This is a genomic window from Paenibacillus thermotolerans (assembly GCF_028745515.1).
Classification (GTDB): domain Bacteria; phylum Bacillota; class Bacilli; order Paenibacillales; family YIM-B00363; genus Paenibacillus_AE; species Paenibacillus_AE thermotolerans.
This window is the reverse complement of the sequence record NZ_JAQZSG010000010.1, coordinates 115,344-169,378: the sequence shown is the minus strand read 5'-3', so window position 1 is coordinate 169,378 and position 54,035 is coordinate 115,344. Positions and strand designations below refer to the sequence as shown.

The following is a 54,035-nucleotide window of genomic DNA, read 5'->3' as shown; positions in this document are numbered from 1 at the left end:
TCGTTGTTCAGTTTTCAAGGAGCAAGCTTGTCTTACTCGTCCCCGCCGCGTTCACCGCGACAGGAATTACATCTTATCACGTTTCCGAATCATCTTGCAACGTACAATATTTTCCAACACAGACACCGACTAATCGTTGAAAGCTTCCCGCTCCCCAATATAATAAAAAACCCCGAAGACATAAGTCCTCGCGGGATCGTTCAATGCGCTAAAAAATATCGAGAAAAATCGGGTAATCCACAGTCTCTTCCTCGGCGTTCTCGTTTCCTTCCGTTTCTTCCTCGATCAAACTTTCGTCGATCTCGGGCAAACTCATCCGCCTCCTTTCGAAACAACGAAATGAATGATATTTATTATGTCACCGGGACGCCAGCCTATACACAACAATATAAAAATGGCACCTCTTAAAGGTCCTTGCCGCTTATCGTGCCGTAACTTTGCTCGGAAAACTTCCTTCTTGCCAAACTTGATAACCGTAAATAAGCGCCGCATGGATAAAATTTATGGCATAAATATACACTCCGGTATTCTGGTTAATACCCAATATGCCTACCGTCGAAAATATTGGAGCAAGCACAAAAGCGAATCCTAAATCCAATACGGCATTCACAATAAAATACGTCCAAAACTTCCCGTAGGTAAAACTCAAGACCCAAAGTAACATGATCGGAAGCAAGCCATACATAACAAGCGGAAACGAAACTTCTTTGAAATGCCAAAAGTTTAACATAATTCCAATTTCGTAAATAATCCCGCTCGTTACGCCGGTAAACAATGCCGCAGGAATAAATCGCTTCAATTTTTCCCTATCCATAAGAAAGATTGTCAACCACGGTATAACGAACAGGGACAATGAAATAAATTGTTGGGGATTCATTATCAAAAGTGCCTCCAGCAAATGGATTTACTCGTATTATCCCCAACGGTTAGTCTTTAAGTCGCGACATGAGACTACGAAAAGTGTCCAAAAAAAGCAAAAAACCCTCACTGTGTAAGGGTTTTTTCATTATGATCTGTAGTGGGCTCGAACCACTGACCCCCACCCTGTCAAGATGGTGCTCTCCCAGCTGAGCTAACAGATCGTATTTTGCAGCGACAAATAAGATAATAACAGGTGCTTACGCAGATGTCAACCCATTTATCGCTTCAAAATAAAATTAATTCTTTACGCACCGACAGTCGTTTGCTCCCCGGAAACCGCACCGACGCCGATACCGCGCCGTTCGCTCCATACGGAATAGCCCAACGTAAGCAGCGGCGGAAACCAAACAAAACATGCAAAGATCGCATACTGCTCGACGGGTACGCCTACGATCGTTCCGCACAGTATCGCGAGCATATTCCACGGCACCATCGCCGCGAACAGCAAGCTCGTATCCGCCGTCACTCGAGCCAAGTGCTCCCGGCTGTAACGTTCCGTCCAAACGGACGATAAATTTCGGCCGGTCATCATGATCGGCAGCGTCTGCGTACAGGAAACGAAACCGAGCCCAAGACCGAACAAGCCCGCGCGCACCGTCATGGAAGGCAGCTTCGTATTCTCCCCGCCAAGCAGCTTCCGAACGATCGGCTTGATCAAGTTCGTCTTCTCCAATATACCGTTATATGCGCCGGCCAGAGCGATGAGCGCCACAAGATCGAGCATATCGGCGATACCCTTCCCATGAATGACCACGGAGCCTGAGTTCGCAGCCTCATATCCTTGCCACAGCCATCCAAGCCAATCGGCCGCATTGCCTCCTTGCAGCAATACGCCCAAAATAATGCCGGAACCGATCGTCAGCATAAACGCGTACTTCGTCTCCAAACGAAAAATGATCGACAGCAACAGGATCACAGGCGGGATGGCGAGCAGCGGAGACAACACAAACTCCCCGCCTGAGCCGCCGGCTGCCAGCACCGCGGAGCTTCCGCCCCATTCGCCGAACCAATCAAGCAGTACATACGCCGCTGTTGCGAGGACGAACGCTCCGGTTGAGGTCGGAAGCAGCACGCGAAACAGCGAAGCCGCAGGAATCCCCGCCGATGCGGCAGTCAGCCGGTGCGCGCTCGAGAACGGCGACGTCCGATCCCCTACGAACGCGCCGGACACTAACGCTCCCGCCATCATCGGCAAAGGTACGCCTATATGCGCCGCAACCCCCATGAGCGGAATACCGACTGCGCTCAATGTGCCGGTGGACGTTCCCAGCGTCAAAGCAATGACCGCCGAGAACAAAAATCCGAACGTAAGCAAAAAATCGGGATAAAGCAAACGCAGGCCCGCATCCACCAAATAGGAAATTGTGCCGCTGGCTGTCCAAGCCGGGATCAGCAGCCCCACAAGCAGCAAAATCCAGACGACCTCCAGCGTATGTCCCACACCTTCCTTCATCATGCCAATAAGGCTCCGCCATCCGATGTTCAAATCTTTCATCACGGTGACGGCCAATGCGATTAAACCGATGCAAAATCCGATTACAAGCGGTATTTTGACCGCATACGCGGCGGCTAGTCCGGCAATCGTAAGCAAAACGACAACGCCCAATTTCCACGTTTTCATCCGATTTATATTCTCCTCAGCATATGTACTGCAACAATCTCGAAGCTTAATCCGTTAGTAAATCAGGATGCATCCACAAAACGTTACTTTATAGCAAAGGTGGTACATGAAATGAACAAAAAACCAATCATTCTATCCTTGGCTCTCGCCCTGTCGGTCGGCAGTCTGGCTTCCGGAGCTTTGGCGTTTTCCGATTTGGATCAAGTGCCGGGACAAGAAAAAATAGTCGATCTTCAAAAAAGAGGCATTGTGAACGGCGTCGACAAAGATCATTTCGCCCCGCAAAGAATCCTTACAACGGAGCAAGCCGTTTCTATGATCGTCAAAGGGCTCGATCTCAACCTGGATACATTCAATTTCATTAAGAAACCGGAAGCGAGCGACAGTTTCACCAAAATCCCTAACGACGCATGGTACGCTCAAGCTTTTGTGATTGCGCATCTTCACGGCCTTCCGCTCGATAGAGATATCAAGCCGGGCGTGCCGATTACGAGGGAACATTTTGTCGACCTCTTGATGAATGCAGTGAACACCAAAGGCCCGTACCCGATGATCAAAATTTATATAAATGTTGAAGACTCCGACAAAGTATCCGATGGCCGAATGGGATCGATCCAGAACGCGTTGATCGCCAAAATTGCGGAGCTTGACGATCACGGGAAGTTCCGCCCGCAAGAACCGATTACGAGAGCGGAAGCTGCCGTTATGCTGCACAATGCCATTCAGTTCGTCAAGCAGCATGAAGAGCAGCAGCCTGATGAAGGGCAACAGCCTCCGGTTGACCAGCCTGAAAATCCTTACGTAAACGAAAAAGTGGACATGGCCGTTTCCGTGGTGAACGACGACATACAAAAGGTTACACTTACATGGGGCGAGAAGCCGAATCCGGGTTACGGAATTTCGATCGTCGGCATTGATTTTACCTCCGAAGACAAAGCCGTCGTTAAGTATCAGCTCCGGTTCCCCGAGCCCGGAAAAATGTATGCGCAAGTCATCGTAAATCCGGAAGCATCCGCATATGTGGGCAGCAACATTAAACATATCGAGCTTCGGAACGTCGATGCGCCAAGCATCCCTCTAAAGAAAGTTCAATAAGTTGAGAGTCCGCCCTTACAGGTGCGGACTTTTTTTTATTCCAGGAATCTTTCGCGGTACTCCGGCCGCATCAGCATGCATGACTCGCTCCGCCCGAACCATCGGTACCTATTATTGGCTACGAACGTATAGAACACATCCCGCAGCGGTCGGGGAATAATAAGCAAACCGGAAAGCACCCGAAAGCCTCCTCCGAGATGACGCGCAAGTCTAAGAGCGGCAGACGATTTGGTATACGCTTTTCCGTTCTCGATAAAGATAAATGTATCGGGCAATTCTCGGGCAAAACCGTTCTCAAGCAGCAACCGTTTGCCGGTATCCGATTGCAGCGCCGCATACCTTAGCCTGCCTTGACGATCGCGTTGCAGGGTAAACTTTACAACGCCGCTGCACAGATTGCATACGCCGTCATACAGTACGATCGGGTGTTTGTTTTCCAAAGCGAAAGCACCTCGCATACACAAAAATCCTCAAACGCTCCGCAGTCGGACGTAAGAGGATTCCCAAATTGCACTTATACTCGTTCTTGGTGGGCCCTACAGGACTCGAACCTGTGACCAATCGGTTATGAGCCGACCGCTCTAACCAACTGAGCTAAAGGCCCGAAGCGAAAGNCTCGTTCTTGGTGGGCCCTACAGGACTCGAACCTGTGACCAATCGGTTATGAGCCGACCGCTCTAACCAACTGAGCTAAAGGCCCGAAGCGAAAGTTGGTTGCGGGGGCAGGATTTGAACCTGCGACCTTCGGGTTATGAGCCCGACGAGCTACCGGACTGCTCCACCCCGCGCCAGTAGAAGAAAAAGTGAACATGTATAAATATATTACCTTCCGGCATAAATGTCAACAGTTTTTTTGAGTTTTTTCGAAGTTTTCCTTTATTCGCGGGTTTACATAATGTAGCGAACGCCGTAGCGACCTTTGCGCGAGCGGTAAATTTCCACCAGCTGCGGGCATTCGTAGCCGTAAATCCACCAGTCTTCTTCCATGCGTTTGGCCAAGCAGCCGGCTTGAAATTTGGTGTTATACAGCTTCCCCCAATAAATCCAGGCCATAAGAAAACCTCCAAGAAAGAGTAATCCCATAATTCAAGATTCCCCCCTTCAGGAGGTTCTTATGCGCTTGTTCTTGTTTACTCCTCGCTTCCGGCAGCCGCTTCCAGGCTGCGTTCCAGCTCGTCGCGGTATCGGTGCGCGATACGCCCTGCGGCTGAAGCCGCAATGCTTGCCACCAGATCGTCGAGGAACGTATGGATCCCTTTTCCCTTCTTCGTATCCAGTTCCTTGATAATGCCGATCTTGTGCTTATCCAAGTGTCCGAACGTCGTTACGGCAATACTTCCGTAACCGAACACCGACCCTAAGGCAAGCGTTTCATCGCATCCGAACAGCCCTTCATCCGTTTCGACGATTTGCTGAAGCGGCTGCGAGAGCAGCTTCTTCTCCGCTAACATGTCAAGCTCGATGCCGACAAGAAGCGCGTGCTGAAGCTCGCGTTTTTCCAGCACTTTCTCGACGCTCTCCAAACAAACGCTTAATGTTAACCCCTTATGATAAGGAGTTTGCATCTGTAATACGATTTCCGCGATATCTTCAAGCTTAACGCCGCGCTCTTTCAGCTTTTGCAACGCCGCTTGATGAACCGTCTTGCTGTGCACCGGCTCGCTCATGGCAGCTCCCCTCCAGACGTAGTGGAAAATATTAAGTGCGATAATACCACGATAATCGAAGCGGCACTTGGTTAGCAAGAGAGTATTTTTGACCCTTTACAGCAAGACCGCGTTTAGAGGTTGAGTGTGAAGCAATAGCAACGAAGCAAGACCGCGTTTAGAGGCAAGTTTCGATGAAACACCACGGTTTCTGTTTTCTATTTAGAGTGTGGTGTTATAATAAAGATAATTGAAATGAAATGACCAGGAGGCGTATGTTTATGAAGTTCGGCATTGCGGTTTTTCCCCCGAAAAACGTGCAAGACGAGGCCAACAGCCATCGCAAACGGTTTGACCCCCACTACAACCTCATTCAGCCTCACTTGACGGTCCGCGAGGCGGAAGAGTGGGACGATTCCAAGCGGGAGCAGGCAATACGCCACCTAGAGGAAACAACGGCTCAAATCCGACCGTTCGGCGCCAAGTTAAATCGTTTCTCCTCGTTCTATCCGGTAACCAACACGATTTATATGGCACTCGAAGACCCGCAGCCGTTCGAGGAGCTTTATAAGCGCGTTTGCTCCGGCGTACTGCAGGAAGAAGGCAAACAATATACGTACCACCCGCATCTTACGATCGGGCAGCTCCTCGGCAACGACGAAATGCACGATGTGCTTTCCAGCCTTCGTCCGATTCCGCTTGATCTAAGCTTCACGGTAGACCGGCTTCATTTGCTTTACCAAACGGATAACGGTGCCTGGACGGCGCATCAGACGTTCCTGCTCGGAAAATAACAACACGGTGAGTTGCTATCGGTCCGATTTGACGGCTCTCCGAAAAATGAAGCTAACTACAAGTTGTTATTTACCTCCAAATGACCGTTTTTCACATGTATACAGGAGGATAACAACTCTTAGTGATGCTATTTTCCATACGAGCGCGCCAAATAGCAGCACACAGTGTGTTTCATTTCCTTTCCCCCCAAAGCACGCAAAAAGCCGGCGAGGCATAACCTCAGCCGGCTTTTCGTTTCCCCTATTAAAACTTCTCCCCGAAATGAATAGGCTGGTCGGGATTTTCCTTCATCTGCTTCAGCATCGCTTCTCCTTCGGTCTGCCACTCCTTAAGCGCCTGGCGCACTTCCAGCTTGCCTTCAAGCACCTGCTGGAACTTCTGCTGACCGATCGACTGGACCATGCCGATATTCGGATATTTTCTCCAAATTTGCGACTCATCCGTCTGCAATACCGGCTTAAGCTGGGTGAACGCATCGATGTTGTACTCAAGCCCTTCCTTCGGCTTCAGGTAGTCCTTGTTGGCTACCAGGTTGCCTTGGCTGCGGGATTTCAGGCGGGCCCAGTCGTCGCCGTTAAGGAATTTAATGAAGTTCCACGCGTCCTCCGGATTTTGCGCCTTCGCGTTAATGCCCATGAGGCCTTGCATCCAAATATAACCGCCGACTCCCGGCGCTTCCGGATGAACCGGCAGCGTCACGACGTCCCAATCCGGCGCTTGCAGCTTGTCGTTCGTCTCGGCGGCTTTCTGTGCGTTAATGAGCTCATTAATATAGTAGTATTGCGAAATGACCATCGCCGCGTTACCAGACAAAAAGTTGTCGTAATCGAACGGTCCCGGCGTATCGGACGGTTGTTGATTCTGATTCGGACCCGGAATAATTTCGTTCTTTCTCAAATCGACCAACGTCTTCCACACGGTTTCCCATTGATCGGTATCGACCGTCATGTTCTCCCCGTCTTCGCTATAGTAACGAAGCTGAAGCGGCTGGGAGTAAATTTGGGAATCCCAGAACGAATCGGAGCCCTTCCATGTCGTGAAGGCGAAGCCGTATTTCCGGTTTGCGCCTTCCCCGGAAGACACTTGCTTGGCTAGGTCGAATACTTGCTGCCATGTCATGCCGTCCGTCGGATAAGATACGCCCGCTTCGTTGAAAATTTTCTTGTTGTAGAACAAAGCGGAAGAGCTGAACAACGGCGCCAGCGCATACAGCTTGCCGTCCGTCGCCAGATCCTTGATGCCGTCGATCACGGTAGGGACGATTTTGCTCGTGTCGAATTTGTCCTTCTGAATGTGCGGATCAAGCGGCGCGAGCAAATTCTCGTTGAGCAGCTGCGGCAGCTGGCTGTAATCCACCATCACGAGATCAGGCGGATTGTCGCCCTGCATAATTTTCTTGAGCTCCTCCATCGGATCCTTCTGCTCTTGCGGCTGCGTCGGCTCCGTCGCATAGCGCTGCGAGCTGTAGTCGATCGCCGGAACGAGCTCGATCGTTACGTTCGGGTTTGCAAATTCATACAGCTCCGTAAATTGCGATCGGAACCATTCGTCTTCCGGGCCATAGCCTTGCGTTGTGGCGATCCGCAGCACACGCTCGGTCTTGTCGGCCTGCTGGTTCTTCGGCGTACAAGCGGCCAGCAGCGAAACGGACATTACCGTCGCAAGCACGGCGGCAGTGGCGCGAACAAACCTTTGTCTTTTTAGTGGTTTCATGTTCGGACTCCCTCCAAATGTTTAGGTGCTTTAATAATAATTCGCTCCCCGTCAAATTCCAGAGACACTTTGTTTCCGATCCCCAATGCCTCCAAATATTCTTTAGGAACTTGAAGCCGCCCCGCTCGATCTACGACGGCGTATTCCTCATGCTCATCGCGCAATCGGCTCCGGGAATTGCTTCCATCATTATAGACGTGAGAATCAAGCTCAGGGTTGCGCTTTAGAAATTCTGTGCTCGTTAATCCGTCGCGGATTGCAACAACGCGGTCCACCTTGCCGGCAAGCGACAAATCGTGGGTTACGATGACGATCGTAACCCCGAGCTCCTTATTGAGCGTTCGAAAAATGTTCATAATCCGGTCGGAAGTCGCGGTGTCGACGGAGCCGGTCGGTTCGTCCGCCAGCAGGAGCGAAGGGCGGTTGGCCAGCGAGATGGCGATCGCCACCCGCTGCTGTTCGCCGCCCGACAGCTGCTGAAGCTTGTTGTTCATCCGCTCCTTCAGCCCGACCCATTCCAAAAGCTGCTTCGCATATGCCCGGTCGAGCTTGCCGCTTAGCATCATCGGCATCTCCACGTTCTCAAGCGCCGTAAGATACGGGAGCAAGTTTCGGGCGTTGTTTTGCCAAATAAAGCCGACGGTTTTTCTTTTGTATTCGACCAGCTGCTCATCCGTAATTTTTAACAAATCCCAATCTCCGACCTTGACGATGCCGGCCGACGGACGGTCAAGCCCTCCGAGAATGTTCAGAAAGGTCGATTTCCCGCTGCCGCTGTTTCCGATGATCGCCATCATTTCGCCGCGTTCGACCGTCAAATTCAAGCCTTGGAGCGCGACCACTTCGATATCGTCGGTTTTGAATATTTTTACGAGACCTTCGCAATGAATCATGGCCGTTTATCGCTCCTCTCCCAGTTTTACGGCTTGGTGAACGCGCAGCCTGCGGATATGGGCCATCAATAGGAGCGCCCCCAGCAGCACCATCACGCCGACAACCAAATAGATCTGCACCGTATCGTTCGCTTCGAAGACGACGCGGAACGGCGGCACCTGCTTTGCGGCGCTCTCCGTCGTTTGCAGGAACGGAAGAAACAGAACGCTCGCAATTCTTCCGATTAAAATTCCGAGACCGATGGACAATCCGGCCGTGAACAGCTGCTCTAGCAGCAGCATGCCGGTAAGCCCTTTACGCGACAGCCCCATCGCGCGCAGCACGCCGAACTGTACGACGCGGCTGGAAAGATTGAAGAACCAGTACAGCACGTAACCGATCAGCGATATGATCGCCGAAACGAGGAATCCCAAACTCAATATGCCGAACACGCCGCCGCGGGACGGATGCTTCTTCTGAGTCACCAAGTCGATCCGGACGTCCTTTACCGAGGCGATATCGATGCCCTTCGCCTGCAGCGCCTCGATGACCGGCGTCGTTAGCGCTCCGTCTTCCATCTTGAGCCACACCTCATACGGTATGAGCGGCACTTGATCGTAAATGTATTCGAGATTCGCAATATAGAATGGCGTCTCGTCCGGATATTGGCTCGGCCAATAAGGCAATACGCCCACTACGAAAAATTCGACCTGTTTCCCTTGAAAGCTGAGCTGCATCAGATCGCCGACCTTAAGCTGATACTTGTCGGCAATCCGCTCCGGTATAATAATCGCTTGCTCGTACAAGCCGAGCAAATTCAAATACTGATATGGATGAGCCGGGTACAGGTCGTTGCGCCACCAGGCGACCTCGGCAAAATCGACGTTGTCGATCCCCATCAGCGTGCCTTGGCCGATGGATTTGCCCGAGACGACCGCGTTCGCTTTCGTCTGCAGCACTCTCGCCGCATGCTCTACGCCGGGCAGCTCTTTGAAAACTTGGAACGGAGGTTCAATATACAGCACTTGCTGAGGAGGCATATTGCCCCCGCCCGGTTGACCTCCGGGCTGGCCCCCCGGCTGGCCTCCATTGCCGCCGCCGTTGCCTCCCCCGTTCCCTCCGTCTCCGCCGCCGTTCCCGCCGCCGCCTTGCTGCGGAGGAGGAGCCGACTCGGTAAAGCCTTCCCATACGGTCTGGACAATGACGTCCGAGCCGTATTGGTACAACGTCCGCTCCGTCGAGTTCCGGTCGATCGTTCGAGCGGCCGATGCATTGTAGACGCCAAGCCCCAATGTCAAAATCAATAACAGCATAAGCGGATAATACGATTTCGAGGAACGTGACAATTGAGTCAGCGTCAAATAGAGCGGTACGGGCAAAAATTTGCGCCCGATCCGGTTAAACAGCTTCAAGATCCACGGGAACACCCGCAGGAAAAACAGTCCCATCGCGAAAATCGCCAGCGCCGGCACGAAAAACAGCGTCGGCTGCACCTGCAGCTGGTCGGACGTCAGTCCGGTCTGCATGGAAATCATCTGGCGCTCTTGGAACAAGTACCAGCCGTAACCGGCAACGCCCAGCAGCACAATATCGAAGAAAAACCGCTGCCAAGCGGGAGCCCGCTCCGCCCGCGCCATCTGCTGCTTCAGCCCTACGATGGAAGAGCGCGCGAATAGGATCGCGGGGATGACGCTGGCGAGCATCGCCACAAGCACCGAAGCCAAGCCGTAAAGAATCGCGTCGAAACCGAAGCCGACAGGTATCGATTTGCGGTCGACGAACGTCAGGAAGCCGCTCGCGGAGCCGATGCTTTTCGCCATAAACCATCCGAGCATCGGCCCGATGACCATCGCAACGGCGCCGAGTATAATCCCTTCCAGGATATACATCCAAATGACTTGCTTCGTGCCGGCCCCCCGGCTTCGCAGAACGGCGATGTCGCTGCGCTGGCGGTCCAGCGATTGCTTGGCGTTCATCGCGATGTAATACATGACCATGGCAATCATCGGCGCCGCCAATGTAAAGAGCAGAAGCTGAAGCTGAATGCTCTGGCTTCTAAACTCAAGCAGCATCGGCTGGAACGAAATGTCCACCTTCGTGTCCTTCAACAGCTGATACAAATCGATGTCAAGCCGCGAAAGCAATCCGGAGAGCGGCATCAGCTGGCTCGTCTGGATCTCGCGCAAATCGAATGCGTAATACCAAGTAGCCAAGTTTAGCGGCAGCTTCCGCTTCTCCAGAAACTCGCCGACAAACAAATCTTCGTCGACGATCAGCGTATTAACGAGGCCTTCCAATCCTTGATACCAGTATGGATTCGTATCGTCCAGCGGCCGGTACGTCCCTACGACTTTCACCTTCAGCGGCTCCTTCGCTCCGGTTGCCGCATAATAAAATTCGTCGCCTACGCGAAAAAAATTGCGGAACGCTCCCTCTTCCAGCACGACGGCTTCGACTACGCCGCCTTGCAGCTGCTTCTCAGGCAGCCGCCCGTTCGTAAATTCCACATGCGCCGCAAAATCGCTCATCGCGGAAAGCGTCATCTGTCTGCGCTTGCTCGGGTCCACCTTCTCCGGGTCCACAGCCTGCAGCTGCGCCCCGCGCAGCGATATGGCGCGAACATAGGCAGCATACGGAAAACCGATGCGGTCCGGAACGTCATCTTTGATATACTGCGAAACATTATGAAAAGACTCCAGGTCCGCACGGTCGCTTCCCGTCGCTTGATACCGCATGAGGAGCGAGCCTGCCGGAAAGCCGTCGCTTTTCTCCTTGAGCGATGACGCCACGACCCGCTTGAGCGCCCCGTCGGCATACATCGGGATGCTGGTGGAGAAGGCGACCGCCATGATGAGACCGGCGAGCGTGGAAAGCGTGAGCCACCGGGTGTTCCACATTTTGCGGAAAATGAACCGCAAGAGCAGCAAGCCTCCCATGTTATCCACCAACTACTTTCTGCCCGGGAGTCAATCCCTTCACGATTTCTACTTGGGTTGCCGTTTTCATGCCTACTTCAACGTCCACTTCGCGCTTATTGCCGTCTTGATCGACAACCTGCACGTAGCTGCGCCCGTTATAGGAGCGAAGCGCGGACGGCGGAATGACGATCGCGTCGACCTTCCGGTTCGTAATGACGTTAACGCTAAGCGGCGTTCCGCGCGTTACGCCTTCCGGCCATTTGTCCAGCTTGACCAGTAAGTATTTATCGATGGAATCTTGTTCCTGCTGGCCGCCGATCGGGTTGCCCCACGGATCCCTTGGAACGTCGTTGTTTTTATCCGTCTGGGCCGGAAGCCGCTCTACCTTCCCCTTGTGCTCCCCTGCCGAGTTGATGGACACGACGGCCTCCATGCCGACAGCTATGTTCTTCAGCGCGTCCTTGCCGAAATCGGCCGCAACCGTCAGCTTCGAAAGATCGGCGAGAACGGCGACCTTGTCGTACGCTTTCACGGTATCGCCTTTCTTCACGTACATCGTGACGATCGTGCCGGAGAACGGCGCCGTCAATTGAGCGCCGGCAATCTGCTCTTCGAGATCGGTCAGCTTCGTACGCTCCAGCTCGAAATTGATTTTCAGCTGCTCCAGCTCTTCAGGCTGATATTCATCGGCTTTGCGGAGCACCTTGATCATCTCGAGCTCCTTGCTTTTAAACTGCAGACGCATCGTGCGCAGCTCGCGCTGCTTATCCGTAACGTCCAGCTCGGCGATCAAATCGCCCGCTTTCACTTCTTGGCCCGTCTCGACGTATACTTCCTTCACGCGGGAATCTCCGGTGGCCGCATTGGCGTTCGACGTAAAGAAAAGCGTCTCCTCCTGCGTGGACATCAGCTTCCCGATCGCCTGAACCTTCTCTTCTATCGTTTGTTTCGTAACCTCGTAAGTCGGTTTCTCCGAAAGCTTCGGCGGAGTGATCGTAGGAAGCACTTCCTCCGCATCCTCCTTAGGCAGCAATGAACAACCGGAACCGAGCGCCACCGTCGCTGTCAGCATAATTGCGAGCGCAGCGCGGCTTCTCCGGTTACGATGCGGCGAATTTTCCGTCCACCATTTCGTAAACATGATCGGCAACCTCCAAAATCGTAGGATCGTGTGTAGTCATACAAATCGTAACGTTCTCCGTGGCGATAATATCTTTAAACACCGCCATGATTTGCGCCCCCATCTGGGAATCGAGCTCAGCCGTCGGCTCGTCCGCAAGCAGCAGCACCGGCCGGTGCGCGATCGCCTTGGCGATGGCGACCCGCTGCTGCTCGCCCCCCGAAAGCTCGTAAGGACGATGGTGCACTCGCTTGCTTAGGCCTACCAGGTCCAAACAATGATCGACCCGGCTCTTCCACTCGCTCTTCGGAACGCCGGCCATGCGCAGCGACAGCTCGACGTTCTCCCAAGCCGTCAGGAGGGGCATCAGCGCGAAAGACTGAAATATAAATCCGATTTCCTTTCTTCGTACCTTCGTTCGCGCATCGTCTCCGAGCGTGTGAAACGCATGGGAGCGAAACACGATCTCTCCTTTTGTCGGTACGTCAAGTCCCCCCAGCATGTTTAGCAGCGTCGTCTTGCCGGAGCCCGACCGTCCCTTCAGCATCACAAGCTGTCTGGGCAGCAAATGCATATGTATGCCCTTAAGCACGTGAATGCTCTGTCCGCCGACATGGAACGTGCGCTCGACTCCGGAAACGGTCAGCAGCCGATCCCCTGACTCCATTGTCTCTCTCCCTCATTTCCGACTTTTTAACCTATTTATACTACTTTGTATGACGCAGGAAACAGGTGAAAAGTTACAGCTTGGTCGCAAAAAAGATTTTTTATTGCACAAAAAAACCGCCTTTCGGCGGCGATCAAAGCGGAGCTTGCTTTACTTATGCAGGATATGAGGTTTTAGCGGCAACAAGTTTTTCTCGATTTCTCCGATATCCGCTTCGGCTGCTCCGACATCTTTAAGCGATGATGCCAAATGCTCTATGATGGCGTCCCAGTGAATCTCTTGCAAATTCATCCCTTCGTGCGCCTTCTCCATCGAACGGCCCGAATACTGCGGACCGCCGATCGCCGCGGAAATAAACGCGGTCTGGTGGCGCCGCTGCTTTTCCATATCCGTATCCTTAAAGAAGCTGTTGACCCTTTCGTCCGCGAGAACCTTTTTGTAAAAAATGTCCACGACCTTCGAAACGGCTTCCTTGCCGCCAAGCTTATCGTATAACGTCGTACTCGCGCCGCTCATCCGTAGCCCACCTTCTGAAAAGATTGCGGCAAATCCGCCCTCTTTTAGGAGAGCTTGCCGCCCTACTCAGTATGAGCCAATACGGTCCCCCACTATTCCGGCAATCGCGGCCGAATCGTCAAATCGAACGACCCGGACGCCGCGTTCGCGCTCCAGCCGCTCCGCCCATTCGGCCAAAAACCCGCTGTCCCAAGTGACGACGGCGAGCACGGCCGAAAGCCCGTCAAGAATCGGCAAGTCCCGCTCGGAGTGAATCAGGACGAGCTTCGGATATGGCTTTCGCTTGTAGCCTTCCACCAAAACAAGCTCGGCTTCCCGCATACGCTGCAGGAGATCCTCCAGCTCGGTTTCCCGCTCCTCGAAAAATGCCGTCCGCGCCTTCGATGCGACGGCCGACCAGCGCGCACCGGCATGCCTATGCTTCCACGAGTCCGTTCCGGGCACATCCGGATCGAAATCGTGAGCGTCATGCTTGACCGTGCCGACCCGAACGCCCTTCGCGGCGAAAGCTTCGACGAGGGAGCAGACGAGCGTGGTTTTGCCGGTGTTTTTGTATCCTACCACTTGTACGACAGCGGGACTTTGACGTCCCTGAACGGTAATCGGCGGCACGTTATCCTCCGCTGACCGGAGGAATGAACGCGACCTCGTCCTCTTCCGTCACTAACGTCTCATCATCCGCATATTCGTGATTGATCGCCGCAAAGCACCCGGATAGGAGCTCTTTGGTCGCGGGGGCCGTTTCTGCGAGCGCCGATTTCAATTCGGCTACCTTAGCCGGCAGCGAAACGGCAAGCTCGACCGCGGGACCGCCCGCAGCTTCGGCAAGCGAAGCAAACAGCAATACTTTCATAATTCGGCTGCCTCCCGTTCGATTAAGCTATATATTATCCAATCGTATCCTATCATTTTACCTCACCCAGCCTTCGCAGCGCGAGCTCATAATCGTCCGGAGTGTTCATATTGAACAAACAATTCCCGTATTGCCAGGGCATGTCGAGCTCCAAATATCGAAGGCTGCGGACCCACTCCATCACCTTTCGTCCGCCGCCGCGGCGGTATGCGGCAAGGAGCGGAAGCGTCTCTTTGCGGTACGCTCCGAACAAGGGCTGCGTCCTCCCGTCGAACTTCGAAACGGCGCAGTCCGCTTGACTGCCCGAGCAAGCTTCCAGAAGCATCCGGGCAGGCTCCCACCGTACGAACGGAAGATCCGAGGCGAGAATCAAATTGTATTCGTTCGCTGTTGCGGAAAGTCCCGCTTCGATGCCGGCCAAAGGTCCTTCGTCGTCCGCATCGTCGCGGACAACGGTTACTTTCGCGTTTCCTCCGACCGAATCGGGGAGCTTTGGCTTTGCGGCAGGCGCGCCGTCTCCATGCTCCAATACGACAACGATTTGATCGACATGCGGCTCAACGGCCCGTACCAATCGTTCGAGCACCGTTTCTCCGCCAATTGTCAGCATCCATTTGTCTTGGCCCATTCTCCGGCTCTTTCCGCCTGCCAGAACGATCGCGCTCCATCCCATACGCAACATACGCAAATAGCACCTCGCTATTTCATGCTTGCATTTCATCATACCACCGTAAGCTGCGGCAAAAAAGTGCCGCCCCCGGCAAAACGGAAGCGGCAAAATCGGTAACGTGCAGTTTTACCAAGTAATCATCGGCGGCGAGCCCGGCGTGCCGGTATTCAGCATTTCCGCAAACGGCATCGAGTAGGCGAACAAAATCAACGCGACGACAATGCCGATCCAAACGCCCCATCGCTCGAATACGGCCGGCACCCGTTCGGCGTCCGCATGCTCCGCGGCTTCGGCCACCGGATATTCCGTGAAGCCTTTCGGCGCACGGTACAGCAAATAAATATTGTAAATCATCATAATGACGCCGGCGAACAAGATCATGCCGCCGACGGCCATCGCCACCTGGTACGGAATCCAATCCGTCGCCTCGGCGTTGCCGCGGTAAGTCGTGTAAGCCGTCCGGCGAGGAGCTCCCAATAAGCCTACGATATGCATGGCGCCGGACATCAGCGCCATGCCGGCGACCCATATCCACGTCTGAATGATGCCGAGCTTGTTGATTTTCGGCGTCAGCGTGCGGCCGGTCATCGCCGGAACGAGCCAGTACGTGATGCCGAAGAACGTCAGCGCGACGCTGGTTGCAACGGTTAGATGGAAGTGTCCCGTAATAAACAGCGTGTTATGCACCGTCGCGTTCAGCTGATGGCTCGCGTTGATGACGCCGCCTGCACCGGCGGGAATAAAGATGAGCATGCCCATGAACGGAGCGAAAAACCGGACGTCCTTCCACGGCAGCGTTTTCCACCATCCGAACAGCCCTGCGGCGCCGCGGGAGCGGCCGTATCGCTCGAAGGTGGCGAACAGCGAGAACGCCGTCATAAGCGAAGGCATAATGACCATGAACGTCAGAATGACCTGAATATATTTCCACGTTGCAGGAATGCCTGGCTCCATCAGCTGGTGGTGGAAGCCGACGGGAATCGAAAAGATCAGAAACAAGAGAAACGCCAGTCTGGCAAGCGTATCGCTGAACAGCTTTCCGCCGATAATTTTCGGAATGACGGCGTACCAGCACATGTAAGCCGGCAGCAGCCAGAAATAAACGAGCGGATGGCCGAAGTACCAGAACAACGTACGACTGACCATGACGTTGATCGTGTCCACCCAGCCGAACGACCATGGAATGAACTGGATGAGCACCGCCGCCGCTGCGCCGAGCGTGGCGATGATCCAAAGCAGCATCGTAACGACGGCCATGAACGTCATCAACGGAGTCGGTTCGTTCTTATGGTGCTTGCGGTAATAGCCGTACTGCAGAAACAATCCGACACCGGCTATCCAAGAACCGACGACCACGTGCACCAGCGCGACGTAAAACCAAGGCGACGCTTTGAGCGGAGCGTAGAATGTGTACAAGACGGTCGCTTTGTTCAGCAAAATCATAATCGTTGCCATCACGACTCCGACCGACATGACCGCAAAGCCGACCCAGCCGAAGCACCGGGCTCTAGGAAGCAAGTGTCTTCCGGTGGTGCGGATCACAGCGGAGTAAAGAAAACCGATAATAAAATAAGTGGTGAACACGAGCGCCATCAGCACGCCGTGCGCGGTGAGCAGCTGATAATAGCCGATTCCGAAAGGCAGCCGGATCATGCCGCCGCGGACAAGCCCTTGCAGCAGCCCGGCGATCGCGCCGATCGTCATGGCGCCGTAGGCGAATAATATATGGGCAAGGACGAGCGAGGCGTCTTCTTTTTTAAACTGAGTATCCGGCAGTATCGTTGTTTTCATCATATGGCATCCCTCCCCCTTGCTATTTCACGACGATCGTCGTAAACATATATTCGTGGCCGATTCCGCAATATTCGTTGCAAAGCACCAAATATTCGCCGGGCTTGTCGAACGTGTACGATACCGTATTCACTTCGCCGGGAATGACCATAAAATTGACGTTCGTACGCGGAATTTCGAAGCCGTGCACGACGTCGGGGCTCGTAACGTTAAAATGAATCGTCGCCCCCGCGGGAACCTCCATCTTGGCCGGAGTATACCCGAAGGCATAAGCGATCATATTCGCCTCGTATTTATTGTCGCCGACCTTCACAAGAACGGGATTGTCGAACGGCGGCGTCTCCCTGACCTTCTGAGGATCGATCGAATGATGATAGGAAGTCGGCGGCTCCATGCCCATGACATATGCCCCGATTCCTAACACGCCTAAAAAAACGACCAGCATCGAAAAACCGAGTATAAGCCAAATCTTTTCCAATCGATGAATATGCATGCCCCGTCAGCCCCCTAATTTCTCGCTAAAAAGAGTAATAATACGCCAAGCCACGTTATGATCAAAAAACCTCCGAGCAGCATGACCGAGGCGAATGCCCCTCGCAGCGATTGCTCTTTATTATCTTGAGTTGCCGGCTGCGATTGCGCTTTGATGCGGCCCTTCTCCTTTTTTGCTTGCATTGTCCGTTCACCCGCTTCAGTTTAGTGACTTCATGAATCAGATTAACCGCTCACGGGGCTTGTGCACTGTGAGAAATGTCACAAACATCGGTTGGCTGATCATGGGTTTCATGGATTTGTCATATGTGGACGCAAAAAATCCCCGGACGTTATGTCCGAGGACTGTGCCGGAAGAGTGCGGCCTTGGCAAAAACACCCAGGCGGCCAAATTATGTGAAAATTTTCACGTTTATGAAAATAAATAGTCGATTTCGTCTAACATTTTAAAAGCGGATGAAAAAATAACTTGCTCCTCCAGCTCAAAATGCTCTTTATAAATGTAACAAGCCTGAGATAGCTGAAGTATTGCGGATTTCCACAGCTGCCGATCCTGTCGGTTCGGAATTTCCTTTGCGCGCTGCAGGAACGAACGCAAAAACTCATACGCCAGCTCGTGATCCTTCTCCATCATCCATACCGAGGTTGAAATTTCCGGTCCCCCGTGATCCAAATAATAAACCGATAGGAACGGCATCAATTCCGTATCCTCCCACCGCGCATGCGCCTCGCACTGCTTGGAGAACGTTTCCGCCATCGCAACGATCTTTGTTGCCAGCGCGACGCTCCAAGCGGTTTGGAAAATTTTTATAGCCGTCTCCAATTCGGCTACCTTCGCCCGCAATTCCGCATGCTCTTCCCTCACACGTTCAAGCGCGTAAGCCAGCTCCGTCGGGTGCGCCGACTCATCGTACATCGTTCGATTCATATCGGTTGCCATCGCAGCTTCCTTCCTTCCTCTACGAGCGCTTCCGCCCGTTTCATATCGTCCTCCGCCGCTTCCGGAACACCGTCCAGCGGGTACAGCCTGCCTAGCTGCTTCCATTTGGGAACGCCGTAACAATGATACGGCAGAAGCTCGACCTTCTTCACATTGTCCAGCTCAGCCAGAAACGCGCCTAATTTTCTAAGCTCCTCCTCCCCGTCCGTCAATCCCGGAACAATGACGCGGCGAACCCAGGCCGGCTTGCCGGCGGTTTGAAGATGCTTCGCGAATGCAACAATTCGATCGTTCGGTTGGCCGGTAAGCGAGATGTGCTTCTCCCGATCCATCATTTTCAGATCGAGGAGCACCAAATCGGTAACGTTCAACAGCTCTTTCGCATGCTCGGGATCGCAGAAGCCGGAGGTATCCAGCGCCGTATGGAGCCCGAACCGGCGTTTGACCTCGGCGAACAGCCGAGCGACGAACGGCGCTTGCAGCGTCGGTTCGCCGCCGGAGACGGTCAACCCGCCTCCGGAGCTTTTGTAATAAGGAATATACGGCTCGATTTTCGCTACGATTTCGTCTACCGTTGCCATCCGGCCTGCGCCTTGCGTATCCCAAGTATCCGGGTTGTGGCAATATTGGCATTGCAGAGCGCAGCCCTGCATGAATAAGACGAAGCGGATTCCTGGTCCGTCTACGGTGCCGAAAGTTTCTATGGAGTGAAATCGTCCTTTCATGATGACCGCGCTCCTTGAAAAATTCCTTTGTACTTTGTTACATGTTTCCGTGGAAGGTGCGGCGAATGACGTCAAGCTGTTGTTCCCTTGTCAGCTTAATGAAGTTGACGGCGTAGCCCGAAACGCGAATCGTCAGCTGCGGATATTGCTCCGGATGCTCCATAGCGTCGAGCAGCTGCTGGCGGTCGAACACGTTGACGTTCAAGTGATGCCCGCCGGAGTGCATGTAGCCGTCAAGCATGGCCGCAAGGTTTCTTATCCGGTCCTCCGGCTCCCGCCCGAGCGCCTTCGGCACGATTGAGAACGTATTGGAGATGCCGTCCAGCGACTGCTCATACGGCAGCTTCGCCACTGAAGCTAGGGATGCCAGAGCGCCTTTGCGGTCGCGGCCGTGCATCGGGTTCGCTCCCGGAGCGAACGGCTCGCCCGCCTTGCGGCCGTCCGGAGTGGAGCCGGTTTTCTTCCCGTAGACGACGTTCGACGTAATCGTCAGCACCGATTGGGTATGAATCGCATCGCGATAAGTGCGGTGCTTTTTCAGCTTCTTCATAAAGCCTTCCACCAGCTTGACGGCAATCGAATCGACCCGGTCGTCGTTGTTGCCGTATTGCGGATATTCGCCTTCAATTTCGAAGTCGACCGCAATGCCCTTCTCGTTGCGAATCGGGCGAACCTTGGCGTATTTAATAGCGCTCAGCGAATCCGCCGCTACCGACAAACCGGCGATGCCGCATGCCATGGTGCGGACGATTTCACGATCGTGCAGCGCCATTTCCACTCTCTCGTAGCTGTACTTGTCGTGCATATAGTGGATGACATTGAGCGTATTCACATACAGCTTCGCCAGCCACTCCAGAACGACATCGTAACGCTTGACCACTTCGTCATAGTCGAGCGTGCCGCCTGCGATCGGAACGGTTTGCGGTCCGACCTGGATGCCGAGCTTCTCGTCAACGCCGCCGTTGATCGCATACAACAGCGCCTTCGCAAGGTTCGCTCTCGCGCCGAAAAATTGCATTTGCTTGCCGATTCTCATGGCGGATACGCAGCATGCGATGCCGTAATCGTCGCCGTAAATCGGACGCATCAGATCGTCGTTCTCGTACTGGATCGAGCTTGTTTCGATCGATACTTTGGAGCAGTATTTTTTGAACGCTTCCGGCAGCTCATTCGACCACAACACCGTCAAGTTCGGCTCCGGCGCAGGTCCCAGGTTATATAACGTATGAAGAACCCGGAAGCAGTTTTTCGTCACGCGTGTCGTGCCGTCGCTCGCCATGCCGCCGACGCTTTCCGTCACCCAGGTCGGGTCGCCGCTGAACAGCTCGTTATAATCCGGCGTACGCAGAAACTTTACAATGCGCAGCTTCATGACAAAATGATCCATAAGCTCCTGCGCTTCCTCTTCCGTCAGCTTTCCTTCCCGCATATCCCGCTCCATATAGATGTCGAGGAAGGAGGATACGCGGCCGAGGCTCATTGCGGCGCCGTTTTGTTCTTTAATCGCCGCCAAATATCCGAAGTAAAGCCACTGGATCGCTTCCTGCGCATGATAGGCCGGCATAGAGATGTCATAGCCGTAAGAAGCAGCCATTCGCTTCAGTTCATCCAGTGCGCGAATTTGCTCGGACAGCTCCTCCCGTGTGCGTATGACGTCCTCCGACATGGCGTCAAGCTCCAGCTCATGAAGATCTTTTTTCTTATCCGCAATGAGCCGGTCAACGCCGTACAGCGCTACGCGCCGGTAGTCGCCGATAATGCGTCCCCGGCCGTAGGCGTCCGGCAAACCCGTTACGATTCCGGCTTTGCGCGCCGTCCTCATCTCCGTCGTATAAGCATCGAATACGCCTTGGTTATGTGTTTTCCGAATGTCCGTGAACAGGCGGATCATTTCCTCCGGCAGCTCATAACCGTATGCCTTAGCGGCATCGATAGCCATCCGAATGCCGCCGAACGGCTGTATGGATCTGCGCAGCGGCTCATCCGTTTGAACGCCGACCACTTTTTCAAGAGATTTCTCTATATATCCGGGAGCGTGCGAGGTAATGGTGGATACGGTGTTCACATCGACATCCAACACACCGCCCCTTGCGCGCTCTTCCTTCAACAGCTCGCTCAATTTCCGCCAAAGCTCCGATGTCGCCGCCGTCGGTCCTGCAAGGAAGCTTTCGTCGCCCTCGTAAGGGGTCAAGTTACGGTCGATAAAATCCTTCACGTTGATTTCGCTCTGCCATTTACCGGACTTAAACTTTCTCCAAGCTCCGCTTCCGTAATCGGCAGCCTTAACATCTCGTTCCGCGATTGCCATCGATTCTCTCCTCCTAGGGAAGTGCTTTGTTTCTTAAATCATTGTAACAAAGCCTACCCGTTTAACCTGTGAAATTTATCACATAATATGTTGTTCTCTATCATCGTTCACTATATCGTTAATGGCTTTACGCCGCCGCCGACTGCCGGAACGGCTGCCAAAATAATGCCGGTCCATATCCGACGCACCTTCCTCGCGATAAGATTTACATTCATTACACCTCGTTTCAGCCGCGCCAACTATGAAGTAAGTCACAGGATGCTTCTTTACCGGGTGAATGCACTTCTTACTTGTAATAATTATCACAGGTAGACGGCAGAGGATGAATTATGATGAGTGGTAAGGATCAAGGGAGGTTTTTACATATGGTCAAACGGTTCGAAGCCCAAGAGCGGAACGTACGGAATACGTCGTGCTTCACGGAAGAAAGCTTTGCGAAGCTTCGGGGCATCATGTATGAAACGAAAGCAGAGCCCGGCTCCCAATTGTTTTGGGAAGGCGATAAAGCGGACAAACTGTTTTATATAATCAGCGGCCGCGTTAAAATAACGAAAACATCCGATGAAGGCCGCCAGTTCATACTGTACATGTACCAGGACGGGGATTTATTCGGGCAGGTGGACCCGTATCAGGACTCCTCCCAAGGCTTTAACGCAGAAGTGGTGGAACCGGGCACGATCGGGATTATTCAGAAAAAAGACTTGGAAGCGCTGCTTTGGCAGAACGGCGACCTGGCCGTTGAGTTTATGAAATGGATGGGACTTATCCATTGCATGACCCAAACGAAATTCCGCGACCTTATGATGTTTGGAAAGCTGGGCGCTCTTTGCTCCCTGTTGATCCGTCTTTTTAATACGTACGGCACCCCTCACGAACAGGGGACGTTGATCACAAGAAAGCTAACCAACACCGAGCTGGCCGACATGATCGGCGCGACCCGGGAAAGTGTAAACCGGATGCTCGGCGACATGAAAAACGCAAACGTCATTATTAACGAAAGCGGCTATATCATCGTAAAAGACATCAATTACTTGAAAGACATTTGCCACTGTGAGAATTGCCCTCCCGACATTTGCCGCATATAAGATAAAATTGGGGCTGCCTTAAAAGTCACGGTAGATGACTTTTATGGGCACCCTTTTTTTCGTTCTGTACAACCCCTGCGACGCTAACGGACACCACGGACGCTATAATGCCATTTTGCCCACCTTCATACGGTTAACGGACACCACAGACGCTAAACCCCGATTTTTGGCGCTTATCTCTGCTTTTTCGAAGCAATAACTGCAGTGGTGTCCGTTACAATTGCAAACTCTATTCTTAACGCTGAATAACTGCATCCATGTCCGTTAGAAAGAAATAAGAGGTTTACAGCGCTGCCGCCTTTCTTTGCCTGCCGGTGCAGCGTGCCCGACCCAGTTTCGTCTTGTGCCTTCTAATCTGGCGTTCCAGCTTCTCGGCAACGCCGTCGATCGAGCCGTACATATCTTTCGTCTCCAGCTCGCCTCGGGCCGTCATGCCGCCGATCGCCAGTACAATCTCGGCTTTGTGCAGGCGCTCTCGCCCTTCAAGCGAAAGCAGCGCCTTGGCTTCCCCCGTTTCGCGAAGCTCGGACGGAAACCAAGTTGCAAGATGACCGATTTTTCGTTCGATATATTGCGAAAGAGCAGGAGTAATCGTAAGTCCTTTGCCGCGAATGTGCAATTTCATGGAAATGTCCTCCTCCACTCTTACAGCTTTTAATGAATCAACAGTTCATGCTCAAGCCGAGGGTCCTCCGCAATCGGTTCCATCAGCTCTTCTTCCCTTGCAAAATGCTCCCACAACAAGATACAAGTTTGATTTAAGGCCATCGCCGCATTTTGCACCTCTTCCGCTTGGTACTGATCCGTGATGCGATCCAGCTTGGCGATGAACGTTTTCGCGAACATTTTGGCGAGATAATGGTCCTCTTCCACCGTATCCAGCATCTCCGCCGCATGCGGTACCAGGTGCTCTTCGCTGTAGCGCAGCAGCAGCGGATACCAAGCTTCTTCTTCCCATTCCGCGTGCTCTTTGAGCTTTTTCAGAAAATCTTGAACCGCGAACTTGGCTTCCTTAAGTAACAGGATTGCGGTTTCCGACTGCGTATCACCGGCCGCTTGTGTCGCAAGCAATTGGATCCGGTACAGCAACGCTAACAGCTCCATATGCTCCTTCTTAAAACGTTCGGCTGCATGAATCAAATATTGTTGTTCCGTCATCATGTGGGATGCGCCTCCCTCGCCTGCCCGGCGTTGGTTCTTTCTTACAATTCAAATGTACCATGAACGCTATCGGATTAATGTGAAGAAAATCACATAGGCGGCCGCTTTGGCGGACTTCCGTTTTAACGAAAAAGCGGCAATTGTTTTTTGTTGAATAGACAAGCATATTTGCCGTATGATGACGTAATCATAGTAAAGGGAGCCGGATGCAGCCAGCTCCCAACTAATCATGCGAGGGGTTCTTCTCGTGATGGAAAGAGTAACCTGCTTACTTTGAGCGGTGAGAGGTTACTTTTTGTTTATATAGGTAAGCAGCGCCAACAAGAACATTCCTGCCATAATCAGTTGATCGAAAGAAAAGTTCATCACGTTCCCTCCTTTCCAGAGGAAACCCTGCGCATACGATTAGTTACTAAATTTTATTTTTGTTCGTCCAACTGTATACCTATTTTTTCGTCAATTTCCATTTTTCGGTGGATAAAAAGAAAAACACCCGCTTGGAGGCGGGCGTTGCTCACGAAATATGTTATTTACCGTAGGCTTCCGGCTGCAGGCGCCACGATTGCAGCGATTCGATATCCGCTTGCCGAATGCGCTGTGTACGAACGGCCGCTTCCAGAAGTGCCGTATAGTTGGACAACGTTAAGAGAGGTATTCCGCTTGTTCGGAATGCCGATGCCGCCTTCTCGAATTGGTAGGAGAAGATTGCAAGCACCGCTAGCGCTTCGCCCCCCGCCTCGTTTACGGCTTGTGCCGCTTTCAAGGAGCTGCCGCCGGTCGAAATGAGATCCTCGATGACGATCGTCCGGCTGCCCGGCTTCAATTCGCCTTCGATCAGATTTTGTTTCCCGTGGCCTTTCGCCTTATCGCGAACGTATATCATCGGTAGATTGAGTTTTTGCGCCACCCAAGCGGCATGCGGAATTCCCGCCGTGGCCGTGCCGGCAATGACCTGCGCATTCGGAAATTGCTCCCGAATGATCGAAGCGAAGCCTTCCGCAATCTGTTCGCGGATTTCCGGGTATGATAATGTCAGACGATTATCGCAGTAGATCGGAGACTTTAACCCGCTCGTCCACGTAAACGGTTCGTTCGGACGTAGGCTGACTGCGCCGATGGAAAGCAGCGCCTCGGCAATTTGTTGTTCGAGCAAGACGGTTCCCCCTTTTATGGTTTTATTCAAATTCGTCGACAATTCGCAGCAGCGCCGCCCTCGGGTCAGCCGCTCCGGTGATCGGACGGCCGATCACTAACAAATCGGAGCCGCCTTCGATTGCGGCTTTAGGGGTAACGACCCGTGCCTGGTCGCCGACGTCCGCTCCGGCCGGCCGGATCCCGGGCGTTACGGTGACGAAGCCGCTGCCGCAAGCCGATTTGATAGCGGCCGATTCGCGGGCGGACGCAACGACGCCTTGCAAGCCTGCCGATTGAACTAGCCGGGAGTACCTTACAACGGTTTCGTCCACGGATCCCGGTATGCCGATTTCTTCGTTAAGCATGCGCTCATCCGTCGACGTCAGTTGAGTAACGCCGATAATGATCGGCATCGCCCCTCTTTCGCCCGCCGCTTCAAGCGCCCCTTCAACGGCCGCCTTCATCATGGCGGTTCCTCCTGCCGCATGTACGTTAAACATATCGACGCCCAACCGCGTAACGGATCTGGACGCACCGCGCACCGTGTTCGGGATATCGTGCAGCTTCAAGTCAAGAAAGACGCGATGCCCCAACGCTTTGATTTCGCGAACAACCGAAGGTCCAGCCGCGTAATACAGCTCCATCCCGATCTTCATCCAGCACGGTATGCCTTCGAAGCGCCGCGCCAGCTCCAGCGCGGCATCTCCTTCAGGCACGTCCAGCGCCACCATGATGCGCTCGGCTATTGCATTGCGATCCGCCATTTATTTCACCGTCTCCAGCAAAACCCGGCGGTTGCGCCCACCGGTTCTCAATTTCTCGGAGCCTACGAAGCCGGGCATCGCACTCGAGGAAAATTGGATGGCTTGAAGCATGGACAAGAGCGCACGCACCGTATCAAGCGACGTCATACAAACGACGCCGTTCTCGACCGCTTCGCGGCGAATGCGGAAGCCGTCCCGCTCCGGCTCTTTGCCTTTGGTCAACGTATTGACTACGAACTGCGCTTCGCCCGTGCGGATCAAGTCCAAAATATTCGGACTTCCTTCGCTCAGCTTGTGCACATGCTCCACCGGCAAACCGGCCTCGGACAGCGCTTTTTCCGTGCCGCCCGTTGCGACTAGCCGGTAACCCAGCTCGATAAAGCCGCGGAATATATCGATCGCTTCTTCTTTATCCTTATCGGCGATCGTCGCGATGATGTTGCCGGACATCGGGATTTTCATGCCGGAGCCGATAAGTCCTTTGTACAGCGCTTTTGCGAATGAATGGTCTCGGCCCATCACTTCGCCCGTCGATTTCATTTCCGGTCCAAGCGTCGTATCTACGCGGCGCAGCTTCGCGAACGAGAACACCGGCACCTTCACCGATACATATTCGTCCTCAGGCCACAGTCCGGAGGAATACCCCAGATCGGCAAGCTTCGAACCGAGGATTACCTTTGTAGCGACGTTCGCCATCGGCACGCCGGTTACTTTGCTCAAGAAAGGAACCGTACGCGACGAGCGCGGATTGACCTCAATCACATATATTTGGCCGCGGTAAATGACGAACTGGATGTTTACAAGTCCGACTACGTTAAGCGCTTTGGCGATGTTCGTCGTAATTTCGACGATTTGAGCTCTCATTTCGGCCGACAACGTTTGCGGCGGATATACCGCAATCGAATCGCCGGAGTGAACGCCCGCGCGTTCGATATGCTCCATGATGCCCGGAATCAGCACCGTTTCGCCGTCGGAAATCGCGTCGACTTCCACTTCCTTGCCGAGCATGTAGCGGTCGATGAGAACCGGATGCTCCGGATTGATCTTCACCGCTTTTTCCATGTAGTTAAGCAGCTCTTCATCCGAGTATACGATCTCCATCGCGCGTCCGCCGAGTACGTAAGACGGACGGACAAGCACCGGATACCCGAGCTTCGACGCCGTACCGACCGCTTCATCCACCGATATGACGGTGCTTCCCGGAGGCTGTGCGATATCGAGGGAGCGAAGCAGCGCTTCGAATTTTTTGCGGTCCTCCGCCGTGTCGATCGATTCCAGATCGGAGCCGAGAATTCGCACGCCCGCTTGAGTAAGCCGTCCCGCCAAGTTAATCGCCGTTTGGCCGCCGAATTGAACGATGACACCGATCGGCTTTTCCTGCTCGATCACGTTCATGACGTCTTCGAAGAAGAGCGGCTCGAAATATAACCGGTCGGATGTGTTAAAGTCCGTCGAAACCGTCTCCGGGTTGTTGTTGATAATAACCGCTTCATATCCTGCGTCTTGGATCGCCCATACCGCGTGCACCGTGGAGTAATCGAACTCGATGCCTTGGCCGATCCGAATCGGACCCGAGCCAAGCACGACAACCTTCGGTTTGGAGCTTTCCGTAACCTCATTCTCCTGCTCATAGGTCGAGTAGTAGTATGGGGTCGATGCTTCGAATTCCGCCGCGCAAGTGTCAACCATTTTGTAGACCGGAATGAGACCTAAGCTCTTGCGCAGCTCGCGCACATCGGATTCCGCTACATAATCGGTAAACTCGCCATCTTTGCGAAGCTCGGCGATCGCCCGGTCGGTAAAGCCTTTGCGCTTCGCTTCCTGCATTAGCTCCGGCGTCAGTTTCTCGACTCTCAAGCGGTTCTCGAAAGCTACAATGTTTTCGATGCCGCGCAGGAACCACCAGTCCACCTTCGTCATGTCCTGCAAATCGAGCAGGTCCCAACCGCGGCGGAACGCTTCTGCGATCAAGAACAGCCGTTCGTCGTCCGGCTTCTTAAGCCGCGCGGTCAACGTCTCGTCGTCAAGCGACGCAGCATCCTTCAAGTACAGCCGGTGCACGCCGATTTCGAGCGAGCGTACCGCCTTGTGGATCGATTCCTCGAACGTACGGCCGATCGCCATCACTTCGCCGGTCGCTTTCATTTGGGTGCCGAGCTTCCGGTTCGCGCTGACGAATTTGTCGAACGGCCAGCGCGGAATTTTCGATACGATGTAATCGAGCGTCGGCTCGAAGCATGCGTAGGTTTGGCCTGTTACCGGGTTAACCAGCTCGTCAAGCGTGTAGCCTACCGCAATTTTGGCGGCCATCTTTGCGATCGGATATCCGGTCGCCTTGGAAGCCAGCGCGGAGGATCGGCTTACGCGCGGGTTCACTTCGATGACGTAGTATTGATACGAGTGCGGATCGAGCGCGAACTGCACGTTGCATCCGCCTTCGATATTGAGCGCGCGAATGATCTTCAAAGAGGCCGCGCGGAGCATTTGGTATTCGCGGTCGGAGAGCGTTTGGCTCGGCGCCACAACGATACTGTCGCCCGTATGAACGCCCACCGGGTCGAAGTTTTCCATGTTGCACACGACGATGCAGTTATCGTTCGCATCGCGCATGACCTCGTACTCGACTTCCTTCATGCCGGCAATGCTGCGTTCCACCAAGCACTGTCCGATCGGGGAGTAACGAATGCCGGAAGCGACGATTTCGGCAAGCTCTTCTTCCGTTTGGGCGATCCCGCCGCCGGTTCCGCCGAGCGTGTAAGCCGGGCGAACGATGATCGGGAAGCCGATTTCGCGGGCGAAATCGAGCGCCTGCGGCACCGTCGTTACAATGACGCTTGCCGGTACGGGCTGCTCCAGCTCACGCATCAAATCGCGAAACAGGTCGCGGTCTTCGGCTTTTTCAATCGCTGTGAGCTGCGTTCCGAGCAGCTGCACGCCTTCTTTATCCAGAATGCCGCTCTTAGCAAGCTCTACCGCCATGTTTAAGCCGGTTTGGCCGCCAAGCGTCGGCAGCAAGCCGTCAGGCCGCTCTTTGCGAATAATTTGCGAAACGAAATCGAGCGTAATCGGCTCGATATACACTTTGTCCGCCATGTTCGTATCGGTCATGATCGTAGCCGGGTTGCTGTTAATGAGCACTACCTCGTAGCCTTCTTCTTTCAAAGCTTGGCAAGCCTGCGTGCCGGCGTAATCGAATTCCGCCGCCTGTCCGATCACGATCGGACCGGAGCCGATCACTAATATTTTCTTTAATTTCGTATTTTTCGGCATGCCGTCACACCCCCCGTGATGAAAGCTGCATTTCGGTTTGGCGCGCCATTTTCGGATTGTCCGAATGGAATTCTCGCACCATTGTCAAGAAGTCGTCAAACAAGTAGCTGGAATCGAACGGTCCCGGAGACGCTTCCGGGTGGTACTGTACAGAGAATGCAGGATGCTTCTCATGGCGAAGACCTTCGATCGTCCGATCGTTGTTGTTGATGTGCGTCACAATCAAGCCCGTGCCCGCAACGGATTGTTCGTCAACGGTGTAGCCGTGGTTTTGCGAAGTAATGTAGCAGCGGCCGGATGCAAGATCCTTTACCGGATGGTTTCCGCCGCGGTGGCCGAACTTCAGCTTCACCGTATCCGCTCCGCTCGCCAGCGCGAACAGCTGGTGCCCGAGGCAAATGCCGAAGATCGGCAGCACGCCGAGCAGCTCGCGGATCATCTGTACCGCATGCGGCACGTCTTTCGGGTCCCCAGGGCCGTTGGAAAGCAGCACGCCGTCCGGTCTCAGCCGCAAAATTTGTTCCGCTGTCGTATCGTGCGGTACGACGACGACATCGCAGCCGCGTGTGGTCAAATCGCGGAGAATCCCGCTCTTGGAGCCGAAGTCTACGAGCACGATTCTTTCTCTTGTTCCCGGCGAGCTGTAAACGCTCTTCGTGGAAACGCGCTCCACCTGATCGCGCAGCAGCTCCTCCGAACCGAGCGCCGAGCGAAGCTCTTCCTCGGATACGTCGCCGGCTGCAAGGATGCCTTTCATCGTTCCGGCGCTGCGGATTTTACGAGTCAGCATTCTAGTATCGATGCCGCTGATTCCGACGATGCCGTATTCTTTCAGCAGCGTTCCGAGGCTGTATTGAGCCCTCCAGTTACTGGGCACTTCTTCATGCCGTCTGACGACAAACCCGTGCACGAACGGGCGTACCGCTTCGAAATCGTCTCGAGTGATGCCGTAATTGCCGATCAGCGGATATGTCATCGTCACGATTTGGCCGCAGTAGGACGGATCGCTCAGCACCTCTTGGTAGCCTGTAATGCCCGTATTAAAAACGACCTCGCCAACTTGACGCCCTTCCGCGCCGAACGATTCTCCCGTAAACAGCGTTCCGTCTTCCAACAATAGCTTAGCCTGCATGGTTGCCGCTCCCCCCTGTCTTTAGTTCCGACCATACGATGCTTCCGTTCACCATCGTAAGCACCGGCCAGCCTTTCAGCTTCCATCCTCCGAACGGCGTGTTGCGGCTCTTACTTGCGAATGCCGCAGGGTCCACCGAGCGTTCTTCATTCAAATCGATAATCGTAATGTCGGCCGGCGCCCCTTCTTCCAGACGCCCTTCCTGTAAGCCGAACAGTTCGGCCGGTTTTTTGGACATTTTCTCAAGAAGGAACGAGAGCGTCCATCGGCCTGTCGCCACAAATTTCGTATACAGCAGCGGGAACGCCGTCTCCAATCCGACGATGCCGAACGGAGCGCGGTCCATTCCGCGGGCTTTCTCTTCCTCGCTGTGCGGGGCATGGTCCGTGACGATGATGTCGATCGTTCCGTCCTCCACCGCCGCAATCATCGCTTCTACGTCTCTCGGTGTGCGCAGCGGCGGGTTCATTTTCCAATTGGCGTCCATGGAATCCGGAATGTCCTCGTCGCTCAGCAGCAGATGATGCGGACATACCTCTGCAGTGACGTTCACGCCTGAAGCCTTGCCGAGTCGGATCAAGCGCACCGACTGCTCCGTAGATACGTGACATACGTGATAATGAACGCCTGTCGCTTCGGCCAACAGGATGTCGCGTCCGACGTGAATCGCCTCGGATTCGTTCGGAATGCCTTTCAAGCCGTGCCTGCGGGCAAATTCGCCTTCCGTCACGGATGCTCCCTTAACGAGCGAGTCATCCTCGCAGTGCGCCACGATCGGCATGCCGAGCGCCGCCGCCCTGCGCATCGCTTCCTTCATCATTGCCGCCGTTTGCACGCCGACGCCGTCGTCGGTGAAAGCGAACGCTCCCGCGTTCTTCAGCCCCTCAAAATCGGTAAGCTCCCTGCCTAGTTCGCCGACCGATATGCACCCGTACGGCAATACTTTAACCTTGCCGACCTCCGCCGCCTTGTCGACGACGTATTTTACCGTTTCCGCTTGATCGAGCACCGGTCTCGTATTGGGCATGCAGGCGACCGTCGTAAATCCGCCGCGCGCGGCCGATTCCGTTCCTGTCTTAATATCTTCTTTATATTCAAAGCCCGGATCGCGCAGATGGACGTGCACGTCGATCAATCCGGAGGATATCAGTCTTCCTTCCGCATCCACGACCGTATGCCCGTTCGTTTGTTCCGCTTCTGCGCGGTCCGCAATTTTGCGAATCGTACCGTTCTCGATCAATACCGCCGCTTCCCGTAGCTCTCCGTCGCCGGCGTCGATCTTCCCGTTTATCAGCCATATGCCCATCGATGCTTCTCTCCGTTTCTCTCAAAACTATTTTTGCTCGAAAATTATCCTAAAAGAGCCCGTTCAAGCACCGCCATTCGAATCGGAACGCCGTTCGACATTTGCTCGAAAATTTTGGAGTTCCCGCATTCGACCAGCCGGTCGTCGATCTCCACGTTCCGATTAACCGGCGCCGGGTGCATAATAATCGCATGCGGCTTCATCAGCGCCGCCCGTTCCGCGGTCAGTCCGTATGCCGCCCGGTATTCCTCGGCGGAGCCGAACAGCCCGTCCTCGTGCCGTTCGAGCTGTACCCGCAGCATCATGACGACGTCGGCTTTGAGCGCTTCTTCCATCGTTACGAAAGAGGCATGCTCGGCAAGGTCCGGCGCGGTCATATTGCCCGGCGCGCAAAACTGTACGTTGGCGCCCATCGTTTGCAGCGCCCACAGGTTCGAACGCGCGACGCGGGAGTGCTTCACGTCTCCGATGATCGAGACCGTCAGCCCGGCGACCGTGCCGAAATGCTTGCGCATCGTGTACAGGTCCAGAAGCGCCTGTGTCGGGTGCTCGTTGTTTCCGTCTCCGGCGTTAATGATCGGCACCTTCACCCGTTCGGCAAGCTCCTGCATGACGCCGACCGCTTTGATCCGAACGACGCCGGCGTGAATGCCCATCGATTCAAGCGTCCGGACCGTGTCGTAAATCGACTCTCCCTTTTGCACGCTGGAGGCCGCCGCCGAAAAATTCAGCACCTCGGCTCCAAGCCGTTTCTCCGCCACTTCGAAGGAAAACCGCGTTCGGGTGCTGTTTTCGAAAAACATGTTCGCTACAAAATAGCCGCTCAACGTATTCGTGATCGTAACGGGATGCGATTCCCAGAAGGCCGCCCGGTCCAAAATACCGGTGATTTCGCTTTGGGACATTCCTCGGAGTCCGATGAGATGTCTCGATTGTTTCACTTGAAGCCCCGCCATTATGACTCTCCCCTTTTCCCCGAAATCGTTACTTCGTCCTTGCCGTCGACTTCCGTCAGGCTCACTTCGATTTTTTCGAGTCTGGAGGTAGGGATGTTTTTGCCGACATAGTCGGCCCGAATCGGGAGCTCGCGGTGTCCCCGGTCGATCAGGACAGCCAGCTGAATCGACTGCGGCCGTCCGCCGTCGATCACCGCATCCATGGCGGCGCGGACCGTGCGTCCCGTATAAAGCACGTCGTCGAACAAGATGACCTTGCGCCCTGACACAAGTAACGAGTCAACCGGCTTTGTGCGCGTCCTTACGGTCTCGCCGCCCAAGTCGTCCCGATAGCCCGTAATGTCGATTTCCCCGAGCGGAACCGTTTCGCCTTCGATTTCCGCAATTTTCTCGGCGATTCGCCGCGCGAGGAAAATGCCTCGGGTACGAATGCCTACGAAGGTGCAGTCCTGTACCCCTTTGTTTTTCTCCAAGATCTCGTGTGCAATTCGTGTGAGCGCTCTGCGGATTGCCGTTTCGTCCAATAAAGTTGTCTTTGTGACCATAGAAAAAACTCCTTGTCCGAATGGGCAAGGAGTCGCTTGATGCGTACGCGGAGGCAGGCCGCTGCCTGCAAACAAACCGTCTCCGTATCGGACACATTCATTCGTTCGGCGCGGATGCTTGCGTCGCATCAATTCCGGTCACCTTGCCAGCCTCTCTGGACTGAATTTAAAGGTGCTATGCAATTACTGAAATTATGACACGAAAGCTGCGGCCAAGTCAACCATAACTTTGCCCGCACACATATGCTATGATGGACAATATGTACATAAGGCAGGTGCGCCATTCATGCTAGAGCATTTCATTAACCGAAACGTCCGATCGATCGCGATTTCCGGCATTCGCCAGATGGCGAACCGGGTCGCGCAGTATAAAGACGTCCTGTCGCTCACGATCGGCCAGCCCGACTTTCCGACGCCGGATCATATTATCGAGGCTGCGAAGCAAGCCGCCGACAGCGGCAAAACCGTATATACGCCAAACGCCGGTTTACCGGAGCTTAGGGAAGCCGCATGCGGTTTTATCAAAACCAAATACGGTTTGGACTACCGGGCGGCCGATGAAGCAATCGTGACAGTCGGCGCCAGCGAAGCCATCGATATGGCGCTGCGCACGATTTTGGAGCCAGGCTGCGAGGTCGTTCTCCCGGCGCCCGTATACCCCGGGTACGAGCCGCTCATCCGTCTTTGCGGCGCGACCCCCGTGTATGCGGATGTCACTTCCACCGGCTTTAAGCTGACGGCGGAGCTGCTTGAACCGCTGCTTACGGAGCGAACGCGCTGTGTCATCCTCGCCTCCCCTTCCAACCCGACCGGGGTTGCGTTAACGGAGGACGAGCTGTCAGAACTTGCGGCGTTGCTTTCTCGAAAACAACTGTTCGTCATCTCCGACGAAATTTACAGCGAGCTCATGTATGACCGCGGGCACGCTTCGATCGCCACGCTGCCGGGGATGCGCGAAAGGACGATCGTCGTGAACGGGCTGTCCAAATCGCATTCCATGACCGGCTGGCGGATCGGGCTTGCGTTTGCGCCGGCGTACCTTTCGCAGCACATGCTGAAGGTGCATCAATACAACGTTACCTGCGCGAGCTCGATCAGCCAGTACGCTGCGATCGAAGCCTTGACGGCGGGCAGAGACGACGCAGAGCCGATGCGGGACGAATACCGCCGCCGCCGGGATTACGCGCTGGAGAGGCTGAACGCCGCCGGCATCGATGTCGTAAAGCCGGACGGAGCTTTCTATTTGTTCCCTTCGGTACGAAAGTTCGGGCTCGATTCTACGTCTTTTGCATACCGCTTGTTGGACGAACAGCGAGTAGCCGTTGTCCCGGGCAACGCCTTTACCGCGCTCGGCGAAGGGTACGTCCGCCTCTCCTACGCTTGCTCCATGGATACGCTGAAAGAGGCGCTTGCGAGGCTGGAAACGTTCGCCGCTTCGCTGAAATAAACGAATAAAGCCTTTGATCGTCTCGTCGTCGAGATCGGATCAAAGGCTTTTTATTTCATCGGCCCTTTAAATAGGCGGTAACCGTCCGAATCGCAACGTCGATTGCGCCTTCGTTCGGCTCGATTTTGGCGTGGTGCAGACCGTAGGGCGTATCGACGCCGAGCCAAAACATAAATCCCGGAATATCTTTAAGAAAATATCCGAAATCTTCGCCCGTCATCGCTTCGGTGCATTCCACCAACGTTACGTCGGGCAGATGGCCCCGCACAAAATTCATGAAGTCCTGCGTCGTTTCCTCATGATTGTATACCTGGTAATAGTTCGACCCGTAATCGAGCTTCGCTTGAACGCCGTAACCGGCTTCCACGCCGCGGATCAGCGCTTCGATGCGGCCTTTGACCGCCTTCATCGACGCGTCCGAAAGCGTGCGGATCGTTCCCTCCAGCCGAACGCGCTCGGCGATAATGTTTTGCCGCGTGCCGCCTTGGATGACGCCGAGCGTAACGACCGCGGAATCGAGCGGGTTCACGTTCCGCGAGACGATCGTCTGCAGCTGCATCACCAAGGCGGCGGCGGCTACGATCGTATCGTTCGTCCGATGCGGGAACGCCGCATGCCCCCCGACTCCCTGCAGATCGATGAACAGCTCCGACGTGTTCGCGAACAAAATTCCGGGGCGCGTCGCGATCGTTCCGACCGGATATTCCGGCGCGATATGCAGCGCCAAGATCAGGTCGGGCCGCCACGCGCGGAACTCCTCGCTCTCCATCATCGGCAGCGCGCCGCCGGGCCCTTCCTCCGCCGGCTGAAAAATAACGACCGCATGATCGTCGATCGGCTCGTTCGCCAGCTGCGTCAGCACGCCGAGACCGATCGCCATATGCATATCGTGCCCGCAGGCGTGCATGAAGCCGGGATGCTCCGAGCGAAACTCGTACCCGGTCTCCTCCTCGATCGCGAGCGCATCCATGTCGGCCCTATAGCCGACCGTTCGATCGCCGACGAGGCCTTTCACGCGCACCAGAATGCCGGTGCGCCACGTTCTCACTTCCAGCCTCTCTTGCGGCAGGGAGCTTATATAATCCAGAAGGAGCGCTTGCGTCTTAAACTCCCGGAAGCCGGGCTCCGGAATGCGGTGCAGCTTCCTCCGGAGCTCGACGAAGACGGCGGATGATGCGGCCATGCTTAAGCAGCTCCTTCGCTTATTTCAAGTTGCGCAATTCTTGAATGATTTCCGTCTTCGATTTCGTCTTCTCGTCCACCTGCTTGATTACGCGTGCTGGCACGCCGGCAACGACCGTGTACGGAGCGACGTCTTCTACAACGACGGCGCCGGCGGCAACGACGGCGCCCTTGCCGACGCGGATGCCTTCGAGAATGACGGCGTTCGCGCCGATCACGACGTCGTCCTCAATGACGACCGGCTGCGCGGACGGCGGCTCGATGACGCCGGCAAGCACCGCTCCCGCTCCGACGTGGCACATTTTGCCGACTTGTACGCGCCCGCCGAGCGTCGCGTTCATGTCGATCATCGTGCCTTCGCCGATTACGACGCCGATGTTGATGACGGCGCCCATCATGATGACCGCGTTGTCGCCGATCGTCACTTTGTCGCGGATGACGGCGCCCGGTTCGATGCGGGCGTTCACGCCCTTCATGTCAAGCAACGGAATGGCGGAATTGCGGCGGTCGTTTTCGATTTCGAAATATTCGATCGTCGATTTGCTCGCGTCAAGCAGGGGCTGCACTTCGTCAAGATAACCGAAGATGACGCCGCCGCCGGCGCCGAAATCGAACACCTTAACGGATGCGCCGCGCTCGCCCGCCGCAAGCGTGCCTTTGTAATATACCTTTACCGGCGTAACCTTCTTGCTGTTCTTGATAAAATTAATAATTTCCATCGTCTCGTTCATAACCTTTTGCTCCTCCGATTTGAAAATGGTATATGTCTGGAGTTACTGCAAACGCAGCTCCTCGAGCAGCTCCTTCATATCGTCCGGCATTGGCGCTTCGAAGGTGAGCCGCTGCCCGGTGCGCGGATGCGTAAACCCTAAAACCGCCGCGTGCAATGCTTGTCCCGGCACGCGCATCGTCCGCCCTTTGGCGCGCCCGTACACCGGGTCCCCCGCAAGCGGGTGGCCGATATATTTCATATGTACGCGGATTTGGTGCGTGCGTCCGGTTTCGAGCATGAGCTCCAGCAGCGAATAACCCGCAAAACGCTCCGCCACGACGAAATGCGTCACCGCATGCTTGGCGTTGCGGTCGGTAACGGTATACAGCTTCCGGTCATGCGGGTCCCGGCCGATCGGAGCGTCGATCGTCCCTTGATCGTGCTCGATATTGCCGTGAACGACCGCCAAATATTTGCGCGTCACGGAATGCTCCTTGAGCTGCTCCGCCAGCCCGTTATGAGCAAGATCGTTCTTCGCCGCCATCAGCAAGCCGGACGTATCTTTGTCGATCCGGTGAACGATGCCCGGCCTCAGCTCCCCGTTTATGCCCGACAAATCCTTACAATGATACATTAACGCGTTGACGAGCGTTCCGCTCGGATGTCCGGCGGCCGGGTGCACAACCATCCCCCGCGGCTTGTTGATTACGATCAAGTCGCTGTCCTCATACACGATGTCAAGCGGTATCGGCTCCGGATCGATTTCCGCCGTAACCGGCTCCGGGATGACGATCGTTATCTCATCGCCGGCGGCCACCTTATAGTTCGGCTTCACTTCCCGGCCGTTCACAGTCACATTAGCCTCCCGAATCCAATCCTGCAGCTGCGACCGCGACACGTCCTCCGGAACGTAGTCCAAAAGCAGCTTGTCGATCCGCTCGCCAGCCGATGGTTCGTCGATCGAAACCGATATGGATTCCAAATCGTCAGCTTCCTCCGTCATACGCTTACCTCCGTTTTTTCCCGTCGTCCCGCCAAGAGCGTATCCGCAAAAATAAGAATAATACCTACTACGATGCCGCAATCCGCTACGTTAAAGATCGGGAAATCGTAGGTGAACGGAATTCCGATTTTCGTGAAATCGAAATAAAAGTGAAGAAAATCGACGACTTCCCCGTGCAGCAACCGGTCGATGAAGTTGCCGACGGCACCTCCGAGCAGAAGCGAGAGCGCGAACGGCAGCAGCTTTCGGCCGTCCTTGATCGTTCGGCGCAAATACCAAATGATGCCGGTTACGACTACGATTGTAATTATAATGAAAAACAATCGCTGGCCCTGAAGAATTCCCCATGCCGCCCCCCGGTTCCGGTGAGACGTAATGGTAAAGAAATCGCCGATGACCGGTATGACGTCACCAAGATTCATGTTTGCAACAATCAAGCGCTTTGTCCATTGATCCAAGATCAACACAGCCAGCGCCATAATCCAGTATCTCACCTATGAGGCCTCCTATATTCGGGCGCTTTTCCATGCGTCATTGTACCATAGCATTCCCCAAACCGTCCACGTTCGCCCCAATTCCGCTATCATTTCCCTCATGTAAAATGTCCTCGGACCGCAAACCATAACCATACGCTATAGAGCAGAAAGGGGCTTATGCCATGCAAGCGACACTAAGCGAAAACCAGCTTACCCGGCTTCGTCAGGCGCTGCTGAAAGAGCGCGACGAATTGCGCGGGCACTTGCGGGAAAGCGGAAAGTTCGGCATGAATGAGCCGATGGGCGCTCAGCTGGGCGAGCTTTCCTTATACGACAATCATCCCGGCGATATCGGCAGCGAGCTCTTTGAGCGGGGAAAAGACCTTGCCCTGACGGAAGTGCTGGAGCATCAGCTGGAAAAAGCGGAGGCCGCCCTTGCGCGTATGGATAAGGGCACCTACGGCGTTTGCGCCGAATGCGGCGAGCCGATTCCTTATGAACGACTTGAGGCGCTTCCTTCAGCCGATTACTGCATGCGCCACGTCCCGGACGACGAGCTGTCCTACCGACGCCCGCGGGAGGAACAGTTTCTGCGCCCCGCCATGCGGTCGGATACCGACGATTTGGACAGTACGATGTTCGACGGCGAAGACGCTTGGCAAATCGTTGAAGCCTGGGGCAACTCCAACTCGCCGGCCATGTCCGAAAACCGGGATATCGACGATTATAACGAAATGAAAATCGAGGTTGACGAAAACGAAGGTTACGTCGAGCCGATCGAGAGCTTTTTGGCTACCGACATTTACGGCAATAACGTAACCTTCATGAGAAACACCGAATACTTGAAATATATGGCCGGCCGCGAAGGCTACGGCTTGCTTGAGCCCGATGAGACGGTGGACGAAGAGGATTTAGGGACTCAAAGTCAAAGCTATCAGTAAAAGCCCCCGTATCCTCCGTCCATATGCATCTGCACGGACTCCACCAGCTCGGCGATGTAATGGCCGATAATCGGCAAATCCAGCGCGCCGAGCTGGCGCAGTACATAAACGATCGTAGCCGAAAAAATCGTAAAGCCGATCGCAATGCCTACGCCTCGGGAAATGCCGGAAACAACATTCGTAAAAATAAGCCGACGGGGAGAATTCAACAATTGCACGTATTCCGCTATTTGCGCACGTTCCAGATGATCAGCGATACGTTCAACCTTTTCTTCGATACTGCTCTCGGCCGTCGCCACTTTAGCAAACCTCCTATAGAGCTTCTACCACCTCGACGCAGCGGTTGCACAAGGCGGGATGCTTCTCGTTCGTGCCTACTTCCGGGGTTACGTTCCAGCAGCGCTCGCATTTGCCGCCTTCCGCCGTTTCCACAGCTACGGACAAGCCTTTCAGCGGCAGCGCTCCTTCCGGCGCCGTCTCTTGCGCCGCGTGCACCGTCACCGCGGAGACAATAAACAATGCGTGCAGGTTATCGAATTGCTTCAGCAATTCGCCGGTTTCCGCGCTCGGATAAATATGCACGTGAGCGCTGAGCGAATTGCCGATGCGCTTATCCTTCCGCGCGGCCTCAAGCGCTTTAAGCACCTCGTCCCGTACGTCGATCAGCTTTTCCCACTTCCGCTCGAGCGCCTCGTCAAACACGCTTTCATTTACCGGCGAGTACACCGTCAGTTGTACGCTCGGCTCTTCTACGCCGGGGATGTATCTCCATACCTCGTCCGCCGTATGCGGCAAAATCGGAGAAATGAGCTGCGTGATCGTAAGCAGCGACCGGTACATCACAAATTGCGTCTGCTTGCGAAGCGGATCGTTTTGCGAATCGGCATATAAACGGTCCTTCATAATATCGAGATAGAACGCGCTCATTTCCACAGCCAAGAAGTGGTGCACAGCTTGATACACCGTGTGGAATTCGTAACGCTCATAAGCTTGAAGCACGCGCTGCTTCAGCCGCTCCAGCCGGATGAGCGCAAAGCGGTCCAGCTCGGTCAGCTGCTCAGGTGCAAAGCGGTCGGCGGACGGATCGAAGCCGGACAAGTTCCCCAGGAAGAAACGCATCGTATTGCGGATTTTCCGGTACACTTCCGCGGTTTGCTGCAAAATGTTATCCGACAGCCGCACGTCCTGCTGGTAATCGACGGACGATACCCACAAACGTAGGATATCCGCTCCGAGCGTATCGCATACTTTCAGCGGGTCGACGGTATTGCCGAGCGATTTGGACATTTTGCGGCCTTCGCCGTCAAGCGTAAACCCGTGACTTAATACCGACTTGTACGGCGCAACTCCCTTTACGGCAACCGACGTGATCAGCGACGAGTTGAACCAGCCGCGGTATTGGTCGGAGCCTTCTAAATACAAATCCGCCGGGAAATGCAGTTCGTCTCGCGCGTCCAATACAGCCATATGGCTGCTTCCGGAGTCGAACCATACGTCCATGATGTCGGTTTCCTTCCGGAACTCGCCGTGCCCGCACTTGGCGCACACCGTCCCTTCCGGAAGCAACTCGGCTTCGGATTTGCTGAACCATGCGTTGGAGCCTTCCGCTTCAAAGACGGAAGCAACCTTCTCGATCGTCGCGTCGTTCACGAGCGGCTCGTTGCAGTGGCGGCAGTAAAAAATCGGAATCGGCACGCCCCATACGCGCTGGCGGGAAATACACCAGTCGCCGCGGCCTTCGATCATATTGTGAAGGCGCACCTCGCCCCACTCCGGCGTCCATTTCACCTTCTTGATCTCATCCAGCATCGTCTCGCGGAACGCGTCGATCGAAGCGAACCATTGCTCCGTCGCGCGGTAAATAACCGGCTTCTTCGTACGCCAATCGTGCGCATATTGGTGCTTGATAAAGCTCATGTGGAGCAGATGCCCCGATTCCTTCAGCTTCTCGGTAATGATTTTATTGGCGCTGTCGTAGAACAAGCCTTCGAAGCCAGGCGCTTCCGACGTGAAATGCCCTTGATCGTCGATCGGGCTGAGCACGCCGATATTGTAGCGCTGTCCGACCGCGAAATCCTCCTCGCCGTGACCCGGCGCCGTATGGACGCAGCCGGTACCGGCGTCGAGCGTTACGTGGTCGCCGACCATCACCAGCGAATCGCGATCGTAGAACGGGTGCTTGCAGACGACATACTCAAGCTCAGTGCCCTTCAGCGTGCCCGTCACCTTCGGCTCTTCCCAGCCCAGCTCCTTCGCCACGCTCTCGAGCAGCCCTTCCGCCAGCACGAACTTGCGGCCGCCCGCTTCCACGATGACGTAATCGAAATCCGGATGTACGGAAATGCCGAGGTTAGCCGGAAGCGTCCAAGGCGTCGTCGTCCAAATGACGACGGCCGCGTCCTGCGGCAGCTTGCCTTTGCCGTCTTTTACGTCGAAGGCGACGTAAATCGAAGGCGACGTTTTTTCGCGGTATTCGATTTCGGCTTCCGCCAAGGCGCTTTCGGACGACGGTGACCAGTAGACCGGCTTTAATCCTTTATAGATATATCCTTTGCTCACCATCCGCCCGAACAGGCGAATTTGCTGCGCTTCGTATTTCGGCTCCAGCGTAATATACGGATTATCCCAGTCGCCGCGCACCGCCAGCCGTTTAAATTGCAATTTTTGCTTCTCGACCCACTCAAGCGCGTACTCGGCGCACAGCTTGCGGAATTCGAGCGTCGACATCTTTTTGCGGTCCGCTCGCCCGCTGTTGGCGATCGCCTGCTCGATCGGCAGCCCGTGCGTATCCCAGCCCGGAACGTACGGCGCATCGAAGCCTTGCAGCGATTTGAAGCGCACGATGAAATCCTTGAGCACCTTGTTCAGCGCATGCCCGATATGAATGTCCCCGTTCGCGTAAGGAGGGCCGTCGTGCAGCACAAACTTCGGCTTGCCTTTTCTTTTTTCGGCCACTTGCTTGTAGATGTTCGTCTCTTCCCAAGATTTCTGCATGTTCGGCTCCGCCTGAGGCAGGTTGCCCCTCATCGGAAAGTCCGTTTGCAGCAAATTGAGCGTTTTGCCGTAATCCATTTTTCCCACTCCTTATATTGTTTCTTCTTAATGCCTGTAAACGCAAAAAAACTTTCCGCCCAAGGGACGAAAAGTTTCGGTTTCGTGGTACCACCCTTCTGATCCGCTGTAAAAAGCGAGGTGCCTGCTGGAGGCAGCCGCGTTAAAAGCGAATCACTCAGACATCGGTAACGGGATGAACCGGCTCGCGCTAATGGGCATATGCCGTTCGGGCGAGCGCTCATGGATGATTTTCGGCCGCTGGATGCGCACCGGGCTCTCACCTTTCCCCGGCTCTCTGTGCGATCGACGTACGGCGTACTCGTTCCATTCAACGCTTTCAGGCGTACAAAAAAATTTGATAACTATGTTATCAGAACGTTACGGGAAAAGCAACGGATTATTCCCGAAAGCCGAGCCCGTTTACTTCTCTAAGGGCAGGTCCCGGAGAAGACTCCAGCGTATCCCAGCTGTCTTGGTTCAGCATCTCAAGCTGCGCTTCAATGAGCGTCTTAAATCTTGTGCGGTAGATGGAAGCTTGTTTCTTCAGCTCCTCGGTCTCGAGCGCAACCTTCCGGGACTTCACGAGCGACTCGTTGATGATGCGGTCGGCGTTCTTCTCCGCTTCCTTAATGATCAACTGCGCTTCCTTCTTCGCGTTCGACTTCACTTCGTCGGCCGCCTCTTGGGCGACGATGATCGTCTTCGAGAGCGTCTCCTCAATGTTGGCGAAATGTCCGAGCTTTTCGGACAACGACTGAACTTGGGAATGAAGCTCTTTATTTTCGCGAATGAGCGCCTCGTAATCTTTAATGATCTGGTCTAAAAATTCGTTGACCTCATCCTCGTCGTAACCGCGAAGTCGTCTGCTGAATTCCTTGTTATGAATATCGAGCGGCGTTAACGGCATAGGTGCACCTCCTGAATACTTTCCAAAGCGAAAGGAATAAACTTAGCTAGCACAACTAGTTCGACATGTTCCGCCCGATTTCCTGCTAATGTCTCAAGCAAATTTCCCTATTTTTAGACGAATGCGACCTTTCTTCGACAAGCCTTCGACAGCAAGCAGCTTAAATCTTCCGAAGCCTTGAACGGAAATGACGTCCCCTTCCTTCAGCTGCGCGGAAGGATTCTCCTCCACCTTCCAGTTTACCTTGCACCGTCCGTTCTGAATCGGAGCTATCACCTTCGCGCGGGAAAGCCGGGTCGCTTCGCTTACGATGCCGTCAAGCCGCATGGAGGCAACGGTGCAGAACATCTCCTCCATCTGCTGCGCCGCAGTCTGCAGCCGCTCTAGCGGGACGATGTCCGCGGAGACGCGAATGCGCCCCGCCTGATTCATATGTAATGAGAAAAAAGACGCCATCTCCTCCGCAATGAGGATATGGCAGCCCCAGTCGTGAACGTGAATATCGCCGATCTTGTCCCGTTTGACGCCTAGCCCGAGAATCGCGCCCAAATAATCGCCGTGCTCCAAATCCGCGACCTTCGGATCGTCGCTGCGAAGCTCAAGCACCCCGATTCCGATCGGCTCAACCTGCGGATCGGCATATTCCGGCGTGATGACGGCTCTTACCCGTTCGGCGCCTTCCCAGCCGCCGTCAAGTCTAAGCCTGACGTAATCGTCCCGGTTGGCAAGCGCAGTGAGGATGAACGCCTGCCGGGGATCCAAAAAATCGGTTCTTCTGATTTGGTGGTATTTGCCCGCGTCTAGTACCCACTCGGCCGCTTTGTCGACGAGCGGCTTTTCGTCCGGATGAAAATGCTCGTATATCGGCTGTTTCATTACGCTCCGACAATCCAGCCGATGACCGCGAATACCCCGAGCCTAACGAAGTGCAGCGCAAACAGCGCCACGATCGGAGAAACGTCGATCATGCCGCCGATCGGCGGGATAAATCGGCGAAACGGCGTCAAATACGGCTCTACCAGCTTGCCGAGCAGGTTCCCGATAAAGCTTTCGCGGGCGTTCGGCACCCAGGAGAGCAAAATATACGCAATAATCATATAGTTATAAATCGTGAACAAATAGTCTATCAATGAAATCAACTGAAGCAACGCGGAACCACCTCTTTAGTAAAAATTAAGTGTTGTCGCTCATCATATCGGAAATCGTTCCTTGGATTTCTACGGAATCCGGCGTGCATACGAAAATGTTCGGCCCCACCTTCGAGATGGATCCGTTGAGCGCATATACGGTTCCGCTTAAAAAATCGACGATTCTCATCGCCTGCTCCGGGCGTACGCGCTGCAAATTAACGAGCACCGCCTTGCGGACGCGCAAGTGATCGGCGATGTTCTGCGTCTCTTCGTAATTGCGGGGCTCGCAGAGAACGAGCTTGGACGATTTTTGCGAAGAATGCAAGCTGACGACGTTATTCTTTATTTTACGGACTTCGTTCGGATTGGTTTCAGGCTCCTCGTTAACATCATACGCCTGCTCCCGTTCGTTCAATTCTTCTTCTTCCTGCAAACCGAAAAAATTCATAAATTTGTTCATAACTCCCATGTCCTTATCCTCCTTAAACTCTTTACTCATCTTTACCCACTAGCACGGACCCTAAACGAATCCATGTCGCCCCTTCCTCGATTGCTATTTCAAAATCGTTAGACATACCCATGGACAGATGGGGCACTGCGCGCCGGTAAACGGACGCTGCGTTGGCCGCGTCGCGCAGCCTCCGCAATTCGCGGAACACCGGGCGCGTTAACTCGGGGTCCTCTTCGTGCGGAGCCATCGTCATCAGTCCGATGACTTCTATATTTGGCAGCTGGTTCAGCTCTCGTAAGAACGACTGCAGTTCGGCGGGCGGCAAACCGTATTTGGTATCTTCCCCCGAAACATTCACTTGCACGAAGCACGGCACGATCAAATCGAGCCGGGCCGCTTTCTTCTGCAGCTCCGCCGCAAGCGACAGACGGTCCAAAGAGTGAAAGTATTGAAACTTTCCGACAACGTCCTTCACTTTGTTTGTCTGCAAATGTCCGATAAAGTGCCAAACGCCTTGACCTTGCGCGCCGATCGCTTCCCACTTGTCTTTGGCATCCTGCCAACGGTTTTCGCCGACGTGAATCAGGCCGGAGTCCACCGCCTCCTTCGTGCGTTCGAGCGAAACGTATTTCGTCACGGCGATTATATTCACGCTATCGGGGGCTCGTCCGCTTCGGCGGCAGGCGTCCTCGACCCGCCGGCGCACCTCGGCGATCCTTGCCTGTAAAGCCTCGCTCATCCTGCTGTCACCTCGCTTACAATCCCAATCCAAGCCGTCATTCTTCCTGTTTTGCCGCATTCCTTGCGGTGAGAAAAAAACAGATCGGTGCGGCAGCTCGTGCAGTACCCTGTTATTTCGATATGTTTCGGCAAAATTCCTGCTTTTGCTAACAATTTTGCGTTCAATTTCGACAAGTCCAGCATGTAACGCCCCGGAGCTCTCGAGGATACGAAATGTTCGCCTTCTTCTCCGCCCGCTTCCTTCACTCGGCAAATCACGGCATCGTCGACCTCGTAGCAGCAAGCTTGAATCGAAGGACCGATCGCCGCCAGCATCCGTGCCGGGTCGGAGCCGTACGCGAGGCGCATCGCCTCCACCGTTTTCCCCGCCACATCGGCTGCGGTGCCCCGCCAGCCCGCGTGAGCGACGCCTACGGCGCGATGGTCCGGATCGACAAACCAGAGCGGGACGCAGTCGGCGTAGAATGCCGCAAGCATGACGCCCGGCTCGTTCGTGATAAGCCCGTCCTTGCTTGCAATCGCTTCTTCCCGACTCTCCCGGCCCGCTCCGCGGAGCTCCCGCGTAACGGCCAGCACGTCGCTGCCGTGCACTTGCTCTGCGCAAGTCCAAGCGTCGAAGGAAAAGCTTGCGCGCTGCGCGAGCAGCTTACGGTTCGCAATGACATCTTCCGGATTGTCGCCGACATGCAGCGCGCAATTGAGGCTATCCCAAGCCCCGCCGCCTACTCCGCCGAAGCGCGTCGAAAATCCGGCGCTCAGCCACGGAAAGCGTTCCTGCCAATCGGCTATCGTAAGTAAGGAAGGCTCATCCTGCTTCCCTGCGAAAGGCTCATGCTTTTCATTCGCGAACCCCATGGTCATCCCCTCCGAGACCTCAAGTGTATCACAAAAAGAAACGGCATACGAAAAGAGCATTGTAAGCGGGACGCCCTTTTCATATACCGAGAATTTGCTTTCAGGCATTGACCTTCGCGCCGTCAGCGGTAGCCGTCGCGCTCCCTGTCATATTTGTCTCTCTCCCGATCCCTCTCCCGCTCTCGTTCACGCTCGCGCTCCCGATCGCGCTCGCGGTCCCTGTAGCTCCTTACTTCTTTTTCCGAGTCGTCTTCTATCGTTCTATAGCCTCTGGGATCGTCCATCTTCACAAGCACCACGTCGGTACCGATTTTTACGATGTTGCGCCAAGGGATGACCATATCGGCGCCTCCGCCGAAAAAGCCGAAAAACTTGCCCGCGTTCGGAACGACGATCGATTCGATCTTCCCGCCCCGCAAATCCAGCTCCAAATCGCTGATTTGCCCCAGCTTCCTGCCGTCCACAATATTAATGACATCCTTCGTTTGAAAATCGGAAATTTTCATAGGGCCTCACCACGGGTCATTAGGTTTGGCGCTTAAGTCCGCCTATTTACCTTACCACTATATGCTTCCTTCGCCCAAAAAGTGTCCCCCAAGTCGGACAAAGCACAAAAAAAGCCCGCATGGGACGGATGACAAACCGTCTGATGCGGGCGCGAATATCAAGCTTTACGTCTTCACATGCTTTTGCATTTGATTGATCGCGGACTTTTCCAGCCTGGACACTTGCGCTTGCGAGATGCCGATTTCCTCCGCAACCTCCATCTGCGTCTTGCCTTCAAAAAATCTCATGGACAAAATCATTTTTTCGCGGTCGTTCAGTTTGCGCATCGCTTCGCGGAGCGCAATTTCTTCGATCCACGATACGTCCTTGCTCTTATCGTCGCTGATTTGATCCATCACGTAGATCGGATCGCCGCCATCCTGATAGATCGGCTCGAAGAGCGACACCGGATCCTGAATCGCATCCAGCGCGAATACGACATCCTCCTTCGGTACGTTCAGCTCCTGCGAAATTTCGAGAATGGTCGGCTCACGGGAGTTTTTGTTCGTGAGGGAATCCCGAACCTGCAGCGCCTTGTAGGCGATATCCCGCAGCGACCGCGACACTCGGATCGGGTTGTTGTCCCTTAAATACCGTCTGATTTCCCCGATGATCATCGGCACCGCATACGTCGAAAACTTCACGTTCTGGCTAAGATCGAAATTATCGATGGCCTTCATCAGCCCGATACACCCGACTTGAAACAAATCGTCGACAAACTCCCCGCGGTTATTGAAGCGTTGAATGACGCTGAGCACGAGTCTCAGGTTGCCGTTGACGAGTTTCTCTCTCGCGGTTCGCTCGTTATGCTGCTGCAGCGCGACGAACAGCTCGCGCATTTCGGCGTTGGTAAGCACCGGCAGCTTTGAAGTATCCACACCGCAAATCTCAACTTTGTTGCGAGTCATTGTTGCAAATACCTCCCAAGGAGAGACGTTAGCTGTCAGTATCTCCGAGGGATGGGAGAATATTCTTGAACAAACGCAACGAAATTGTCAAGCCGTTACACCATCTTATTGAATTCTTTGCGGAGCCGCTTAATAATCCGCTTCTCCAGACGCGAAATATACGACTGCGAAATGCCGAGCATATCGGCCACGTCCTTCTGCGTCTTCTCCTCTCCGTCCTGCAGGCCGAATCGAAGCTCCATAATGATCCGCTCGCGTTCGGTGAGCTTGTCGAGCGCCTTCTGCAGCAGCTTACGGTCAACCTGCTCTTCGATGTTGCGGTAGATCGTATCGTTCTCCGTCCCGAGCACGTCGGACAGCAGCAGCTCGTTGCCGTCCCAATCGATGTTCAGCGGCTCGTCGAACGAAACCTCCGTGCGCAGCTTGCTGTTCCGGCGCAAATACATAAGGATTTCGTTCTCGATGCAGCGCGATGCGTAGGTGGCAAGCTTGATCTTTTTGTCCGGATCGAACGTGTTGACAGCCTTGATCAAGCCGATCGTTCCGATGGACACCAAGTCCTCGATATTGATGCCCGTATTTTCGAACTTGCGCGCTATGTATACGACAAGCCGCAAATTCCGCTCGATCAGCATGGCGCGAATCGCGGCGTCGCCGGTCGTCAGCTTGCCCAGCAAATACTCCTCTTCTTCTCTAGTCAGGGGAGGAGGAAGCGCTTCACTGCCGCCTATGTAATAAATCTCCTCGCTCTTTAAGCGAAGCACGAACAATAAGCGGTAATACCATAACGTCATCATGAGCTTCCATTTCAGCAGCATAAGGATGTTCCCCCTCAGAATGTTGTGAACCGTATTCGTGCGGCACGGTGAGATGATGGCGAAATCCATAATAAGCTCAACTCACCAACGCCGGATGCACGATGGCCCGATACGCTCCCTCGGAGCTTAACTGTCCGCCGTCTAAGCCGATCAGCACCTTATCGACGGCTATGCGCCTTCCGTCCTGCATAATTGCAACCTCGTCCGGCTTCATCGCAAGCATAAATTTCGTACGGCCGTTAATCCCTCGATAAGGCACGAGCCGTATTCTTTCGGGCCACGGAAACGCTTCCTCCGACTCTCCGCCCATTCGCCCTACAATCGAATCGGCCTCTCCGCTGCGAATGGCGTCAAGCCATTGCTGCGGCACGTGCGGGCTCCAAAGCGATGCTTCCATGACCATGACGGGCGTGCGGGTGAGCGGATCGTACAGATGATTGCCGGTATCGATCAAGCCTTGGCAGTTGATCGTCGTCCCTTCGATCCGCACTTCCACCTCCGTCAAAAACTGAGCCTTCGTCTCTTTCCGCTTCGCTCCGGAATGGACGACCCGGAACAACCAAATCCCGAGTCCCGCCATCACCAAGATGTACCAAAGGCTCATGCCCGTTCCCCGCATCGCACCGCCCGTCTGCGAGAATACGATTCCGTTAACGACTTCGCTTGACGAACGCGCCATGTAATGAACGGCGAACACGGTTCCCGCCGCGGCGAAATTCACTCCGTAGAAAGCCGCCAGCGTGCCTGCAAATCTGCCCAAAGTTTTGTAACCGAAAGCCGTCATAATCATGGCGGCGGAAAATAAACATTTAACAACAAACGTGTAAAAAATGGCCAGCTCAGGTACGAACATCATCAGCACATAAGAAGCGCCGATCATGGATGCGAGGATTAGGCGCCATGCCGACGGGCGTATTTTCCGTATGCGCGCCGTCGCGAGAAGCAGTGCGAAATCGAGAACGAAATTCGTTAGGAAAACGATGTCCACATACACAACCATACGTCTGTTCCCGCCTCCGTCCGACTGTGGCGAGCACCGCTTCGTCTTCGAAAGCTAGTATATCGAAAACCTTTTCCAATGTCTGTCTAACTGTGCTGTAAAATCGTCGGTATTTTTGTCGAAACGTTACACCAACGCATAAGAAAAGGTATTACGGACATAGAAACGCGCTTACGGACAGGGATGCAGTTATTCGGCGCTAAACATGGAGTTTGCGGTTTTAACGGACACCACTGCAGTTAATGCCCCGAAAATGCCGGGGTCAGCGCCAAAAATCGGGATATAGCGTCTTTGGTGTCCGTTAGCCGTAGGAAGGTGGGTAAAATGGCGATTTAACGTCTGTGGTGTCCGTTAGCATCGCGTAGGGTAAATACTCTGTATCGTCATAACAAAAACCTCGCACCGAAAATAAAATTCGGTACGAGGTTTGCTTGAGTCCACCGTATGAAATTAATCGTCCGACAGCGTCCGATTGCGGTTGCGCAAAAACGTCGGAATGTCCAATTGGTCGCCGCCTGCCTGGGACGAAGAATTGAACGGGCGCAAATTCGATGTGCGCTGTTCCGGCTGCTGCGGTTCGGCAGCGAAAGAAGGCTTCCGCGCCGGAGGCTGGCTCGGCTTCAGATCGAAGCCGGTGGCGATGACCGTTACCTTGATTTCTTCCTTCAACGATTCATCGATAATGGCCCCGAAGATCATGTTCACTTCGGGATCGGTGGAGGCGATGACGATCTCGGCCGCTTCATTCACTTCAAACAAGCTGAGATCCGCACCGCCGGTAATATTCATGATGACGCCGCGCGCGCCTTCGATCGACGTTTCGAGCAGCGGGCTCATGATGGCGCGCTTCGCCGCTTCGGCCGCGCGGTTCTCGCCGCTGGCGCGGCCGATGCCCATCAAGGCGGAGCCGCGTTCGGTCATGATCGTCTTCACGTCCGCGAAGTCGAGGTTGATGAGACCCGGCACCATGATCAAGTCGGAGATGCCCTGTACGCCTTGGCGGAGCACGTTGTCCGCTTCGCGGAACGCTTCAAGCATCGGCGTCTTCTTATCTACGATTTCAAGCAGCCGGTCGTTCGGAATAATGATCAGCGTATCGACCTTTTCCTTCAAAGCGGCAATCCCCGCCTCGGCCTGCTGTTGGCGCTTGCGGCCTTCGAACGTGAACGGGCGCGTTACGACACCGACGGTAAGCGCGCCGCATTCGCGGGCGATTTCCGCAATGACGGGCGCTGCGCCGGTTCCCGTGCCGCCGCCCATGCCGGCGGTAACGAACACCAAGTCCGCGCCCTTGAGCGCGTTTATGATCTGCTCGCGGGACTCCTCCGCGGCTTTCTTTCCTACCTCGGGATTAGCGCCCGCGCCGAGACCGCGCGTCAGCTTGTCGCCCAATTGCAGCTTCATTTCGGATTTCGCGAGATGAAGCGCCTGCGCGTCCGTATTTACCGTAATAAATTCGACGCCCTTCACGCCGTTATCGATCATTCGGTTTACCGCGTTGCTTCCGCCGCCGCCTACGCCGATGACTTTTATTTGTGCCAGTTGGTCCATGTCGAGATCAAATTCCAACATGTCAAAGTCTCCTCCTTGCTAGATAAACTCGCTGAACAAATTTTTTAACCGATCGATCAGGCTCGGCTTGTTGCTCTCCGCCGCCTTCTTGCCGGATGGTTTCTTAACGGAGACTGTGCTTCGTGACCGCAAATATTTAGCAACATATGTTATGATTCCGACTCCGCTTGCAAATGCAGGATCGCGAACGCCGACGTAATCGGGCACCGCTATCCGAACCGACGTATCAAACACCGCTTGCGCGACCGGCAGCACGGCCGGCAAAGAAGCGGCTCCGCCCGTGAGGACGTATCCTCCCGGCAAGTCGCCCGCAGGCCGCATCCGCTTAACCTCCGCTTTGATCAGCTCGAATATTTCCTGCATCCGAGGTTCGATAATGTTCGCAAGGTCCACCTGCGAAAATTCCTTCTCTACATTGGAGCCGATGCGCGTCACTTTGAACAACTGGTCCGCGGCGGCGGCTTCCACCGAAGCGCAGCCGTATTTCAGCTTGATCTTCTCGGCGATCTCGAACTGCGTCCGCAGCCCGATCGAAATGTCGTTCGTGACGAATTCGCCGCCGAGCGGAAGCGTGGAAGTCGCGGTCATGATTCCGCCCTGGAAGACGGAAATCGTCGTCGCGCCCGCCCCGATATCGACGAGCACGGTGCCGAGCTGCTTCTCATCCTTCGACAAAGCCATATGACCCGCCGCGAGCGGCATTAATATCAACCCGGCTACTTTCAGATCGGCCTTCTCGACGCAACGAAGCAAATTATGTATGGATGTTTTCGCGCCGGTGATGACCGATGCCTCCACCTCGAGGCGTACGCCGATCATTCCCCGAGGATCTTGAATGCCCTCAAGTCCGTCGACGATATACTGCTTCGGAACGATGCCGATAATTTCCCGTTCGGGTGGAAGCGCGATAACTTTCGCCGCCTGAAGCACCCGCTCTATATCATCATTTCCGATTTCCCGGTCTTCGTTCGAAACCGCGACAACGCCATGGCTCGATTGAAGCTGAATGTGATTGCCGGAAATCCCGACGTACACATCCGAAATTTGTACTCCGACCATACGTTCAGAATGATCAACCGCACTCTTGATCGATTGAACCGTCTGATCTATATCAACGATGGCTCCCTTACGTATACCTTCGGAATCGACGGAGCCGACGCCGACGATATTGATGGAGCCGCCCGTCAATTCACCAATGATGGCGCGGACTTTGGACGTCCCGATGTCCAAGCTGACGATGATGTCGTTGCCGCTCAAAACGAGGCACCTCCCGCAATTGTAAAGACTGATTACAAAAATAGACTAGAACTGTATACATATTCAACACAGGACCGGATTTCCCTCTTTTTTCGTCCGTCAATTTCAATGGTTTTTAAAGGAAATAATCGGATCTTTGCGGAAGAGGCCATAAAATTCATAACATTAATTCTAGCATGATATGAAATGATTGAATAGACTCTTTTTCCAATTACGGTTTATCGGCGGGCTCTTCCGCGGACTCGCCGGCAGCTCCGTCATCGAAGCCGTTCCCGTAATCCGTCTCAAGCAAAAAGATTCTGCCTTCCGTTCTTCCGCCGCTCTTCATGTCATATACATAATCGTCAAGAAGCGGTATTTTTTGAGGCAAATAGGCGATCCGGGTAATTACTTCGTATCGCGAACGGGTATACATCAAAATACGATCCGGGTACGAATCTATTGGGATCGGCCGAATTTCCGATACATCGGACATCAGCTCCGGCGGAATCGATCCGAGCGCCAAACAGAGGCTCTTCTTCAGCTCCTGATCGGTCCAACCGGTCAACAGCGGCCCCGGCGCGGCGTCCGCGCTTTCCGTATAAGGAACCGGGAAGCCGCTCGACAACAGGCCGACAAGCTTCCCTTCATCGTCGATTTCCAGAGCGACGACGGGAAATTCCTTAACGTCGATTCGAATGCCGCCCGGAAACCGCTTCGTCACCTTCACGCTTTCCACAGCGCCCAGCTTCTCGATGCCGCGCTCCATATCCTTCGCCCCCTTGGCAAAGAAATGGTCGCCCGTCTTGATGCCGGCCGCTTCGATAATCTCGCCAGTCGCGAGCAGCTTCGCTCCCGTAACGTCGATCTTATGGATTTTGCTGAAGGATGATTGAAAAAACAACACACCCATTAATGCGATAAAAAACAAAAATAACAGAAGCAAGAGCTTCTTGTTGCTTCTTCTTTTGGGACGCGTCCCCCGCACGACCGGCATCGGCTGCAGCTCAGGCACGAAAACACCATCCTTCTTACAACGGTTACTAGGGTGATAGATCAGGTTGTCCTATTTTCGTAACAACAGTAGTCCCTCCCGCAATTAAGGAAGGGACAAACGGTTCGGCAATTCGCATTGCAGAAATGCTTGCGAGCTCTATAACGCGATGCGGTCCTGAGAATGCGATGCGACGCGCTGGATTTGAGCGCCGAGTCGGCTGAAGATGATTTCAATGGACTCGTAACCGCGGTCAATGTGATGAATCTGATCGATGACGGTTGTTCCCTTCCCGGCGAGTCCGGCGATCACCAGGGCAGCGCCGGCCCGCAAGTCGGTAGCTTCGACCGAAGCGCCGTACAGCCGCGGAACGCCTCGGATAAAGGCGAGATTTCCGTCCATGCGAATATCGGCGCCCATCGCGCACAATTCGCTTACATGACGGTATCGGCCCTCAAACACCGTCTCCTTCAGAACGCTGAGCCCGTCGGCCAGCGAAAGCAGGACCATCATCTGCGCCTGCAAATCCGTCGGGAAAGACGGGTACGGACTTGTTACGATTCTTTCGATCGCGCGGGGTCTGCCCGCGCCGCTGATACTCATTATATCATCGTCGATTGCGATTTGAACACCTGCTCTGCGCAGGACATGGACCACCGACGCAAGATGCCCCGGAACGACGCCCTCCAGCGTAATATTTCCGCCCGTTGCGGCGGCGGCAACCATCAGCGTGCCCGTTACGATGCGATCGGGAATAATCTTATGCTCGCAGGGAAGCAGCTTCCCGGTTCCTTCGATCGTAATCGTGTCCGTGCCGGCGCCTATGATTTTGGCCCCCATTTTGTTCAAAAACTGCTGCAAATCCCAAATTTCCGGCTCTCGCGCGGCGTTTGAGATCGTAGTGATTCCTTCCGCCGTCACCGCAGCCATCATAATGTTTTCCGTCGCGCCGACGCTTGGAAAATCAAGCACAATATCGGCGCCTATTAGTTTTGACGCCCGGCATTCGATTCGGTTGCCGGATTCCGTGACGGCGGCTCCAAGC

53 protein-coding genes, 4 tRNA genes, 1 pseudogene and 1 other annotated feature (1 of these 59 only partly in view) are annotated in these 54,035 nt (G+C 54.5%); of the genes and pseudogenes, 5 read left to right on the top strand and 53 right to left on the bottom strand.

Features of this window, described 5'->3' with window-relative positions; translation table 11 throughout:
• Positions 1–421 precede the first annotated feature (421 nt).
• From PT964_RS10930 to PT964_RS10920, 3 genes are all read right to left on the bottom strand, one after another.
• Complete coding sequence (locus PT964_RS10930; RefSeq protein ID WP_274363378.1) at positions 422–877, bottom strand: hypothetical protein; 456 nt, start codon at positions 875–877, stop codon at positions 422–424.
• A gap of 132 nt (positions 878–1,009) precedes the next feature.
• A tRNA-Val gene (locus tag PT964_RS10925) sits at positions 1,010–1,082 on the bottom strand.
• A gap of 83 nt (positions 1,083–1,165) precedes the next feature.
• Complete coding sequence (locus PT964_RS10920) at positions 1,166–2,542, bottom strand: Na+/H+ antiporter NhaC family protein (RefSeq protein WP_274363377.1); 1,377 nt, start codon at positions 2,540–2,542, stop codon at positions 1,166–1,168.
• Between the two features lie 111 nt (positions 2,543–2,653).
• On the opposite strand from PT964_RS10920, the gene PT964_RS10915 reads away from it, so the two are divergent.
• Positions 2,654–3,637 (top strand): S-layer homology domain-containing protein, encoded by a 984-nt coding sequence (locus PT964_RS10915; protein WP_274363376.1) that lies wholly within the window; start codon positions 2,654–2,656, stop codon positions 3,635–3,637.
• A 35-nt stretch (positions 3,638–3,672) separates the two neighbouring features.
• On the opposite strand, the gene PT964_RS10910 is transcribed toward PT964_RS10915, so the two are convergent.
• From PT964_RS10910 to PT964_RS10885, 6 genes are all read right to left on the bottom strand, one after another.
• Positions 3,673–4,077, bottom strand: coding sequence for a thiol-disulfide oxidoreductase DCC family protein (locus PT964_RS10910; protein ID WP_274363375.1), 405 nt, complete (start codon positions 4,075–4,077; stop codon positions 3,673–3,675).
• An 87-nt stretch (positions 4,078–4,164) separates the two neighbouring features.
• Positions 4,165–4,241: transfer RNA gene (locus PT964_RS10905), tRNA-Ile, on the bottom strand.
• A 19-nt stretch (positions 4,242–4,260) separates the two neighbouring features.
• A tRNA-Ile gene (locus PT964_RS10900) sits at positions 4,261–4,337 on the bottom strand.
• A gap of 11 nt (positions 4,338–4,348) precedes the next feature.
• Positions 4,349–4,425, bottom strand: a tRNA-Met gene (locus PT964_RS10895).
• Between the two features lie 100 nt (positions 4,426–4,525).
• Entirely contained in the window at positions 4,526–4,690 is a 165-nt protein-coding gene (locus tag PT964_RS10890) for a hypothetical protein (RefSeq protein WP_274363374.1), read from the bottom strand.
• A 77-nt stretch (positions 4,691–4,767) separates the two neighbouring features.
• Positions 4,768–5,304: a phosphatidylglycerophosphatase A family protein gene (locus PT964_RS10885; protein WP_274363373.1), complete on the bottom strand. Its 537-nt coding sequence runs from the start codon at positions 5,302–5,304 to the stop codon at positions 4,768–4,770.
• Positions 5,305–5,564: 260 nt separating this feature from the next.
• Here PT964_RS10885 and PT964_RS10880 point away from each other — a divergent pair, with 260 nt between their 5' ends.
• On the top strand, positions 5,565–6,077 hold the full coding sequence (locus PT964_RS10880) for a 2'-5' RNA ligase family protein (RefSeq protein ID WP_274363372.1): 513 nt from the start codon (positions 5,565–5,567) through the stop codon (positions 6,075–6,077).
• A gap of 244 nt (positions 6,078–6,321) precedes the next feature.
• On the opposite strand, the gene PT964_RS10875 is transcribed toward PT964_RS10880, so the two are convergent.
• The 15 genes from PT964_RS10875 to pflB all read right to left on the bottom strand — a co-directional run bounded on the left by PT964_RS10875 (position 6,322) and on the right by pflB (position 21,664).
• On the bottom strand, positions 6,322–7,791 hold the full coding sequence (locus PT964_RS10875; RefSeq protein ID WP_274363371.1) for an ABC transporter substrate-binding protein: 1,470 nt from the start codon (positions 7,789–7,791) through the stop codon (positions 6,322–6,324).
• Positions 7,788–8,684 (bottom strand): ATP-binding cassette domain-containing protein, encoded by an 897-nt coding sequence (locus PT964_RS10870; RefSeq protein ID WP_274363370.1) that lies wholly within the window; start codon positions 8,682–8,684, stop codon positions 7,788–7,790. Before PT964_RS10870 ends, PT964_RS10875 begins: the two co-directional genes overlap by 4 nt.
• 6 nt (positions 8,685–8,690) lie before the next feature.
• Positions 8,691–11,600, bottom strand: coding sequence for an ABC transporter permease (locus PT964_RS10865; protein ID WP_274363385.1), 2,910 nt, complete (start codon positions 11,598–11,600; stop codon positions 8,691–8,693).
• 1 nt (position 11,601) lies between these two features.
• Positions 11,602–12,723, bottom strand: coding sequence for an efflux RND transporter periplasmic adaptor subunit (locus PT964_RS10860; protein WP_274363369.1), 1,122 nt, complete (start codon positions 12,721–12,723; stop codon positions 11,602–11,604).
• Complete coding sequence (locus PT964_RS10855; RefSeq protein WP_274363368.1) at positions 12,683–13,369, bottom strand: ABC transporter ATP-binding protein; 687 nt, start codon at positions 13,367–13,369, stop codon at positions 12,683–12,685. The genes PT964_RS10860 and PT964_RS10855 overlap by 41 nt, the downstream gene beginning before the upstream one ends.
• Positions 13,370–13,519: 150 nt before the next feature.
• On the bottom strand, positions 13,520–13,885 hold the full coding sequence (locus PT964_RS10850; RefSeq protein WP_274363367.1) for a group I truncated hemoglobin: 366 nt from the start codon (positions 13,883–13,885) through the stop codon (positions 13,520–13,522).
• 66 nt (positions 13,886–13,951) lie between these two features.
• Positions 13,952–14,497, bottom strand: coding sequence for a molybdopterin-guanine dinucleotide biosynthesis protein B (gene mobB, locus PT964_RS10845; protein ID WP_274363366.1), 546 nt, complete (start codon positions 14,495–14,497; stop codon positions 13,952–13,954).
• A gap of 1 nt (position 14,498) precedes the next feature.
• Complete coding sequence (gene moaD, locus PT964_RS10840; protein ID WP_274363365.1) at positions 14,499–14,738, bottom strand: molybdopterin converting factor subunit 1; 240 nt, start codon at positions 14,736–14,738, stop codon at positions 14,499–14,501.
• 52 nt (positions 14,739–14,790) lie between these two features.
• Complete coding sequence (mobA, locus tag PT964_RS10835; protein WP_274363364.1) at positions 14,791–15,420, bottom strand: molybdenum cofactor guanylyltransferase; 630 nt, start codon at positions 15,418–15,420, stop codon at positions 14,791–14,793.
• A gap of 114 nt (positions 15,421–15,534) precedes the next feature.
• The gene (locus tag PT964_RS10830; protein WP_274363384.1) at positions 15,535–17,199 is read right to left on the bottom strand and encodes a b(o/a)3-type cytochrome-c oxidase subunit 1; all 1,665 of its coding nucleotides are present in this window, start codon (positions 17,197–17,199) and stop codon (positions 15,535–15,537) included.
• Positions 17,200–17,221: 22 nt separating this feature from the next.
• Positions 17,222–17,692 (bottom strand): cytochrome c oxidase subunit II, encoded by a 471-nt coding sequence (locus PT964_RS10825; RefSeq protein ID WP_274363363.1) that lies wholly within the window; start codon positions 17,690–17,692, stop codon positions 17,222–17,224.
• Between the two features lie 14 nt (positions 17,693–17,706).
• Complete coding sequence (locus PT964_RS10820; protein ID WP_274363362.1) at positions 17,707–17,874, bottom strand: cytochrome c oxidase subunit 2A; 168 nt, start codon at positions 17,872–17,874, stop codon at positions 17,707–17,709.
• Between the two features lie 229 nt (positions 17,875–18,103).
• A complete protein-coding gene (locus tag PT964_RS10815) occupies positions 18,104–18,631 on the bottom strand; it encodes a hemerythrin domain-containing protein (RefSeq protein WP_274363361.1) in 528 nt (175 codons plus the stop codon).
• A complete protein-coding gene (gene pflA / locus PT964_RS10810) occupies positions 18,616–19,356 on the bottom strand; it encodes a pyruvate formate-lyase-activating protein (RefSeq protein ID WP_274363360.1) in 741 nt (246 codons plus the stop codon). The genes PT964_RS10815 and pflA overlap by 16 nt, the downstream gene beginning before the upstream one ends.
• 37 nt (positions 19,357–19,393) lie before the next feature.
• Entirely contained in the window at positions 19,394–21,664 is a 2,271-nt protein-coding gene (gene pflB / locus PT964_RS10805; protein ID WP_274363359.1) for a formate C-acetyltransferase, read from the bottom strand.
• 365 nt (positions 21,665–22,029) lie between these two features.
• Here pflB and PT964_RS10800 point away from each other — a divergent pair, with 365 nt between their 5' ends.
• Positions 22,030–22,749, top strand: coding sequence for a Crp/Fnr family transcriptional regulator (locus PT964_RS10800; protein WP_274363358.1), 720 nt, complete (start codon positions 22,030–22,032; stop codon positions 22,747–22,749).
• 283 nt (positions 22,750–23,032) lie between these two features.
• Here the strand turns inward: PT964_RS10800 and hpf are convergent, their stop codons facing one another.
• From hpf to pyrR, 9 genes are all read right to left on the bottom strand, one after another.
• The gene (gene hpf, locus PT964_RS10795; RefSeq protein WP_274363357.1) at positions 23,033–23,374 is read right to left on the bottom strand and encodes a ribosome hibernation-promoting factor, HPF/YfiA family; all 342 of its coding nucleotides are present in this window, start codon (positions 23,372–23,374) and stop codon (positions 23,033–23,035) included.
• Between the two features lie 29 nt (positions 23,375–23,403).
• The gene (locus PT964_RS10790) at positions 23,404–23,910 is read right to left on the bottom strand and encodes a hemerythrin domain-containing protein (RefSeq protein WP_274363356.1); all 507 of its coding nucleotides are present in this window, start codon (positions 23,908–23,910) and stop codon (positions 23,404–23,406) included.
• Positions 23,911–24,436: 526 nt separating this feature from the next.
• The gene (gene pyrE / locus PT964_RS10785; protein WP_274363355.1) at positions 24,437–25,063 is read right to left on the bottom strand and encodes an orotate phosphoribosyltransferase; all 627 of its coding nucleotides are present in this window, start codon (positions 25,061–25,063) and stop codon (positions 24,437–24,439) included.
• A 22-nt stretch (positions 25,064–25,085) separates the two neighbouring features.
• Positions 25,086–25,808 (bottom strand): orotidine-5'-phosphate decarboxylase, encoded by a 723-nt coding sequence (pyrF, locus tag PT964_RS10780; RefSeq protein WP_274363354.1) that lies wholly within the window; start codon positions 25,806–25,808, stop codon positions 25,086–25,088.
• On the bottom strand, positions 25,809–29,078 hold the full coding sequence (carB, locus tag PT964_RS10775) for a carbamoyl-phosphate synthase large subunit (protein ID WP_274363353.1): 3,270 nt from the start codon (positions 29,076–29,078) through the stop codon (positions 25,809–25,811). It abuts the gene before it with no gap.
• Positions 29,079–29,082: 4 nt separating this feature from the next.
• Entirely contained in the window at positions 29,083–30,210 is a 1,128-nt protein-coding gene (gene carA / locus PT964_RS10770; RefSeq protein WP_274363352.1) for a glutamine-hydrolyzing carbamoyl-phosphate synthase small subunit, read from the bottom strand.
• Positions 30,200–31,516, bottom strand: coding sequence for a dihydroorotase (locus PT964_RS10765; RefSeq protein WP_274363351.1), 1,317 nt, complete (start codon positions 31,514–31,516; stop codon positions 30,200–30,202). The genes carA and PT964_RS10765 overlap by 11 nt, the downstream gene beginning before the upstream one ends.
• A gap of 44 nt (positions 31,517–31,560) precedes the next feature.
• The gene (locus tag PT964_RS10760) at positions 31,561–32,472 is read right to left on the bottom strand and encodes an aspartate carbamoyltransferase catalytic subunit (protein ID WP_274363350.1); all 912 of its coding nucleotides are present in this window, start codon (positions 32,470–32,472) and stop codon (positions 31,561–31,563) included.
• Positions 32,472–33,017, bottom strand: a complete 546-nt coding sequence (gene pyrR, locus PT964_RS10755) for a bifunctional pyr operon transcriptional regulator/uracil phosphoribosyltransferase PyrR (protein ID WP_274363349.1) — start codon at positions 33,015–33,017, stop codon at positions 32,472–32,474. The genes PT964_RS10760 and pyrR overlap by 1 nt, the downstream gene beginning before the upstream one ends.
• A 286-nt stretch (positions 33,018–33,303) precedes the next feature.
• Between pyrR and PT964_RS10750 the strand changes: the two genes are divergently transcribed.
• Positions 33,304–34,464, top strand: coding sequence for an aminotransferase A (locus PT964_RS10750; RefSeq protein ID WP_274363348.1), 1,161 nt, complete (start codon positions 33,304–33,306; stop codon positions 34,462–34,464).
• A gap of 55 nt (positions 34,465–34,519) precedes the next feature.
• Here the strand turns inward: PT964_RS10750 and PT964_RS10745 are convergent, their stop codons facing one another.
• From PT964_RS10745 to lspA, 4 genes are read right to left on the bottom strand one after another with little or no spacing between them, the layout of a single operon-like run.
• Positions 34,520–35,647, bottom strand: coding sequence for an N-acetyldiaminopimelate deacetylase (locus PT964_RS10745; protein WP_274363347.1), 1,128 nt, complete (start codon positions 35,645–35,647; stop codon positions 34,520–34,522).
• 19 nt (positions 35,648–35,666) lie between these two features.
• The gene (gene dapD / locus PT964_RS10740; protein ID WP_274363346.1) at positions 35,667–36,377 is read right to left on the bottom strand and encodes a 2,3,4,5-tetrahydropyridine-2,6-dicarboxylate N-acetyltransferase; all 711 of its coding nucleotides are present in this window, start codon (positions 36,375–36,377) and stop codon (positions 35,667–35,669) included.
• Between the two features lie 42 nt (positions 36,378–36,419).
• The gene (locus PT964_RS10735; RefSeq protein WP_274363345.1) at positions 36,420–37,361 is read right to left on the bottom strand and encodes an RluA family pseudouridine synthase; all 942 of its coding nucleotides are present in this window, start codon (positions 37,359–37,361) and stop codon (positions 36,420–36,422) included.
• Positions 37,358–37,855 carry a signal peptidase II gene (gene lspA, locus PT964_RS10730; protein WP_274363344.1) on the bottom strand — a complete coding sequence of 166 codons (498 nt, stop codon included), beginning with the start codon at positions 37,853–37,855 and terminating at the stop codon, positions 37,358–37,360. The genes PT964_RS10735 and lspA overlap by 4 nt, the downstream gene beginning before the upstream one ends.
• 164 nt (positions 37,856–38,019) lie before the next feature.
• Here lspA and PT964_RS10725 point away from each other — a divergent pair, with 164 nt between their 5' ends.
• Positions 38,020–38,778, top strand: coding sequence for a TraR/DksA C4-type zinc finger protein (locus PT964_RS10725; RefSeq protein ID WP_274363343.1), 759 nt, complete (start codon positions 38,020–38,022; stop codon positions 38,776–38,778).
• Here PT964_RS10725 and PT964_RS10720 read toward each other — a convergent pair.
• The 16 genes and pseudogenes from PT964_RS10720 to murA all read right to left on the bottom strand — a co-directional run.
• Positions 38,772–39,077, bottom strand: coding sequence for a DUF5665 domain-containing protein (locus PT964_RS10720; protein WP_274363342.1), 306 nt, complete (start codon positions 39,075–39,077; stop codon positions 38,772–38,774). The genes PT964_RS10725 and PT964_RS10720 overlap by 7 nt on opposite strands.
• 13 nt (positions 39,078–39,090) lie before the next feature.
• A complete protein-coding gene (gene ileS, locus PT964_RS10715) occupies positions 39,091–41,850 on the bottom strand; it encodes an isoleucine--tRNA ligase (RefSeq protein WP_274363341.1) in 2,760 nt (919 codons plus the stop codon).
• Between the two features lie 59 nt (positions 41,851–41,909).
• Positions 41,910–42,173 (bottom strand) — a binding site (T-box leader).
• A gap of 56 nt (positions 42,174–42,229) precedes the next feature.
• A complete protein-coding gene (locus PT964_RS10710) occupies positions 42,230–42,739 on the bottom strand; it encodes a DivIVA domain-containing protein (RefSeq protein WP_274363340.1) in 510 nt (169 codons plus the stop codon).
• A 93-nt stretch (positions 42,740–42,832) separates the two neighbouring features.
• The gene (locus PT964_RS10705; protein WP_274363339.1) at positions 42,833–43,615 is read right to left on the bottom strand and encodes a YlmH family RNA-binding protein; all 783 of its coding nucleotides are present in this window, start codon (positions 43,613–43,615) and stop codon (positions 42,833–42,835) included.
• The gene (locus tag PT964_RS10700; RefSeq protein ID WP_274363383.1) at positions 43,615–43,878 is read right to left on the bottom strand and encodes a YggT family protein; all 264 of its coding nucleotides are present in this window, start codon (positions 43,876–43,878) and stop codon (positions 43,615–43,617) included. The genes PT964_RS10705 and PT964_RS10700 overlap by 1 nt, the downstream gene beginning before the upstream one ends.
• Before the next feature lie 34 nt (positions 43,879–43,912).
• Positions 43,913–44,338 (bottom strand): cell division protein SepF, encoded by a 426-nt coding sequence (locus PT964_RS10695; protein WP_274363338.1) that lies wholly within the window; start codon positions 44,336–44,338, stop codon positions 43,913–43,915.
• A 22-nt stretch (positions 44,339–44,360) separates the two neighbouring features.
• Positions 44,361–45,059, bottom strand: a complete 699-nt coding sequence (locus PT964_RS10690) for a YggS family pyridoxal phosphate-dependent enzyme (RefSeq protein WP_274363337.1) — start codon at positions 45,057–45,059, stop codon at positions 44,361–44,363.
• Complete coding sequence (pgeF, locus tag PT964_RS10685; protein WP_274363336.1) at positions 45,056–45,916, bottom strand: peptidoglycan editing factor PgeF; 861 nt, start codon at positions 45,914–45,916, stop codon at positions 45,056–45,058. The genes PT964_RS10690 and pgeF overlap by 4 nt, the downstream gene beginning before the upstream one ends.
• 227 nt (positions 45,917–46,143) lie before the next feature.
• Positions 46,144–46,422, bottom strand: a pseudogene (locus PT964_RS10680) (YlmC/YmxH family sporulation protein); the annotation flags it as partial.
• 165 nt (positions 46,423–46,587) lie between these two features.
• Positions 46,588–47,370 carry an RNA polymerase sporulation sigma factor SigG gene (gene sigG / locus PT964_RS10675; protein WP_274363335.1) on the bottom strand — a complete coding sequence of 261 codons (783 nt, stop codon included), beginning with the start codon at positions 47,368–47,370 and terminating at the stop codon, positions 46,588–46,590.
• Positions 47,371–47,465: 95 nt separating this feature from the next.
• Positions 47,466–48,188: an RNA polymerase sporulation sigma factor SigE gene (sigE, locus tag PT964_RS10670; protein WP_274363334.1), complete on the bottom strand. Its 723-nt coding sequence runs from the start codon at positions 48,186–48,188 to the stop codon at positions 47,466–47,468.
• Between the two features lie 76 nt (positions 48,189–48,264).
• Entirely contained in the window at positions 48,265–49,188 is a 924-nt protein-coding gene (spoIIGA, locus tag PT964_RS10665; RefSeq protein WP_274363333.1) for a sigma-E processing peptidase SpoIIGA, read from the bottom strand.
• A gap of 450 nt (positions 49,189–49,638) precedes the next feature.
• Complete coding sequence (ftsZ, locus tag PT964_RS10660; RefSeq protein ID WP_274363332.1) at positions 49,639–50,760, bottom strand: cell division protein FtsZ; 1,122 nt, start codon at positions 50,758–50,760, stop codon at positions 49,639–49,641.
• Between the two features lie 18 nt (positions 50,761–50,778).
• Complete coding sequence (ftsA, locus tag PT964_RS10655; RefSeq protein ID WP_274363331.1) at positions 50,779–52,017, bottom strand: cell division protein FtsA; 1,239 nt, start codon at positions 52,015–52,017, stop codon at positions 50,779–50,781.
• 211 nt (positions 52,018–52,228) lie between these two features.
• Entirely contained in the window at positions 52,229–53,011 is a 783-nt protein-coding gene (locus PT964_RS10650; RefSeq protein WP_274363330.1) for a cell division protein FtsQ/DivIB, read from the bottom strand.
• A gap of 138 nt (positions 53,012–53,149) precedes the next feature.
• Positions 53,150–54,035 carry the 3' portion of a UDP-N-acetylglucosamine 1-carboxyvinyltransferase gene (murA, locus tag PT964_RS10645; RefSeq protein WP_274363329.1) on the bottom strand. Its footprint extends 395 nt past the window's final position, so the window shows 886 of its 1,281 coding nt (coding positions 396–1,281); its start codon lies off the right edge, out of view — the gene reads right to left on this strand; the stop codon is at positions 53,150–53,152.

What these genes read in the sequence shown, in the direction of transcription:
- PT964_RS10745 (WP_274363347.1), bottom strand. Translation starts at nt 35,647, where the DNA reads ATGGCCGCATCATCCGCCGTCTTCGTCGAGCTCCGGAGGAAGCTGCAC.
- PT964_RS10690 (WP_274363337.1), bottom strand. Translation starts at nt 45,059, where the DNA reads ATGAGCGAGGCTTTACAGGCAAGGATCGCCGAGGTGCGCCGGCGGGTC.
- sigG (WP_274363335.1), bottom strand. Translation starts at nt 47,370, where the DNA reads ATGACTCGCAACAAAGTTGAGATTTGCGGTGTGGATACTTCAAAGCTG.
- PT964_RS10695 (WP_274363338.1), bottom strand. Translation starts at nt 44,338, where the DNA reads ATGGGAGTTATGAACAAATTTATGAATTTTTTCGGTTTGCAGGAAGAA.
- dapD (WP_274363346.1), bottom strand. Translation starts at nt 36,377, where the DNA reads ATGAACGAGACGATGGAAATTATTAATTTTATCAAGAACAGCAAGAAG.
- PT964_RS10865 (WP_274363385.1), bottom strand. Translation starts at nt 11,600, where the DNA reads ATGGGAGGCTTGCTGCTCTTGCGGTTCATTTTCCGCAAAATGTGGAAC.
- PT964_RS10820 (WP_274363362.1), bottom strand. Translation starts at nt 17,874, where the DNA reads ATGCAAGCAAAAAAGGAGAAGGGCCGCATCAAAGCGCAATCGCAGCCG.
- PT964_RS10735 (WP_274363345.1), bottom strand. Translation starts at nt 37,361, where the DNA reads ATGACGGAGGAAGCTGACGATTTGGAATCCATATCGGTTTCGATCGAC.
- sigE (WP_274363334.1), bottom strand. Translation starts at nt 48,188, where the DNA reads ATGCTGCTGAAATGGAAGCTCATGATGACGTTATGGTATTACCGCTTA.
- carB (WP_274363353.1), bottom strand. Translation starts at nt 29,078, where the DNA reads ATGCCGAAAAATACGAAATTAAAGAAAATATTAGTGATCGGCTCCGGT.
- moaD (WP_274363365.1), bottom strand. Translation starts at nt 14,738, where the DNA reads ATGAAAGTATTGCTGTTTGCTTCGCTTGCCGAAGCTGCGGGCGGTCCC.
- hpf (WP_274363357.1), bottom strand. Translation starts at nt 23,374, where the DNA reads ATGAAATTGCACATTCGCGGCAAAGGACTTACGATTACTCCTGCTCTT.
- PT964_RS10920 (WP_274363377.1), bottom strand. Translation starts at nt 2,542, where the DNA reads ATGAAAACGTGGAAATTGGGCGTTGTCGTTTTGCTTACGATTGCCGGA.
- PT964_RS10860 (WP_274363369.1), bottom strand. Translation starts at nt 12,723, where the DNA reads ATGTTTACGAAATGGTGGACGGAAAATTCGCCGCATCGTAACCGGAGA.
- pyrF (WP_274363354.1), bottom strand. Translation starts at nt 25,808, where the DNA reads ATGGCGGATCGCAATGCAATAGCCGAGCGCATCATGGTGGCGCTGGAC.
- spoIIGA (WP_274363333.1), bottom strand. Translation starts at nt 49,188, where the DNA reads ATGGTTGTGTATGTGGACATCGTTTTCCTAACGAATTTCGTTCTCGAT.
- pyrR (WP_274363349.1), bottom strand. Translation starts at nt 33,017, where the DNA reads ATGGTCACAAAGACAACTTTATTGGACGAAACGGCAATCCGCAGAGCG.
- mobA (WP_274363364.1), bottom strand. Translation starts at nt 15,420, where the DNA reads ATGTTGCGTATGGGATGGAGCGCGATCGTTCTGGCAGGCGGAAAGAGC.
- PT964_RS10710 (WP_274363340.1), bottom strand. Translation starts at nt 42,739, where the DNA reads ATGCCGTTAACGCCGCTCGATATTCATAACAAGGAATTCAGCAGACGA.
- carA (WP_274363352.1), bottom strand. Translation starts at nt 30,210, where the DNA reads ATGCAGGCTAAGCTATTGTTGGAAGACGGAACGCTGTTTACGGGAGAA.
- PT964_RS10765 (WP_274363351.1), bottom strand. Translation starts at nt 31,516, where the DNA reads ATGGGCATATGGCTGATAAACGGGAAGATCGACGCCGGCGACGGAGAG.
- ftsZ (WP_274363332.1), bottom strand. Translation starts at nt 50,760, where the DNA reads ATGTTGGAATTTGATCTCGACATGGACCAACTGGCACAAATAAAAGTC.
- PT964_RS10930 (WP_274363378.1), bottom strand. Translation starts at nt 877, where the DNA reads ATGAATCCCCAACAATTTATTTCATTGTCCCTGTTCGTTATACCGTGG.
- PT964_RS10870 (WP_274363370.1), bottom strand. Translation starts at nt 8,684, where the DNA reads ATGATTCATTGCGAAGGTCTCGTAAAAATATTCAAAACCGACGATATC.
- PT964_RS10830 (WP_274363384.1), bottom strand. Translation starts at nt 17,199, where the DNA reads ATGAAAACAACGATACTGCCGGATACTCAGTTTAAAAAAGAAGACGCC.
- PT964_RS10800 (WP_274363358.1), top strand. Translation starts at nt 22,030, where the DNA reads ATGGTCAAACGGTTCGAAGCCCAAGAGCGGAACGTACGGAATACGTCG.
- PT964_RS10725 (WP_274363343.1), top strand. Translation starts at nt 38,020, where the DNA reads ATGCAAGCGACACTAAGCGAAAACCAGCTTACCCGGCTTCGTCAGGCG.
- pflB (WP_274363359.1), bottom strand. Translation starts at nt 21,664, where the DNA reads ATGGCAATCGCGGAACGAGATGTTAAGGCTGCCGATTACGGAAGCGGA.
- ileS (WP_274363341.1), bottom strand. Translation starts at nt 41,850, where the DNA reads ATGGATTACGGCAAAACGCTCAATTTGCTGCAAACGGACTTTCCGATG.
- PT964_RS10890 (WP_274363374.1), bottom strand. Translation starts at nt 4,690, where the DNA reads ATGGCCTGGATTTATTGGGGGAAGCTGTATAACACCAAATTTCAAGCC.
- pflA (WP_274363360.1), bottom strand. Translation starts at nt 19,356, where the DNA reads ATGAAAGGACGATTTCACTCCATAGAAACTTTCGGCACCGTAGACGGA.
- PT964_RS10815 (WP_274363361.1), bottom strand. Translation starts at nt 18,631, where the DNA reads ATGGCAACCGATATGAATCGAACGATGTACGATGAGTCGGCGCACCCG.
- PT964_RS10880 (WP_274363372.1), top strand. Translation starts at nt 5,565, where the DNA reads ATGAAGTTCGGCATTGCGGTTTTTCCCCCGAAAAACGTGCAAGACGAG.
- PT964_RS10790 (WP_274363356.1), bottom strand. Translation starts at nt 23,910, where the DNA reads ATGATGACGGAACAACAATATTTGATTCATGCAGCCGAACGTTTTAAG.
- PT964_RS10915 (WP_274363376.1), top strand. Translation starts at nt 2,654, where the DNA reads ATGAACAAAAAACCAATCATTCTATCCTTGGCTCTCGCCCTGTCGGTC.
- PT964_RS10855 (WP_274363368.1), bottom strand. Translation starts at nt 13,369, where the DNA reads ATGGAGTCAGGGGATCGGCTGCTGACCGTTTCCGGAGTCGAGCGCACG.
- PT964_RS10885 (WP_274363373.1), bottom strand. Translation starts at nt 5,304, where the DNA reads ATGAGCGAGCCGGTGCACAGCAAGACGGTTCATCAAGCGGCGTTGCAA.
- PT964_RS10750 (WP_274363348.1), top strand. Translation starts at nt 33,304, where the DNA reads ATGCTAGAGCATTTCATTAACCGAAACGTCCGATCGATCGCGATTTCC.
- PT964_RS10760 (WP_274363350.1), bottom strand. Translation starts at nt 32,472, where the DNA reads ATGGCGGGGCTTCAAGTGAAACAATCGAGACATCTCATCGGACTCCGA.
- PT964_RS10705 (WP_274363339.1), bottom strand. Translation starts at nt 43,615, where the DNA reads ATGAAACAGCCGATATACGAGCATTTTCATCCGGACGAAAAGCCGCTC.
- PT964_RS10850 (WP_274363367.1), bottom strand. Translation starts at nt 13,885, where the DNA reads ATGAGCGGCGCGAGTACGACGTTATACGATAAGCTTGGCGGCAAGGAA.
- PT964_RS10875 (WP_274363371.1), bottom strand. Translation starts at nt 7,791, where the DNA reads ATGAAACCACTAAAAAGACAAAGGTTTGTTCGCGCCACTGCCGCCGTG.
- pgeF (WP_274363336.1), bottom strand. Translation starts at nt 45,916, where the DNA reads ATGGGGTTCGCGAATGAAAAGCATGAGCCTTTCGCAGGGAAGCAGGAT.
- PT964_RS10825 (WP_274363363.1), bottom strand. Translation starts at nt 17,692, where the DNA reads ATGCATATTCATCGATTGGAAAAGATTTGGCTTATACTCGGTTTTTCG.